The sequence below is a fragment of the Klebsiella sp. CB_Kp196 genome (genome assembly GCF_040061575.1).
Taxonomy (GTDB): domain Bacteria; phylum Pseudomonadota; class Gammaproteobacteria; order Enterobacterales; family Enterobacteriaceae; genus Klebsiella; species Klebsiella michiganensis.
Genome location: NZ_JBEAFH010000031.1, coordinates 57672 through 115342 on the forward strand (window position 1 = coordinate 57672; position 57671 = coordinate 115342).

At 58.0% G+C, this 57671-nt stretch carries 53 protein-coding genes (2 of these 53 cut by a window edge); 33 read left to right on the forward strand and 20 right to left on the reverse strand.

The features are described 5' to 3' along the window. From fhuC to mrcB, 3 genes are all read right to left on the reverse strand, one after another. Positions 1 to 620, reverse strand: partial view of a Fe3+-hydroxamate ABC transporter ATP-binding protein FhuC gene (gene fhuC / locus ABLU87_RS05050; RefSeq protein WP_004098728.1) — the 5' portion only. It extends 178 nt beyond the left edge of the window; 620 of the gene's 798 nt are visible here — the first part of the coding sequence; its start codon is at positions 618 to 620; its stop codon lies beyond the left edge, outside the window. A 45-nt stretch (positions 621 to 665) separates the two neighbouring features. After that, a complete protein-coding gene (gene fhuA / locus ABLU87_RS05055; protein ID WP_049082182.1) occupies positions 666 to 2870 on the reverse strand; it encodes a ferrichrome porin FhuA in 2205 nt (734 codons plus the stop codon). 274 nt (positions 2871 to 3144) lie between these two features. After that, entirely contained in the window at positions 3145 to 5700 is a 2556-nt protein-coding gene (gene mrcB, locus ABLU87_RS05060) for a bifunctional glycosyl transferase/transpeptidase (protein ID WP_025107374.1), read from the reverse strand. 319 nt (positions 5701 to 6019) lie between these two features. On the opposite strand from mrcB, the gene ABLU87_RS05065 reads away from it, so the two are divergent. Together ABLU87_RS05065 and pulS are read left to right on the forward strand one after the other, a co-directional pair. Further along, positions 6020 to 6154 (forward strand): hypothetical protein, encoded by a 135-nt coding sequence (locus ABLU87_RS05065; RefSeq protein ID WP_254903915.1) that lies wholly within the window; start codon positions 6020 to 6022, stop codon positions 6152 to 6154. Between the two features lie 118 nt (positions 6155 to 6272). Further along, positions 6273 to 6650 carry a GspS family T2SS pilot lipoprotein variant PulS gene (gene pulS / locus ABLU87_RS05070; protein ID WP_122117612.1) on the forward strand — a complete coding sequence of 126 codons (378 nt, stop codon included), beginning with the start codon at positions 6273 to 6275 and terminating at the stop codon, positions 6648 to 6650. 28 nt (positions 6651 to 6678) lie between these two features. On the opposite strand, the gene gspB is transcribed toward pulS, so the two are convergent. Then, the gene (gene gspB, locus ABLU87_RS05075; RefSeq protein ID WP_048262345.1) at positions 6679 to 7203 is read right to left on the reverse strand and encodes a type II secretion system assembly factor GspB; all 525 of its coding nucleotides are present in this window, start codon (positions 7201 to 7203) and stop codon (positions 6679 to 6681) included. Positions 7204 to 7274: 71 nt separating this feature from the next. After that, the gene (gene pulA / locus ABLU87_RS05080; protein WP_048262347.1) at positions 7275 to 10547 is read right to left on the reverse strand and encodes a pullulanase-type alpha-1,6-glucosidase; all 3273 of its coding nucleotides are present in this window, start codon (positions 10545 to 10547) and stop codon (positions 7275 to 7277) included. Between the two features lie 352 nt (positions 10548 to 10899). Between pulA and gspC the strand changes: the two genes are divergently transcribed. From gspC to ABLU87_RS05145, 13 genes are read left to right on the forward strand one after another with little or no spacing between them, the layout of a single operon-like run. Continuing rightward, a complete protein-coding gene (gene gspC / locus ABLU87_RS05085) occupies positions 10900 to 11739 on the forward strand; it encodes a type II secretion system protein GspC (protein WP_122117162.1) in 840 nt (279 codons plus the stop codon). Between the two features lie 36 nt (positions 11740 to 11775). After that, a complete protein-coding gene (pulD, locus tag ABLU87_RS05090) occupies positions 11776 to 13722 on the forward strand; it encodes a GspD family T2SS secretin variant PulD (RefSeq protein ID WP_029946937.1) in 1947 nt (648 codons plus the stop codon). Continuing rightward, complete coding sequence (gene gspE / locus ABLU87_RS05095) at positions 13719 to 15212, forward strand: type II secretion system ATPase GspE (protein ID WP_025107369.1); 1494 nt, start codon at positions 13719 to 13721, stop codon at positions 15210 to 15212. The genes pulD and gspE overlap by 4 nt, the downstream gene beginning before the upstream one ends. 1 nt (position 15213) lies before the next feature. After that, positions 15214 to 16419, forward strand: a complete 1206-nt coding sequence (gene gspF, locus ABLU87_RS05100; RefSeq protein ID WP_109240695.1) for a type II secretion system inner membrane protein GspF — start codon at positions 15214 to 15216, stop codon at positions 16417 to 16419. A 20-nt stretch (positions 16420 to 16439) separates the two neighbouring features. After that, positions 16440 to 16862, forward strand: a complete 423-nt coding sequence (gene gspG, locus ABLU87_RS05105) for a type II secretion system major pseudopilin GspG (protein WP_004098709.1) — start codon at positions 16440 to 16442, stop codon at positions 16860 to 16862. Then, the gene (gene gspH / locus ABLU87_RS05110; RefSeq protein WP_042944313.1) at positions 16862 to 17374 is read left to right on the forward strand and encodes a type II secretion system minor pseudopilin GspH; all 513 of its coding nucleotides are present in this window, start codon (positions 16862 to 16864) and stop codon (positions 17372 to 17374) included. Before gspG ends, gspH begins: the two co-directional genes overlap by 1 nt. Beyond that, a complete protein-coding gene (gene gspI / locus ABLU87_RS05115; RefSeq protein WP_009654631.1) occupies positions 17371 to 17736 on the forward strand; it encodes a type II secretion system minor pseudopilin GspI in 366 nt (121 codons plus the stop codon). Before gspH ends, gspI begins: the two co-directional genes overlap by 4 nt. After that, a complete protein-coding gene (gene gspJ / locus ABLU87_RS05120) occupies positions 17733 to 18329 on the forward strand; it encodes a type II secretion system minor pseudopilin GspJ (RefSeq protein ID WP_014227975.1) in 597 nt (198 codons plus the stop codon). Before gspI ends, gspJ begins: the two co-directional genes overlap by 4 nt. Beyond that, positions 18326 to 19306: a type II secretion system minor pseudopilin GspK gene (gene gspK / locus ABLU87_RS05125; protein ID WP_196942117.1), complete on the forward strand. Its 981-nt coding sequence runs from the start codon at positions 18326 to 18328 to the stop codon at positions 19304 to 19306. Before gspJ ends, gspK begins: the two co-directional genes overlap by 4 nt. Beyond that, positions 19299 to 20492 (forward strand): type II secretion system protein GspL, encoded by a 1194-nt coding sequence (gene gspL, locus ABLU87_RS05130; RefSeq protein ID WP_032720564.1) that lies wholly within the window; start codon positions 19299 to 19301, stop codon positions 20490 to 20492. The genes gspK and gspL overlap by 8 nt, the downstream gene beginning before the upstream one ends. After that, positions 20485 to 20970 carry a type II secretion system protein M gene (locus ABLU87_RS05135; protein ID WP_049102380.1) on the forward strand — a complete coding sequence of 162 codons (486 nt, stop codon included), beginning with the start codon at positions 20485 to 20487 and terminating at the stop codon, positions 20968 to 20970. The genes gspL and ABLU87_RS05135 overlap by 8 nt, the downstream gene beginning before the upstream one ends. Next, complete coding sequence (locus ABLU87_RS05140) at positions 20960 to 21718, forward strand: type II secretion system protein N (protein ID WP_049102377.1); 759 nt, start codon at positions 20960 to 20962, stop codon at positions 21716 to 21718. Before ABLU87_RS05135 ends, ABLU87_RS05140 begins: the two co-directional genes overlap by 11 nt. Positions 21719 to 21720: 2 nt before the next feature. Next, positions 21721 to 22518 carry an A24 family peptidase gene (locus tag ABLU87_RS05145; RefSeq protein WP_025107360.1) on the forward strand — a complete coding sequence of 266 codons (798 nt, stop codon included), beginning with the start codon at positions 21721 to 21723 and terminating at the stop codon, positions 22516 to 22518. 97 nt (positions 22519 to 22615) lie between these two features. On the opposite strand, the gene hrpB is transcribed toward ABLU87_RS05145, so the two are convergent. After that, positions 22616 to 25045, reverse strand: coding sequence for an ATP-dependent helicase HrpB (hrpB, locus tag ABLU87_RS05150; RefSeq protein WP_122117161.1), 2430 nt, complete (start codon positions 25043 to 25045; stop codon positions 22616 to 22618). 72 nt (positions 25046 to 25117) lie between these two features. On the opposite strand from hrpB, the gene thpR reads away from it, so the two are divergent. From thpR to panD, 9 genes are all read left to right on the forward strand, one after another. Further along, the gene (thpR, locus tag ABLU87_RS05155; RefSeq protein WP_014837425.1) at positions 25118 to 25654 is read left to right on the forward strand and encodes an RNA 2',3'-cyclic phosphodiesterase; all 537 of its coding nucleotides are present in this window, start codon (positions 25118 to 25120) and stop codon (positions 25652 to 25654) included. Then, positions 25654 to 26370 carry a DNA/RNA nuclease SfsA gene (sfsA, locus tag ABLU87_RS05160; RefSeq protein ID WP_025106516.1) on the forward strand — a complete coding sequence of 239 codons (717 nt, stop codon included), beginning with the start codon at positions 25654 to 25656 and terminating at the stop codon, positions 26368 to 26370. The genes thpR and sfsA overlap by 1 nt, the downstream gene beginning before the upstream one ends. 164 nt (positions 26371 to 26534) lie before the next feature. Beyond that, the gene (dksA, locus tag ABLU87_RS05165) at positions 26535 to 26990 is read left to right on the forward strand and encodes an RNA polymerase-binding protein DksA (protein WP_004098689.1); all 456 of its coding nucleotides are present in this window, start codon (positions 26535 to 26537) and stop codon (positions 26988 to 26990) included. A gap of 60 nt (positions 26991 to 27050) precedes the next feature. After that, positions 27051 to 27932 (forward strand): tRNA glutamyl-Q(34) synthetase GluQRS, encoded by an 882-nt coding sequence (gene gluQRS / locus ABLU87_RS05170; protein ID WP_014837424.1) that lies wholly within the window; start codon positions 27051 to 27053, stop codon positions 27930 to 27932. Positions 27933 to 27983: 51 nt separating this feature from the next. Further along, positions 27984 to 29381 (forward strand): polynucleotide adenylyltransferase PcnB, encoded by a 1398-nt coding sequence (gene pcnB, locus ABLU87_RS05175; RefSeq protein WP_071846143.1) that lies wholly within the window; start codon positions 27984 to 27986, stop codon positions 29379 to 29381. Further along, positions 29378 to 29857, forward strand: coding sequence for a 2-amino-4-hydroxy-6-hydroxymethyldihydropteridine diphosphokinase (gene folK, locus ABLU87_RS05180; RefSeq protein WP_122117160.1), 480 nt, complete (start codon positions 29378 to 29380; stop codon positions 29855 to 29857). The genes pcnB and folK overlap by 4 nt, the downstream gene beginning before the upstream one ends. 119 nt (positions 29858 to 29976) lie before the next feature. Next, positions 29977 to 30768 carry a 3-methyl-2-oxobutanoate hydroxymethyltransferase gene (panB, locus tag ABLU87_RS05185; protein WP_004098680.1) on the forward strand — a complete coding sequence of 264 codons (792 nt, stop codon included), beginning with the start codon at positions 29977 to 29979 and terminating at the stop codon, positions 30766 to 30768. 11 nt (positions 30769 to 30779) lie between these two features. Continuing rightward, positions 30780 to 31634 (forward strand): pantoate--beta-alanine ligase, encoded by an 855-nt coding sequence (gene panC, locus ABLU87_RS05190; protein ID WP_025106513.1) that lies wholly within the window; start codon positions 30780 to 30782, stop codon positions 31632 to 31634. A 93-nt stretch (positions 31635 to 31727) separates the two neighbouring features. After that, positions 31728 to 32108, forward strand: a complete 381-nt coding sequence (gene panD / locus ABLU87_RS05195) for an aspartate 1-decarboxylase (RefSeq protein ID WP_004098675.1) — start codon at positions 31728 to 31730, stop codon at positions 32106 to 32108. Position 32109: 1 nt separating this feature from the next. Here panD and ABLU87_RS05200 read toward each other — a convergent pair whose 3' ends face one another. The 4 genes from ABLU87_RS05200 to ABLU87_RS05215 form a co-directional block, all read right to left on the reverse strand. Continuing rightward, positions 32110 to 33363 (reverse strand): polysaccharide deacetylase family protein, encoded by a 1254-nt coding sequence (locus tag ABLU87_RS05200; protein ID WP_122117159.1) that lies wholly within the window; start codon positions 33361 to 33363, stop codon positions 32110 to 32112. A gap of 57 nt (positions 33364 to 33420) precedes the next feature. Beyond that, positions 33421 to 33861, reverse strand: a complete 441-nt coding sequence (locus ABLU87_RS05205; RefSeq protein ID WP_064374759.1) for a PTS sugar transporter subunit IIA — start codon at positions 33859 to 33861, stop codon at positions 33421 to 33423. Positions 33862 to 33982: 121 nt separating this feature from the next. Next, positions 33983 to 34753, reverse strand: coding sequence for an ABC transporter permease (locus ABLU87_RS05210; RefSeq protein WP_004098668.1), 771 nt, complete (start codon positions 34751 to 34753; stop codon positions 33983 to 33985). Next, a complete protein-coding gene (locus ABLU87_RS05215) occupies positions 34750 to 35676 on the reverse strand; it encodes an ABC transporter ATP-binding protein (RefSeq protein WP_004098667.1) in 927 nt (308 codons plus the stop codon). Before ABLU87_RS05215 ends, ABLU87_RS05210 begins: the two co-directional genes overlap by 4 nt. A 107-nt stretch (positions 35677 to 35783) precedes the next feature. On the opposite strand from ABLU87_RS05215, the gene can reads away from it, so the two are divergent. Next, a complete protein-coding gene (can, locus tag ABLU87_RS05220; RefSeq protein WP_004098666.1) occupies positions 35784 to 36446 on the forward strand; it encodes a carbonate dehydratase in 663 nt (220 codons plus the stop codon). A 51-nt stretch (positions 36447 to 36497) separates the two neighbouring features. On the opposite strand, the gene hpt is transcribed toward can, so the two are convergent. Continuing rightward, complete coding sequence (gene hpt / locus ABLU87_RS05225) at positions 36498 to 37034, reverse strand: hypoxanthine phosphoribosyltransferase (protein ID WP_014227950.1); 537 nt, start codon at positions 37032 to 37034, stop codon at positions 36498 to 36500. Between the two features lie 203 nt (positions 37035 to 37237). Between hpt and ABLU87_RS05230 the strand changes: the two genes are divergently transcribed. After that, positions 37238 to 39628 carry a glucose/quinate/shikimate family membrane-bound PQQ-dependent dehydrogenase gene (locus ABLU87_RS05230; RefSeq protein ID WP_122117158.1) on the forward strand — a complete coding sequence of 797 codons (2391 nt, stop codon included), beginning with the start codon at positions 37238 to 37240 and terminating at the stop codon, positions 39626 to 39628. A 100-nt stretch (positions 39629 to 39728) separates the two neighbouring features. Here ABLU87_RS05230 and cueO read toward each other — a convergent pair whose 3' ends face one another. Next, positions 39729 to 41330, reverse strand: coding sequence for a multicopper oxidase CueO (gene cueO, locus ABLU87_RS05235; protein ID WP_122117157.1), 1602 nt, complete (start codon positions 41328 to 41330; stop codon positions 39729 to 39731). 146 nt (positions 41331 to 41476) lie between these two features. Between cueO and ABLU87_RS05240 the strand changes: the two genes are divergently transcribed. The 5 genes from ABLU87_RS05240 (at position 41477) to speD (ending at position 46185) form a co-directional block, all read left to right on the forward strand. Next, on the forward strand, positions 41477 to 41824 hold the full coding sequence (locus ABLU87_RS05240) for a YacC family pilotin-like protein (RefSeq protein WP_014227947.1): 348 nt from the start codon (positions 41477 to 41479) through the stop codon (positions 41822 to 41824). A gap of 343 nt (positions 41825 to 42167) precedes the next feature. Further along, the gene (locus ABLU87_RS05245; protein WP_025106509.1) at positions 42168 to 42587 is read left to right on the forward strand and encodes a hypothetical protein; all 420 of its coding nucleotides are present in this window, start codon (positions 42168 to 42170) and stop codon (positions 42585 to 42587) included. After that, positions 42584 to 44347 carry an FKBP-type peptidyl-prolyl cis-trans isomerase N-terminal domain-containing protein gene (locus ABLU87_RS05250; RefSeq protein ID WP_122117860.1) on the forward strand — a complete coding sequence of 588 codons (1764 nt, stop codon included), beginning with the start codon at positions 42584 to 42586 and terminating at the stop codon, positions 44345 to 44347. Before ABLU87_RS05245 ends, ABLU87_RS05250 begins: the two co-directional genes overlap by 4 nt. Before the next feature lie 165 nt (positions 44348 to 44512). Further along, positions 44513 to 45376, forward strand: coding sequence for a polyamine aminopropyltransferase (speE, locus tag ABLU87_RS05255; RefSeq protein ID WP_004098658.1), 864 nt, complete (start codon positions 44513 to 44515; stop codon positions 45374 to 45376). A gap of 14 nt (positions 45377 to 45390) precedes the next feature. Beyond that, on the forward strand, positions 45391 to 46185 hold the full coding sequence (speD, locus tag ABLU87_RS05260) for an adenosylmethionine decarboxylase (RefSeq protein ID WP_004098656.1): 795 nt from the start codon (positions 45391 to 45393) through the stop codon (positions 46183 to 46185). A gap of 23 nt (positions 46186 to 46208) precedes the next feature. Here the strand turns inward: speD and ABLU87_RS05265 are convergent, their stop codons facing one another. The 6 genes from ABLU87_RS05265 to acnB form a co-directional block, all read right to left on the reverse strand. Beyond that, on the reverse strand, positions 46209 to 46979 hold the full coding sequence (locus ABLU87_RS05265; RefSeq protein ID WP_032748007.1) for a DeoR/GlpR family DNA-binding transcription regulator: 771 nt from the start codon (positions 46977 to 46979) through the stop codon (positions 46209 to 46211). Between the two features lie 9 nt (positions 46980 to 46988). Then, entirely contained in the window at positions 46989 to 47972 is a 984-nt protein-coding gene (locus ABLU87_RS05270; RefSeq protein ID WP_122117861.1) for a D-threonate 4-phosphate dehydrogenase, read from the reverse strand. After that, the gene (locus tag ABLU87_RS05275) at positions 47962 to 49233 is read right to left on the reverse strand and encodes a D-threonate kinase (RefSeq protein ID WP_102803133.1); all 1272 of its coding nucleotides are present in this window, start codon (positions 49231 to 49233) and stop codon (positions 47962 to 47964) included. Before ABLU87_RS05275 ends, ABLU87_RS05270 begins: the two co-directional genes overlap by 11 nt. Beyond that, positions 49230 to 50183 carry a 2-keto-3-deoxygluconate permease 1 gene (locus ABLU87_RS05280; RefSeq protein ID WP_025106505.1) on the reverse strand — a complete coding sequence of 318 codons (954 nt, stop codon included), beginning with the start codon at positions 50181 to 50183 and terminating at the stop codon, positions 49230 to 49232. The genes ABLU87_RS05275 and ABLU87_RS05280 overlap by 4 nt, the downstream gene beginning before the upstream one ends. A gap of 181 nt (positions 50184 to 50364) precedes the next feature. Beyond that, complete coding sequence (yacL, locus tag ABLU87_RS05285; RefSeq protein ID WP_004098646.1) at positions 50365 to 50727, reverse strand: protein YacL; 363 nt, start codon at positions 50725 to 50727, stop codon at positions 50365 to 50367. Positions 50728 to 50902: 175 nt separating this feature from the next. Continuing rightward, the gene (gene acnB / locus ABLU87_RS05290; RefSeq protein WP_004098644.1) at positions 50903 to 53500 is read right to left on the reverse strand and encodes a bifunctional aconitate hydratase 2/2-methylisocitrate dehydratase; all 2598 of its coding nucleotides are present in this window, start codon (positions 53498 to 53500) and stop codon (positions 50903 to 50905) included. Between the two features lie 355 nt (positions 53501 to 53855). Here acnB and ABLU87_RS05295 point away from each other — a divergent pair, with 355 nt between their 5' ends. Together ABLU87_RS05295 and ABLU87_RS05300 are read left to right on the forward strand one after the other, a co-directional pair. Continuing rightward, positions 53856 to 55454, forward strand: coding sequence for a DUF3300 domain-containing protein (locus ABLU87_RS05295; protein ID WP_122117821.1), 1599 nt, complete (start codon positions 53856 to 53858; stop codon positions 55452 to 55454). Positions 55455 to 55464: 10 nt separating this feature from the next. Further along, positions 55465 to 56265 carry a DUF2950 family protein gene (locus ABLU87_RS05300; RefSeq protein ID WP_014227939.1) on the forward strand — a complete coding sequence of 267 codons (801 nt, stop codon included), beginning with the start codon at positions 55465 to 55467 and terminating at the stop codon, positions 56263 to 56265. A 50-nt stretch (positions 56266 to 56315) separates the two neighbouring features. Here ABLU87_RS05300 and ABLU87_RS05305 read toward each other — a convergent pair whose 3' ends face one another. Further along, positions 56316 to 56600 carry a hypothetical protein gene (locus tag ABLU87_RS05305; RefSeq protein ID WP_014227938.1) on the reverse strand — a complete coding sequence of 95 codons (285 nt, stop codon included), beginning with the start codon at positions 56598 to 56600 and terminating at the stop codon, positions 56316 to 56318. A gap of 163 nt (positions 56601 to 56763) precedes the next feature. Beyond that, a protein-coding gene (lpdA, locus tag ABLU87_RS05310; RefSeq protein ID WP_004098637.1) for a dihydrolipoyl dehydrogenase crosses the window boundary here: on the reverse strand, positions 56764 to 57671 show its 3' portion. It continues 517 nt past the right edge of the window; the window shows 908 of its 1425 coding nt (coding positions 518-1425); its start codon lies beyond the right edge, outside the window; it ends in the stop codon at positions 56764 to 56766.

The following is a 57671-nucleotide window of genomic DNA, read 5'->3' on the forward strand; positions in this document are numbered from 1 at the left end:
TCATGCAGTACGGCGATCACCGTCAGCCCGCGCTGCTGGCTGAGGCGATGGACCAGCGCCAGCACATCCACCTGGTGGGCGATATCCAGCGCCGAGGTCGGCTCATCGAGCAGCAGGCAGCGGCTATCCTGAGCCACCAGCATGGCAATCCACGCGCGCTGGCGTTCACCGCCGGAGAGGCTGTCCACCAGCCGGTGGGCCAGCGGTTTTAGCCCGACCAGCGCAATCGCCTCTTCCACTTTCTCCCGATCCGCCGCGCCAAAACGCCCCAGCGCTCCGTGCCACGGGTAGCGGCCGATCGCCACCAGCTCACGCACCGTCATGCCTTCCGCCGGTGGCAGCTGCTGCGGCAGATAAGCCACTTTGCGGGCAAAGGCTTTACTGCCCCAGCTGTCGAGCGGCTGACCGTCGAGCAAAACCTCCCCGTCCGAGGGCGCCTGATGGCGGCCAAGCATTTTCAGCAGCGTCGATTTGCCGGAGCCGTTATGGCCAATCAGGCCCGTGACTTTTCCCGCCGGGAAGGTTAACGACAGAGGATGCAGCAGCGTTCTGCCGGGCACGCGGAAGGTCACGCGGTCCAGTGAAAACGTCGTATCGGAGTGCGGAGTGATTTCCTGCATAACGGAACCTGGTCAGAGGCGCGGCGAACCGCGCCCGTTAAGTGGTTAGAAACGGAAAGTCGCGGTCGCCACAACCTGGCGCTCAGCGCCCCAGTAGCATGCGTACTCGCTATAGCAGCTGGAAACGTATTCGCGATCGAACAGGTTGTTGACGTTGACCCCGATCGACGAACCCGGCAGACCAAAGCGCGCTAAATCATATTTCACGGTGGCATCCATTAACGCGTAGCCCGCGACGTTGAAGGCGTCATCTTTTTTCCCCGTCGAAGTATCGTTTTTGTAATAGCTTACCGTTGAACCGACATAGCGCGCCCCGGCACCCACCGTCAGGCCGCTCAGAGCGGTTTCGTGGAAGGTGTAGTCGGCCCACAGCGACGCCATGTTGCGCGGCACTTCCGCCGGACGCTTGCCGTTAAAGGTGGTGTCATGCTGGTATTGGGCGTCGGTATAGGTATAGGAAGCCGTCACGTTGACGTTGGCGTTAACCGCCGCCTTCGCCTCCAGCTCAATCCCGCGAGAGCGGATTTCGCCCGTCTGGATGCTGAACGAGGCGTTGTTCGGATCCGCCGTCAGGTTTTTATCTTTGGTCAGCTGATATACCGCGGCGGTCAGCACGACCGGCATATCCTTCGGTACGTACTTCACCCCGGCTTCATACTGTTCGCCGTGGGAAGCATCGAAGGGTTTACCATCCCGCGACGATCCGGAAACCGGCTCAAAAGACTGGCTGTAGCTGAAGTATGGCGAGATACCATTATCAAACAGATAGTTAATACCGCCGCGCCAGGTGAACTGCTGATCGTGATTTTTGGCGAGGGTATTCGCAGGGCGCGTCAGGGTTGAAGCCATCGCATAGTCGTAGCGGCCCCCCAGCGTCATCACCCACTTATCCCACGCCATCTGATCCTGAGCATAGAGACCGGTCTGCTCCATACGGTTCAGCACTGAATAGGGGAAGTTAACGCTAACGTTTGCATTGCCGTACTGCGGATTCTGCATGTCAAGCGCGGAAGCCGTCCCGTAATCGGCGTTCACATCATTGCGCATGCGCGAATAATCCACGCCGGTTAACAGAGTGTGCCCGACCGCGCCGGTAGCGAAATCAGACTGCAGCTGAGTATCAACGGTAAACGTATTAAGGTTCTCATCGGAGCGAACATACGCACGGTTGATTTTGCCTGTCGGCGTATATCCGTTGCCGTAGACCGAACGGTAGAGGGTATGGACGTTGGCATAACGCAGGTTCTGACGCACTGTGAAAGTATCATCAAACTGATGCGAGAAGCTGTAGCCCACCATCTGCTGACGGCGGGACATCTTATTATCCGCTTCGCCTTCGTTAAAGTCCGTCGGCAGCTTATGCGCCTTACCGTTGGCGTCGTAATACGGCACCACCGTCCCTTCACGCGGCAGCCAGCCGTAATATCCGGCATACGGATCGCTCTGGAAATTACTCAGGAAAGTAAAGTCCGTTTTGTCATCCGGACGCCAGCTAAAGGAGGGGGCGACCGCGTAACGGGTAGACTTCGCCATTTGCTGCTGGGCGTCCTGGCTGCGGCCCAAACCGGTCAGACGATAAGACCACACGCCGTCATCATCAATGGCGTCGCTGAAATCAAATCCCGTCTGCCACAGATTATCGGTGCCCATTTTAAACTGGATTTCTTTCAGCGGCTCAGTGGTCGGACGCTTGCTGACCATGCTGACGATACCGCCAGGGTTGCTGTTGCCGTACAGCACCGACGTTGGCCCGCGCATCACCTCAACACGTTCGAGGAAATAAGGGTCCATCGATACTTCGGAATAGTTATTACCCTGCAGCTTCATCCCATCCAGATACTGGTTGGTATTCACCGTTGTCGACGTGGTGAAACCACGAATCGTCACTACATCATAGGTGGTTGAGCTGCCGCGAGTCGAGAATACGCCCGGCGTATAGGCCAGCGCTTCTTTCACCGTCGTCGGCTGCTTCATCTCCATTTCCTGACGGGTCACCACGGAAATAGACTGCGGCGTTTTTTCGATGGGGGTATCGGTTTTTGTTGCGGTAGCCGAATGTTTCGCCGCGATGGTCGCTGCCGGTCCCCAGGCGCTCTCCTGCGGGGCCGGAGCGGCGGTGACGGTAATGGTTTCTTCTTTCGGTTCAACTGCCGCCTGTGCATAAACAGACATGCCGCTAACCGCCGTGGCTACTACAACTGCGATTTTACGCAGCGAGTGATTTGGCTGAGCAGTTTTAAGACGCGCCATGGGTATATCTCTAATAGAAGTGAATGATAACGTAAACGAGAATTATTATTATAACGGGTGACATAATAGGCGAAACGCGCGCGGCAAGGCAAGAAATATGCCCCCTGTGAGCGATCAAAGGATGAATAAATAACCAGACGGTAAGTGTGGGGTTAAACGGCTGTTAATTAAATGACAGAGATAAAAAGGCCCCCTACTACCGGGGTAGTAGAGGGCCTATATTTCCGCCTCCATTCCACCGACAAAGCGCCGGTTTACAGGATGCAACGGCGGGTTAATTGCTGCCGAACATATCCTTAATCCAGCCCGCTACGCCATCGCTCTTCTCCTGCTTCGGCGGTTGCTGCTGCTGATTTTGCTGCTGCGGCTGCTGCCCGGACTGATTGAACGGGTTATTCGCCTGCTGCTGCTCAAGCTGCTGCTGTTGGATCTGTTCGCCCTGGCGGCACAGCGCGTCCGGCGTGGTCGTCCATACCGGCAGCGAGCGCATGCCGCCGCTGCAGACAAAGTTACCGCTGCCATCGACGCCCATATCCACCACGTCTTCAGGCGGAGTCAGCACCAGCGGCGTCGGCGTCTGGTTAGCCAGGTAGCGCTGATAAATTGACATCGCGCCGCTGGCGCCGTACAGCTTGGTCGGCTGGTTATTATCGCGACCCACCCAGGTAATGGTCACCTGACCGCCGTCAATACCGGCAAACCAGGTATCAACGTTGTTGTTGGTGGTCCCGGTTTTACCCGCCAGATGCAGGCCCGGATACTTCGCGCCCAGCTGGCGACCGGTACCGCGCTGCACCACCTGCTGCATGGTCCATAGCGTCATATACGCCGCCTGCGCCGGCACCGCGCGTTCCGCCTGCGGATAGCTCTGATAGAGCACGGTACCATCTTCAGCGATAACGGAACGCAGCGCGGACAGCGGTGCGCGGTTACCCCCGCTGGCAATGGTCTGGAACGCCTGCGCCACTTCAATCGGCGTCAGGTTCAGCGCCCCCAGCAGCATAGACGGCACGGCGTTCAGCTGATTCTTCGGCGCGCCCAGCTTAGTCCAGGTATCGACCACCGCCGGCAGACCCAGCGCCATCCCAAGGTTCACCGTCGGCACGTTCATTGAACGCGTCAGCGCGTCAACCAGCATCACTTTACCGCTATCGCTGTAGCGACGATCGTCGTTCTGCGGCGACCACGTCTGGCCGTTGGACAGGCGAATCGAGATAGGCGCATCGGCAATCCAGGTATTGAGACGATACTGGTTCGGCTGGCTTAGCGCGGTCAGATAGGTCGCCGGTTTTGCCAGTGAACCAATTGAACGGCGCGCCTGCATCGCGCGGTTATAGCCGGCAAACTGCGGCTCCGCGCCGCCGACCATCGCCCGCACCTCGCCGGTGAAGCGGTCGACCACCACCATCGCGGTTTCCAGATCCGGCAGCTTACGCTGTTTCTTCAGCGCCGGAATACCTTCCGTCGCCGCTTTTTCCGCCGCGTCCTGCGCGACCGAGTCGAAGGTGGTAAAGATCTTCACGCCGGAGAGATCTTTCACTTTGTCGCCCAGCTTCGCCTGCAGCTCCTGGCGTACCATCTGCATAAACGCCGGCTGCGGAGAGATCACCCCGCCGCGCGGCTGTACGCCCAGCGGACGCGCGCTCAGCATGTCATACAGTTCCTGATCGATAACCTGCTGCTGCTGCAGCAGACGCAGCACGAGGTTGCGTCGCTCCAGCGCCAGCTTCGGGTTACGCCACGGATTGTAGACCGACGCGCCTTTTACCATCCCCACCAGCAGCGCCTGCTGATCGAGGCTCAGCTCTTCCACCGGACGACCAAAGTAATAGAGGCTCGCCAGCGGGAAGCCGCGGATCTCGTTATCGCCACTCTGACCGAGGTACACCTCGTTCATATACAGCTCAAGGATACGATCCTTGCTGTAGCGGGCATCGACGATCAGCGCCATATAGGCTTCATTAATCTTGCGCCAGTACGAACGTTCGCTTGAGAGGAACAGGTTCTTCACCAGCTGCTGGGTCAGCGTACTCGCCCCCTGCACCGTACGCCCGGCGGTCAGGTTCGCCAGCACCGCACGGCCAATCGAGTAGAGGCTGATGCCGTCGTGTTCGTAGAAATGACGATCTTCCGTCGCCAGCAGGGTATCGACCAGCAGATCCGGGAAGCCGTTGCGCTTAACAAACAGACGCTGTTCGCCGTTGGCCGATTGCAGCATAGTGATCAGGCGCGGATCGAGACGGAAGAAACCGAACTGGCGGTTGTTATCCATATTCTCGATAGTGTCCAGACGATCGCCATTAAAGGTCAGACGCGCGCGCACCTGCCCTTCTTTACTGTCCGGGAAATCGAACGGACGGCGGATCATCTCGATACTGTTGGCCTGTACCGTGTATTCGCCCGGGCGCGTCATCGCGCTCACCTGACGATACTGCGTGGCGTTGAGCAGGCGCACCATTTCGTTTTTGCTGATCTGCATATCCGGCTCAAGGTTGACCATCCGGCCATAAACCGCCGCGGGCAGATCCCAGACTTTACCGTCGATGCGGCTGCGGATTTTCTGATCGAGGTAGACGCCATAGGCGGCAATCAACACCGCGCAGACGACCCCAATCTTAATCAGCAGCCATAGCCAGGCGCGTTTACGACGAGGGGGTTTACCGCCTTTGCCTTTTCCTTTCCGCGGCATCGGTTTTTCATCCTCATAGTCATCATCATCGTAATCGTCGTCGTAGTCCTCTTCCCGGACCCGACGGCGAGTTACCTTTTGTTTTGCCGGGCGCGAGGGTCTCCCCTTACGTCCGATCGGCTCGCGGTCATCTCCCGCCATGCTTTTTCTCCGCAACTTACAGGCGTAAAGGCCTGATTCTCAATGTTTCCCCGATTGGGGGAAAGAAGAAATCTCTCAAATTGACGCCCGACCGTTTTGGCTTTCAGGCGACCATTTATGAACTGCGCGACGCGTTATCATGTCGCTCGCATGATTTTCACTTTAAAAATTCACCATACAAATCATATTGTTACACGTTTCATCATCAGAATAGTTCGGGACACGGAACGGATTGTCCAGGCGATACAGGATAGCACTAAACCGCGACATTCTTAACCAGCATTTTACATCCCCATCGAATAACGAAAGGGAAATTATTATGTTTTTTAACAACATAAAAATGTGCGCCCGTATCGATCCGCAGGCCGCCCAAAGAAACCGGAACGGCGCCGGCGGGAAAGAATATTTCCGCCGTAAAAGAAAAATCATGCAGGTGAAAGAAAAAGAAATTTAAAAGACGACAATGATAAAAAAGCGAGCCGCTTAACATTGATAATTTGGCAGATTTTCTGATGACTGCGGACAAATATTTGTTAAACTGTCAGCCAATTAATTTTTCCGATTAATATATTATGCGCAACTTTATTCTATTCCCGCTTATGGCGGTCGCCCTGCTCTCAGGCTGTCAGCAAAATCGTTCGACAACCCTCAGTCCTGCCGTGAGCGGTCAGGCCCAGCTTGAGCAGCTCGCCTCCGTCGCCGCCGGGGCGCGCTATCTGAAGAATAAATGCAACCGCAGCGATCTGCCTGCCGATGACGCAATTAATCGTGCGGCAATAAACGTGGGTAAAAAACGCGGATGGGCGAATATTGACGATAATCTGCTAAGCCAGCGCAGCGCGCAGCTATATCAACAGCTCCAGCAGGACAGTACCCCGGAAGCCACAAAATGCAGCCAGTTTAATCGCCAGCTGGCGCCATTTATTGATAGCCTGCGCGCCAATAAATAGCGCTTATTTTTATTCCGCTCGCACTATTTTATTCAGCCTGCGGACTCTCCTCAATCGCCCCGCCCGGCCAGTCATCCAGCGCCGCGAGGGTAAACGTTTTACCGTTGAAGCTAAATACGGTGAGATCCTGCTGAATCTGCTCAATAACCAGGTTCGGCAGCGGCGAGTCGCCCTCCTTCCAGGACTGTCCGTTTAATACAATGCTGCGTTTCTCCGCCAGCGAGGCGTAGACGTGCGCGCTATAGCGCAGAGGCGGCAGAGTATCTTCATCGATCGCTATTTCTGGTTCAGCCTTCATTTCTGGCTCGGCTTTAACCGCCGTCACGGCAGTTTTGACCGCCGGTTGATTCAGCGGCACTAACGCCGCATGCGCTACCGGCTGGCTCATCGGCTGCGGCTCGGGCTTATTCCGCCACTGCTCGCCGCCGAACCAGCCGAGCGCAATCAGCAGCGCGGCGTACAGCGGTACGGTCACATAGGGGATCTGCACCATTTTTCCAACTACCGTCGGGGGCGCGGACTGCGGGTACGGCTCTTGCTGACGAACAAGCACGGGCTTCTCCTTAATCAAGACACGCCATCCCGGCCCGCGGTTATGACGCCGCGGGCCGGGAGGTTCAGGTCTTACTTGCTGCTGACCGGCAGCCCGGCACCCTGGGCATCGCCCTGCGGCATTTCCAGCACCGCCACCGACCATGCCGGCAGCGTGACCGTGCCGTCAGCGGCAATCTGCACGCCGTTTGCCAGCGAATTTTCGCCCGCCGCCTGCTGGATCGCGCTCAGCTGCAGCGTTTCACCGGCAAACTCATTCAGCGTACGGCTTTCCGGCGCGGCGTTAATCACCACCACCAGGCCGTCAAGACGGCTATCCAGGCTGGCGCCCGCTTTCACTCCGTCATCCACGGTCATAATCAGCAGACCGGCCTGCTGGTCTGAACCGGTATTACGGAAATCAACGCGCTTCATCACCGCGCTGCCGTCGCCTAAGGTGAACAGCGGGGAGGATTTACGCAGCTCGGTCAGCTCCTGGTAGAACGCGGTCATCTGCTTCAGCTCCGCTTCGCCCGGAGTGGCAACCATCTCTTTGACGCGAGTAATCACGTCATAGTTGCTGCCGTCATCGCTGATGCGCGGCATCCCAACGTTGTAGTTGTTATCCTGCAGGGAATAATCCACGCGGTTGAACCAGTCGCCGGAGTCGTAGGAGTCGCGGGTAAAGGATTTCGAGCGCAGCAGTTCAGAACCTTGCTGGTCGAAAGCGATCCCCTGCCCGAGCATCACCGTCGCCAGCGAAACGGCCTGCATGCGAACGCGGGTCGCCAGGTCGGCTTCCTGGGACGCTTTATAGCTGATCATGTCCCACAGCGTCTGGTTGTCGTGCTTCGAAACATAGTTGACGACTTCCGTCGGGTCTGCGGCATAGCCGCCAGGCGCGCCGTTATAGTCAATTTCGCTGCCTTTCTTCACCGCACCGTCTTTGTCGATCATCACAAAGTCAGCGAGGTTACCGGCCATGCCCAGACGGGTCAGATCGGCCAGATGACGCACCTGGTCATCGCTCAGGCTGGCGAGTTCGTTTGGCAACACGCCCGCGCCGCTGCCGACGCCCTGGTTCTGACGCAGCGCATCGCCGGAATCGAACGGGCCGCCGCCGCGCACGGAGTCGCGCAGGCGATCGGAGAACGTGCCGATGCCGGTACCTTTCAGGTTGATCTGCGAGGCGATTTCAAAACGGTCACTCTGATTAGAGTCCCAGCCTTCGCCGAAGAAGTAGATATCCGGGTTCAGGGCCTTAATGCGCTCCCACGCCGACAGAATTTGCGCTTTCGGGTGATAGCCCATCAGATCGAAGCGGAAGCCATCGATTTTATAGTCCGTGGTCCACACCGCCAGCGAGTCGGCGATCAGCTTGGCGAACATCCGATGCTCCGGCGCAGAGTCGGAACAGCAGGTGGCGGATTCAACGCTGCCGGTAATTTCATTCAGACGCTGATAGTACCAGGGTACGATCTTATCCAGCACCGACGTGCGGTCGGTCGGGCCCGCGGCGTTGGTGTGGTTGTATACCACGTCCATAATGACGTTCATCCCCAGATCCTGCTTGATCGCCTGAATCATGGTGCGGAACTCTTTGATGCGCGTCGTGCCTTCCGGATCGGTCGCGTAGGAGCCTTCCGGAACCGTGTAGTGGAACGGATCGTAGCCCCAGTTGTAGGAGTCGGTCTGCGCCACCAGCGTATTCAGCGCCTGCACCTGCGGATTATCCTGGCTATCGCTCTGCTTAAGCTGATTCAGCACCTCTTCCACGGTGGAGCCGCTGTCGCAGTATCCGGCGAACTCGCTGCTTTTCACCGCGCTGTTCACTTCGCACAGGCGGCTGAACGGCTGCTGAATATCGGCGACTTTGTCGCTGAACTCGTTCACCGTTGCCAGATCGAAGACCGGCAGCAGTTCAACGTGCGTGACGCCTGAAGCGGAGAGCTTCTTCAGATGCTGCACCATATTGCTGTCGCCGGCGGTCAGCGCAAGGTATTTACCGCGCAGTTCGGCCGGAACGGTCTGGTCCCAGGCGGAGAGATCGCGAATATGCGATTCATGAATCGTCATCTTCGCTAAATCCGCTTTTGTCTTCTGGGCATGCGGCATCGTCAGGCTATCCCAGCCGTCAGGCTTCAGGGCGCTGTCGTTGAGATCGACCACCTGGCTGTACTCCGAGTTGGTCGACAGGCTATGCGCATACGGGTCGGTGACTTCGTACTGTTCAACCTTGCGCGACTGCGGGTGATAAACCGTCATCGCATAGCGGTAGAACGCGCCTTTCAGATCGCTACCGCCCTGCCACGACCATGCGCCGGAAGCGCTGTCGCGGGTCATCGGATGGCTGCCAATCACTTTTTTGTCCGCGCTGTAGACCACCACATCCACCTGCTGAGCGGTCGGCGCCCAGACGCGGAAGGTGACGCCGCCGTCGGCCAGCTGCGCGCCGTAGCTCAGGGCTTCCGCCGCTTCGGCATAGGTATCATCCAGCACGCCCGCCGTCTGTACCTGGGTGGCGGAAATCAGGATCCCGTCCTCTGCGGCGGCAATGGCGACCGTTTCGCCCTGCAGCAGCTCGTCAACGTTGGCGTTGTCCGGCAGCTTAAAGGCCGCATAGCTGGAAAGGTGCGGGAAGCGCATGCTGACCTGCTGGCTGACGGTAGTCGGCGTCAGTTTCAGATAGCGGTCGGTAAATTTGCCTTCGCCGTCGGCCGCCACTTTACTGCTGTGGCTGTAGTAGAGGCGCACGAGGGGCTTATCCTGCCCGCCCGGCCACAGCAGCGTATTTTTATCGACCCAGTGGGCTTCGGCCAGCGCGACGCCAAAAGCGGCGCGGAAGGCGTCGGCGCGGGAGTCATAGACCGCGCTGTTGCCGGCGATCACCGATACCGTACGATCGGTAAAGTCGCCAAACGACACCCGCAGGTCGCTATCGATCAGCTTATCGGTGCCGTCGCGAACGATAACGTTAATACAGCCGCTCTCTTTGTTGAGCGGGATCACCCAGTACGGGCCATATTTATCGCTGCCGCTCGGCGTGGTGCTGACATCATTCCAGTCCGCTACCGGCGCGCTCAGCGCGTCGCAGGTTTCGTTGTTCCATAAGTAGAGGTTTTTACTGCTGTAGTCCGCAGCGCTACTGCTGGTAATGCCGGCGATATCCACCAGGTGAATGACCGCCTGCTTTTCTGTCGCCGTGGCCGCTTCGCCGGGTACGGCAACGTCAGGTAAACGTACAACCACATCCTGATTACCAGGAGTGTCGGGATTTCCAGAGGAAGAAGAAGAGGATCCGTTATCGCAGCCGCTAAGTAAAACCAGCGATCCCAGAACCAGGGCATTACGGGTATATCTGAGCATTCGATAGTCCCTATACATGCTGATTAAATTATATGAAGTGTTATATACGCGAAACTATTCCTGGCGCACTTAAGCACCATAAAAAAATAACGAGCATATCTTTAAAGCGCCGATAATTAGATATTCTTGCTCTCTCCGGTTCAATCATCCATTCGCTCATTACGTGGGGGCGTAGGCGGCCGGAGGAGAAAAAATAAAAAGGGAATGACGACCGCAATAGCCAAACTCTTTATGATTCGCAGCGACCTACGCAGATTCCCGCAATAAGCACGCTCACAATAAAAAAAGCCCCACCAATATCGGTAGGGCGGTACCTTTTGCTGAGGGAAATAGAATGAGCAAAGGAATAAAAATGCATAATTCCGTGATGAGATTAACAATATCAAATAAAAAAATAATTAATTACGCGCCTCATATTGTGACGTCCATCATATTATTTTTTATCTGCCAGCAGCTCGCCCAATTAACCTGGAAAATAATTCTCCCGGTAAACTTTACGGATAACGCATTGAGCCCTGCCGATATGACGGCGCCCGTAACCCCCTCCCCGGAAACGGCGCTGCCGCGCTTTACGCTGTTTGGCCTTGCGGAGAAAACCTCCGCCTCCGCGCACGGCGGCAACCTCGACCAGGCGCCCGTATCGGCGCTCAAACTGCGCGTTACCGGCCTGCTCGCCAGCACCGATCCCTCTCGCGCCATTGCCATCATGATGAAAGGGAATCAACAGGTTAGCCTCGGGATTGGCGATAGCACGCCGGGCGGAGAGGCGAAAATCGTCGCTATTTTCCCCGACCGCCTGATTGTTAATTACCGCGGCAGAAATGAGGCTATCCCGCTGTTTAACGACCCGCCTGCCGCCGGCAAAAATAGCGCCGCGCCGCCAGCCCGCCAATTGGCGCAGGAGCTCCGCGCGCAGCCGCAAAATATTCTTCATTACCTCAATATTTCGCCGGTCATGGTTAACGACAAGCTCAGCGGATATCGTCTGAATTCGGGCAAAGACCCGGCGCTATTTCGCCTGGCGGGTCTCAAGGAAAACGATCTGGCGATAGCCCTGAACGGCCTGGATCTTCGCGATAAAGAACAGTCCCGCCAGGCATTAGCCCAGCTACCGGAATTAACTGAAATAACTCTTACCGTTGAACGCGACGGCCAGAAACAAGATATTTATCTAGCCCTGAGGGATGAATAATTGATCATCGCCAACGTCATTCGCCCATTTTCCCTGATGCTGCTGGTATTCGCCGCGCTGTTATTCAAACCGGCCGCGGCGGAAGAGTTTTCCGCCAGCTTTAAGGGCACCGATATTCAGGAATTTATCAATACGGTGAGTAAAAACCTGAATAAAACGGTCATTATCGATCCCAGCGTACGCGGCACCATTACCGTGCGCAGCTACGATATGCTCAACGAAGAGCAATATTATCAATTCTTCCTCAGCGTCCTCGATGTCTATGGCTTCGCGGTGATTAATATGAATAACGGCGTCCTGAAAGTCGTTCGTTCGAAGGATGCGAAAACCGCCGCGGTGCCGGTGGCGAGCGATGCCGCGCCGGGCATTGGCGATGAGGTCGTCACCCGCGTCGTGCCCCTGACCAACGTCGCGGCCCGCGATCTGGCGCCGCTGCTGCGCCAGCTTAACGATAACGCCGGCGCGGGCAGCGTGGTGCACTATGAACCCTCCAACGTCCTGCTGATGACCGGCCGCGCGGCGGTCATCAAGCGCCTGCTAACCATCGTCGAACGCGTCGATAACGCCGGAGACCGCAGCGTGGTGACCGTTCCCCTCGCCTGGGCCTCCGCCGCCGATGTGGTCAAGCTGGTGACCGAACTCAACAAAGACACCAGCAAATCGGCGCTGCCCGGCTCAATGGTCGCCAACGTGGTGGCCGATGAACGCACCAACGCGGTGCTGGTCAGCGGCGAGCCGAACTCCCGCCAGCGGATCATCGCGATGATTAAGCAGCTCGACCGCCAGCAGGCGACCCAGGGCAATACCAAAGTGATCTACCTGAAATACGCCAAAGCCTCCGACCTGGTGGAAGTGCTGACCGGCATCAGCAGCACGATGCAGAGCGAAAAGCAGGCCGCGAAGCCGGTGGCGGCGCTGGATAAAAATATCATTATCAAAGCGCACGGTCAGACCAACGCCCTGATTGTCACCGCCGCCCCGGACGTAATGAACGATCTGGAGCGGGTGATCGCCCAGCTGGATATCCGCCGCCCGCAGGTGCTGGTCGAAGCGATTATAGCCGAAGTGCAGGACGCTGACGGTCTGAACCTCGGCATCCAGTGGGCCAATAAAAATGCCGGGATGACCCAGTTCACCAACAGCGGTCTGCCGATATCCACGGCCATCGCCGGGGCCAACCAGTACAACAAAGACGGCACCGTCAGCAGCTCGCTGGCGAGCGCCTTAAGCTCCTTCAACGGCATTGCCGCCGGCTTCTACCAGGGCAACTGGGCGATGCTGTTAACCGCCCTCTCCAGCAGCACCAAGAACGATATTCTCGCGACGCCGAGTATCGTCACCCTCGACAACATGGAAGCCACCTTTAACGTCGGCCAGGAGGTCCCGGTGCTGACCGGCTCGCAAACCACCTCCGGCGATAACATCTTCAATACCGTCGAGCGCAAAACCGTCGGCATCAAGCTAAAAGTGAAGCCGCAGATCAACGAAGGCGATTCGGTTCTGCTGGAGATCGAACAGGAGGTCTCCAGCGTGGCGGACGCCGCCTCCAGCACCAGCTCGGATCTCGGCGCGACCTTCAATACCCGTACGGTCAATAACGCCGTGCTGGTCGGCAGCGGCGAAACGGTGGTCGTCGGCGGACTGCTGGATAAAAGCGTCTCCGACACCGCCGACAAAGTCCCTCTGCTCGGCGATATCCCGGTGATTGGCGCGCTGTTCCGTTCCACCAGCAAAAAGGTCTCCAAGCGCAACCTGATGCTGTTTATCCGCCCGACGGTGATCCGCGACCGCGACGAGTACCGTCAGGCTTCATCCGGGCAGTACACCGCGTTTAACGACGCCCAGAGCAAACAGCGCGGCAAAGAGAACAACGACGCGATGCTGAGTAACGATCTGCTGGAGATCTACCCGCGCCAGGATACCGCCGCGTTCCGCCAGGTCAGCGCCGCCATCGACGCCTTCAATCTGGGAGGCAATCTATGACCCCCGCCGCTGAACGACGCCCGCTGCTCCCCTTCGGCTACGCCCGCGCGCACAACGTGATGCTCCTGAGCAACGGCGAAAGCTGCGAGGTTTTCTGCCTCGCCGCCACCGCGCCGCAGGCGCTGCTGGAAGCCCGTAGGGTGGCCGGGATGCCGTTCAGCCTCGAACGACTGGAAGCGGAGGCGTTCGAAAAGCTGCTGGTGCTGAGCTATCAGCGCGACTCCGCCGAGGCCCGGCGCATGATGGCGGATATCGGCAACGAGCTGGATCTGTACACCCTTGCCGAAGAGCTGCCGGACACCGACGACCTGCTGGATAGCGAAGACGACGCGCCGATTATCCGCCTGATTAACGCCATGCTCACCGAGGCTATCAAAGAGAAAGCGTCGGATATTCATATCGAAACCTATGAACGCCACCTGCAAATTCGCTTTCGCGTCGACGGCGTACTGCGCGAAATTCTGCGCCCCCAGCGCCGCCTCGCCGCGCTGCTGATCTCGCGCATTAAGGTGATGGCGAGCCTTGATATCGCCGAAAAGCGCATTCCTCAGGACGGTCGCATGGCGCTGCGCATTGGCGGACGCGCCGTCGACGTGCGCGTCTCCACCCTGCCGTCGAGCTACGGCGAACGCGTGGTGCTGCGTCTGCTCGATAAAAACAGCGTCAATCTCGACCTGCTGACCCTCGGCATGTCGCCCGCGCTGCTTCAGCAGGTGGATGGACTGATCGCCCGCCCGCACGGCATCGTGCTGGTGACCGGGCCGACCGGTTCGGGAAAAAGCACCACCCTCTACGCCGCGCTGAGCCGCCTCGATGCACGCGAGCGCAACATCATGACCATTGAAGATCCTATCGAATATGAGCTGGAGGGCATCGGTCAGACCCAGGTTAACGCGAAAGTCGATATGACCTTTGCCCGCGGGCTGCGCGCCATTTTGCGCCAGGACCCTGACGTGGTGCTGGTGGGCGAAATTCGCGACGGCGAAACGGCGCAGATCGCCGTTCAGGCTTCGCTAACCGGTCATCTGGTGCTCTCAACGCTGCACACCAACAGCGCGCTGGGCGCCATCTCGCGCCTGCAGGATATGGGCGTGGAGCCTTTTCTGCTCTCCACCTCGCTGCTGGCGGTGATGTCGCAGCGGCTGGTGCGCCGGCTCTGCCCGCACTGTCGCCAGCAGGAACCGGCCAATGCCGACACCGCCCGCCAGATGGAGATCGCTCCCGGCACGGCGCTCTGGCAGCCCCGGGGCTGCGCCGAGTGCGGCTTTACCGGCTATCGCGGACGTACCGGCATTCACGAACTGCTGCTGGTGGACGATCGCGTGCGTATGGCAATCCACCGCGGCGAAAACGAGGTGACGCTGATCCAGCAGCTGGGGGCGGACTATATCACCCTGCGCCACGCCGGACGGGACAAGGCGCTGGCGGGGATCACCAGCTGGCAAGAGGTGCTGCGGGTTAGCGAACAGCAGATCGCGGAGGCCTCCTGACATGGCGCTTTTTCGCTATCAGGCCGTAGATGAAAACGGTAAAACCCGGCGCGGCGTCCAGCAGGCGGACTCCGCCCGCCACGCTCGCCAGCTGCTGAGGGAAAAGGGCTGGCTGGCGCTGGACATCGCCCCGGCAGCCAGCAGCGGCGGGCAACTGCGTTTTATTCGCCGCACCAACGCCCGCGATCTCGCCCTCGTTACCCGCCAGCTGGCGACGCTGGTCGCCGCCGCCATCCCGCTGGAAAAAGCGCTCGACGCGGTGGCCCAGCAGTGTGAAAAAAACCAGCTGAAAACCCTGATTGCCGGCGTGCGCGGCAAAGTGCTGGAAGGCCATTCGCTGGCGGAAGCGATGCGCGGCTACCCGGGCTGCTTCGACGCGCTCTACTGCGCGATGGTCGCCGCCGGAGAAGCCTCCGGCCACCTCGACGGCGTGCTGAACCGGCTGGCGGACTATACCGAACAGCGCCAGCAGCTGCGCGCCCGGCTGCTGCAGGCGATGATTTACCCCATCGTGCTGACCCTGGTGGCGGTCAGCGTGATCGTCATTCTGCTATCGACGGTGGTGCCGAAGGTTGTCGAGCAGTTTATCCACCTTAAGCAGGCGCTGCCGTTTTCCACCCGCCTGCTGATGGCGATGAGCGATGTGCTGCGCGCCGCCGGTCCGTGGCTGCTGCTGGCCGCCGTGCTCGTCGCTCTGCTGCTGCGCTACCTGCTGCGGCAGCCGGCAAAGCGGCTGGCCTGGCACAGGCTGCTGCTGCGCCTGCCGCTGATTGGCCGGGTCGCGCGCAGCGTTAACAGCGCCCGCTACGCCCGCACCCTGAGCATTCTCAACGCCAGCGCCGTTCCGCTGCTGCTGGCGATGCGCATCAGCGCGGAAGTATTAAGCAACGCCTGGGCGAAGCGCCAGCTGGAAGCCGCCAGCGACGCGGTTCGCGAAGGCGTCAGCCTGCATCGCGCGCTCGAAATGACCCAGCTGTTCCCGCCGATGATGCGCTACATGGTCGCCAGCGGCGAACAGAGCGGCGAGCTCAACGGCATGCTGGAGCGCGCGGCGGATAACCAGGACCGGGATTTGAGCGCGCAAATTCAGCTGGCCCTTAGCCTGTTTGAACCTTTGCTAATAGTGGCGATGGCCGGCATGGTGCTGTTTATCGTCCTCGCCATCCTGCAACCGATACTGCAGCTCAATACCCTGATGAGTATGTAATTGTTCTAATGGAGAAAAATATGCAACGACAGCGCGGATTCACCTTACTGGAAATCATGGTGGTGATTGTTATCCTCGGCGTGCTCGCCAGCCTCGTGGTGCCCAACCTGATGGGCAACAAGGAAAAGGCCGACCGGCAAAAAGTGGTCAGCGATCTTGTGGCGCTCGAGGGGGCGCTGGACATGTACAAACTGGATAACAGCCGCTATCCCACCACCGAGCAGGGGCTGCAGGCGCTGGTCAGCGCGCCATCGGCCGAGCCGCACGCGCGCAACTATCCTGAAGGCGGCTATATTCGCCGTCTGCCGCAGGATCCCTGGGGCAGCGATTACCAGCTACTGAGCCCCGGCCAGCACGGACAGGTGGATATTTTCAGCCTCGGGCCGGACGGCGTACCGGAGAGCAATGACGATATCGGCAACTGGACAATCGGGAAGAAATAGTGCGACAGCGCGGCTTTACGTTGCTGGAGATGATGCTCATTTTGCTGCTGATCGGCGTCAGCGCGGGCATGGTGATGCTGGCCTTCCCCGCCTCGCGCGACGATAGCGCGGCGCAGGCGCTGGCGCGCTTTGAGGCGCAGCTGCGCTTTGTCCAGCAGCGAGGGCTGCAAACCGGCCAGTTTTTTGGCGCCTCGGTGCATCCCGATCGCTGGCAGTTTCTGGTCTTACAGCCCCGCGAAAGCAACGAACCGCCCCCGGCCGGCGACGACTGGAACGGCTATCGCTGGCTCCCCCTGCGCGCCGGACGCGTCGCCACTTCGGGCAGCGTCGCCGGGAACACGCTGCATCTCACTTTTCCGCAGGGCGAGGCCTGGACGCCGGGCGACAATCCCGATGTGCTGATCTTTCCCGGCGGTGAGATGACGCCGTTCCGGCTGACCGTCGGCGAGGGACCGGGTATCGCGTTTAATGCGCGCGGCGAAAGCCTGCCCGAACCGCAGGAGACGCCATGAAAAAGCAGGCCGGTATGACGCTGATTGAAGTGATGGTCGCCCTGGCGGTCTTCGCCCTCGCCGGGCTGGCGGTGATGCAGGCCACGCTCCAGCAAACCCGCCAGCTGGGTCGTATGGAAGAGAAAACCCTGGCCGGTTGGCTGGCGGATAATCAGCTGGTGCAGCTACGGCTGGAAAATCGCTGGCCCGCGCTGAGCTGGTCGGAAACCACGGTGCAGGCGGCGGGCGTCAGCTGGCACATTCGCTGGCAGGGGGTGGAGACCGACCTGCCGCAGCTGCGGGCGCTGGACGTTGAAGTCCGCCGCGCCAAAAGCGATAAAATGCCCGTCTCTTCGCTGCGCACCTACGTGACGCCGCCATGATCCAGCGCGCTCGCGGATTTACCCTCGTCGAAATGCTGCTGGCGCTGGCTATCCTCGCCGCGCTAAGCGTCGCTGCGGTCACGGTGCTGCAAAACGTGATGCGCGCCGATACGCTCACCCGCGATAAGGGCGGGCGCATGCAGGCGTTACAGCTCACGTTCAGCCAGATGGCGGCGGACTTTAGCCAAATCATTCCCCGCCGCAGCCGCGACAGCGCGAGCCTCTTTTTTGCCGGACGTTTTCAGCTCGGCAGCGACGACTGGGCGATCGCCTTTAGCCGCAACGGCTGGCCCAATCCTTTGGGGATCCTGCCGCGCTCGGAAATTCAGAACGTCGGCTACCGCCTGCGCGGGGATCGGCTGGAGCGTCTGAGCTACGACCAGCAGGACCCGCTGCCCGGTAGTCTGCCCACGGTGACCGTTATGCAGCGCGGCGTCCAGGCGTTTCGCCTGCGCTTTTACGCCAGCGGCCGCTGGCAGGATGAATGGCAGCAGACGCAGACGCTGCCGCAGGGGCTGGAAGTCACCCTGACGCTGGAGCAGTCCGGCGAGATCCGCCGGCTGTTTCTGCTTACGTCGGGAGGCAGCCAATGAATACCCGCCAGCGCGGCGTCGCCCTGCTTATGGTGCTGCTGATCCTCGCTCTGATGATGGTGCTGGCGAGCGCCATGACCGAACGCAGCGCGCGGATGTATCAGCAAACCGCTACTACCCTCGATAACCTGCAGGCTAAATGGTACGCGCTGGGGGCGGAAACCCTGGCGGCGGCGCTGCTGCAACGCGACGCGCTCGACTCGCCGAACCAGACCCATCTGGCGCAGAACTGGGCCCAGCAGGGGCGCCGCTTTGCGGTCAATGATGGCGAGATCTACGCCACGATTACCGACGCTCAGGCCTGCTTCAACCTCAACGCCATTAACCAGCTCAGCGGCGACGAAAGCGTTGAAATCCCTTATCCCGCGCAGGTTTTTACCCGACTGCTGGAGAACCTCGGCAGCGAGCCGCTGCGCGCCTTACAGCTGACCGCCGCCCTGCGCGACTGGGTGGATAGCGAGCGCCAGGCGCTGCTGAACGGCGCGGAAGACGAAGTCTATATGGCGCAATCCCCCGGCTATCTGACCGGCAATCAGCCGCTGCAGGACGTCAGCGAGCTGCGTCTGCTGGCCGGGATGGACGCCGCGCTCTATCAGCGTCTGCTGCCCTACGTCTGCGCCCTGGCGGACGAGACGCTGCAGCTGAACGTCAATACCCTGCAGCCCGCTCAGGCCGCGCTGCTGGCGGCGCTCTTCCCCGCTGAACTCACCCTCGTCGAAGCCCGGCAGCTGCTGCAGGCCCGCGCGACCACCGGCTGGAGCAGCGTCGCCGCCTTCCTGTCGCAGCCGCTATTACAAAAAACCGATACCGCCGCCGCGCGTCCGTGGCTGGCGGTGCACAGCGAGCGCTTTATCGCCACCTTCAGCGTGGTGATGGGCAGCGCCCGCTATCAGCAACGCAGTCTCCTGCAAAAGCAGGGGCGAACCTTCAGCGTCGTCCAGCGGCGCTACGGAATCTATTGGGTAGCCGATGAATAACCACCATACTTTTTCCGCCGCCGTGCTGATTATTCGCCTCAATCCCCATGCCGCGACGGCGATATGGCGGCTGGCCGCGCCGGGCGACGCGGCGCAGACTGGCGAGTGGCATCCTGACGCTGGCGACCCGACGCTCAGCCTGCTGGCGCAGCGTCATCCGGCCTGGGTGCTGGTGCCCGCCAGCGACTGCGCGTTTCATCGCGTTACCCTGCCCGCCGGCGCGCGCCGAAATGCGCAGCAGGCGCTGGCGTTTTTACTCGAAGAACAGCTGGCAACGGAGATCGAAGAGAGCCATTTTGCCCTGATCCACCGGGATAAAAGCGACTGTGCCGTGGCGGTGGTCGGGCGAGAGAAGATGCGCGCATGGCAGGCCTGGTGCGAGGGGCTCGGACTCAACGTGCTGGCCCTGACGCCGGATGCCCTTGCCCTGCCGCAGAACCCGACCGGCTGGAGCGCCGTACGCTGCGGCGAACAGTGGCTGTTTCGCTGCGAGACGTGCAGCGGTATGGCGGTGGAAACCCCATGGCTCGGCGAACTGCTGGTTCACTGGCCTGACCTCGCGCCCATCGCCTGCTACTCGCCGCCGCCGGATATCGCCGCGCCGTGGCAGCCTCGCCCGGCGCAGGATTTGCTGGCGCTGGCGGCGAGCAACCCGCAGGCGCGCAAAATCTGCTTACGCCAGGGCAATTTTGCCGCGAAACGCCGGCCGCCGACGCCCCGACGCTGGCGGCCGACGATTGTCGCAACCCTGGCGCTACTGCTGCTGTGGAGCGGAAATCGCCTCCACGACCATCTCGCCCTGGCGCGTCAGGCCGACGCCGCCGTGCAGGCCAGCCGTGATTTTTACCGCCAGTGGTTCAAAGCGGAAAAAAATCTCGTCAATCCACGCCTGCAAATGCAGCAGCATCTGCGCCGTCTGGAAAGCGTGAGCGCCCGGCCGGCGCTCATCTCACGGCTCGGCGCCCTGCAGCAAATCATCGCCGAAACGCCGGGCATTCGTCTGCGCGCCCTGAGCTTTGACGCCGCGCGCAACGCGCTGCAGCTGGAGATATCCGCCGTTTCATCGCAGGCCCTGGCGCAGTTCAGCCAGCGGGCGCGGGCGGGGTTTCGCGTGCAGACCGGCGAGATGAAGCCGCGCGCCGACGGTATTGAAGGGCGTCTGACGCTGGAGGGTAACGATGGATAACCTGCTCGCCTTATGGCAACAGCGTACGCGTCGCGAACGGCATCTGCTGCTGGGGATGGGCGTCATGCTGCTTATTGGCCTGATTTATTACGCCCTCTGGCAGCCCTGGCAAAATCGCGAGGCGCAGTGGCGGCAAACGCTGGCCAGGGAGCAGTCCAGCCTGCGGTGGATGCGCCAGCAGACCCCGCTTCTCCAGCAGCTTAACCAGCGGAAACCTTCTGCCGCTCCGGAAGAACCCTCGACGGTGATTATGCGCGAAGCCGGCCGCCACGGTATCGCTATCGTTCGCCTGCAGCCGCAGGGCTCCCGCCTGAACCTTACCGTGCAGCCCGCCGATTTCCAGGCGCTGATGGCATGGCTGGACGCGCTGGGGCAGGCGGGGATGACCACCGCCACCCTGGCGGTGACCGCCGTGGCGCAGCAGCCCGGTTGGGTGACGATTAATACGCTGGTGCTGGAGCGCAGCGATGAAAAATAAACTCACTATCGCCCTGCTGCTGGCGGCGGTCTATCTCTTCTGGCTGCTGTTTAGCGCGCCGGCGCGGCTGCTTACTCTGGCGCTACCGGACGGCGCGCGGCTCGGCGAAACCACGGGCACCCTGTGGCAAGGAGAAGCCCGTCAGGTCAGCTGGCGCGGTTTTGACATCGCCCATTTACGCTGGGAGTTTGGCTTTTCGTCGTGGCTTCCCGGCTGGCATATCGCGTTTAACGACCCCTCCGGCCTGCGCGGCCAGGCCTGGCTGCACGGTCTGAACGACGTTGTGGTGCGCGAGGGACGACTCGCGGCGCCGGCCCGGACGCTCGGCCAGCGGTTAGCATCCGGCATACCGCTGGAGGCCCGCGGTCAGGTTGTGCTGACGCTGCCCGAGGCCCGCTTTAACGCCGGCGGTTGCCGACAGATGAGCGCCAGCACCGTGCAGTGGCGGGACGCGGCGCTCAGCTCCCCCGCCGGATCGCTCGAACTGGCCCAGGTCAACGGCAAATTAAGCTGTACCCCGGCGGGCGCGCTGGCTGTCGCCCTGACCCAGGACTCCCGTCAGCTTAGCCTCGCAGGACAGGGCGTTCTGACGCCCAACGGGCGCTTTACGTTTAACGGTACGCTGCAGACCCGCCAGACGGCTCCGGCGCTGCTGGCGCTGCTGCTCGCGCAAAACGGCCGCAAAGATGAGCAGGGGCGCACGCCGTGGCAGTGGCAGGGGCAGTGGCGCTCCGGGGAGAAAAAATAGAGATGGAAAATATCGCGCAGTTACCCGAGTTCGCCGCGCAATTCCCGTCAATCTGGGGCGGCTTTTTATTCCTGTCCGGACTGGCGTTCGGCAGCTTTTTTAACGTCGTTATCCATCGTTTACCGCTGATGATGGAACGCGCAGAGGGGGTGAATCTCTGCCTCCCCGCGTCGTTCTGTCCGCAGTGCCGTCAGCCTATCGCCTGGCGGGACAATATCCCGCTGCTGAGCTTTTTATGGCTCAGGGGGCGCGCGCGCTGCTGCGGGCAGCCGATCTCGCGTCGCTATCCCCTGATGGAGCTGACGACCGGCGCGCTGTTTGTACTCGCGGGGTACCTGATGGCTCCGGGCATGCCGCTGCTGGGCGGGCTAATTTTCGTGTCCGTACTGCTGATCCTCGCCGCCATCGACGCGCAAACGCAGCTGCTGCCTGACAGACTGACGCTGCCGCTGCTGTGGGCCGGTCTGCTGTTCAATCTTTCCGATACCTTCGCGCCGCTGGCGGAGGCGGTCATTGGCGCGATGGCCGGGTATTTGTCGCTGTGGTTGGTGTACTGGGTGTTCCGTCTGCTGACCGGTAAAGAGGCGCTGGGCTACGGCGATTTCAAGCTGCTGGCGGCGCTCGGCGCGTGGCTCGGCTGGCAGCCGCTGCCGCAGACGCTGCTGCTGGCTTCCGCCAGCGGTCTGGTCTGGACGCTGCTGCAGCGCCTGGTAACCCGTCGTTCGCTCGAACAACCTCTGGCCTTCGGCCCCTGGCTGGCGCTGGCGGGCGGCGGCATCTTTTTGTGGAGCCAGGTATAAAACACCCTCTGCTCGCGCTGCGCTTCGCAGGGCTACGGGCGGTGCTGGTCCGGTAGCCCGGGTAAGGCGTTTACGCCGCAACCCGGGAACTCTCCGGCTACGAATACTTTTTGGTGCGCCGGGTCGGGGCGGTATTGGCCGGATCGTCGGGCCAGACGTGCTTGGGATAGCGCCCTTTCATCTCTTTTTGCACCTCGCGGTAGCTCCCCTGCCAGAAGGCGCCTAAATCGCGGGTGATCTGCAGCGGGCGCTGCGCCGGCGAAAGCAGCTCCAGCACCAGCGGCACGCGCCCCTGGGCGATAGTCGGAGTGGTCGCCTCGCCAAACATCTCCTGCATCCGCACCGCCAGCGCCGGCGGGTTTTCATCGTGATAACGAATCGTAATGCGGCTACCGGTCGGCACCGTATAGTGCGTGGGCAGCTCGCTGTCCAGCTTCTGGCGCAGCGGCCACGGCAGCCAGTTTTGCAGCGCCTGACGCACGTCCAGCGCCTTCAGGGCGCGCAGCGAATGGACGCCCGCCATCTGCGGCAGCAGCCACTGTTCAAGCGAGGCCAGCAGCGACGCCTCGTCAACGGCCGGCCACGCCTCCTCCGGCAGCCACCGCGCCGCGCAATGTAGCCGCAGACGCAGCTGCTCCGCCTCCGGCGTCCAGCTGAGCACGCTCAGTCCCTTCTCGCGGATCCCGTTGAGCATCGCCTGGTGCAGCTCCTCTTCCGACGGCTTCGCCAGCGGCTGGGTCTTAATCACCAGGCGTCCGATACAGGTGCGCCGCCAGGCCTTCAGCGTGCCTAACGCCTCATCCCACTCGACGATATCGGAACGCCGGGCCAGGGCCGGACACTGCTCAATCAACGCGTGAATATCGACCGGCAGCGCCAGCAGGATCCGCGCGTCCGGCGATGCGCTTCCCTGCAGCAGCAGCGGCGCAATCAACCATTCGTGGCGGCCCAGCGCATCGTCGGCGTCGAGCATCGCCCCCATCCCGTTAGCCAGCTGGTAGCGCCCCTCCTGGCCGCGACGATGGGCGATACGGTCGGCAAAAGCGGAAGCCAGCAGCGCCGCGATGTTGTCGGCGTCGGGCTGACCGCCGCGAACCGCCAGCCTTTTCATCAGCTGCTGCGCCCGCTGCTGCCAGTTACCCTGCTGACGGGCAAACGCCGCGCTAAGATCGCTATTGCCGCCGCGCGGCGGCTCTTCAAGGATCGCCGCCAGTTTAGCCGCCGTGGCGGCGCCATCGGCATCCTCCGCCGCGGTCAGCATCGCCGCCAGGCGCGGATCGTTGCCCAACGCCGCCATTTTGCGCCCGCGCGCCGACAGCCGCTCGCCTTCCAGCGCAGAAAGGTCGGTGAGCAGACGCCGGGCCGCCGCCAGGTTGGTCGCAGGCGGCAGATCCAGCCAGCTGAGCTGGGCCGGGTCCTGGCATCCCCACTGCAGCAGCTCCAGCAGCAGCGACGACAGATCGCTTTGCAGAATTTCCGGGTCGCCCTGCGCCGCCGCGCGCTCGGCCTGCTCTTTAGCCAGCAGATGCAGGCAGATACCCGGCGCCAGGCGCCCGGCGCGTCCGGCGCGCTGGGTCATTGAGGCCTGGCTGATGCGCTGCGTGACCAGGCGAGTGAGCCCGGTGCGGGCGTCAAAGCGGGCGACCCGCTCCTGGGCGCTATCCACCACCAGCCGAATCCCCTCGATGGTCAGACTGGTTTCGGCGATATTGGTCGCCAGCACCACCTTGCGCATCCCGGCGGGCGCGGGCAGTATCGCCTTACGCTGCTCGCTCAGCGGCAGCGCGCCGTACAGGGGGCAAAGAATCACATCGCTCGCCACCCGCTCCGCCAGCCGCTCCTGAACGCGCTGAATCTCTCCCACCCCGGGCAGAAAAAGCAGCATTGAGCCATTCTCGCTGCGCAGCAGCTCCGCGGCGGCCACCGCCACCGCCTCGTCAAAGCGCTGATGGGCCGGCAGCGGCAGAAAACGCCGCTCAACCGGAAACGCGCGCCCTTCAGAGACGATAACCGGCGCCTCCGGCAGCAGCCGCTGCAGGCGTTCATTGTCCAGCGTCGCCGACATAATCAGCAGTTTGAGATCGTCGCGCAGCCCCTGCTGAACGTCGAGCAGCAGCGCCAGCGCCAGATCCGCCTGCAGGCTGCGTTCGTGGAATTCATCGAGGATCGCCAGCCCCACGCCGGTCAGCTCCGGATCGCGCTGGATCATCCGCGTTAAAATGCCCTCCGTCACCACTTCGAGGCGCGTGTTCGGCCCGACGCAGCTCTCCGCGCGCATGCGATAGCCCACGGTCTCGCCGGGCTTCTCTCCCAGCAGTTCCGCCAGCCGCTGCGCCACGTTACGCGCGGCCAGCCGCCGCGGCTCCAGCAGGATTATGCGTCCGTTGATGTTACCTTCGGCGAGGATTTGCAGCGGCAGCCAGGTGGATTTCCCGGCGCCGGTTGGCGCATTAAGCAGAACCTGCGGCGCATGCTGCAGGGCAGAGAGAAGTTCAGGGAGGACGGCGGCAACCGGCAATGAGGACACGAAACGCTCCGGAGGTTAACATTTGCGGGCAAGCATTGTAGCATCCCGGTAATTCATTACCGAGTCTCTATCATGTCCGAGCCGAAAAGGCTGTTTTTCGCCATTGAACTTCCCGGGGACGTTCAGCAGCAGATCGTGCACTGGCGCGCCGCCAGCTTTCCCGGCGATGCGGGTCGACCGGTGGCGGCGGCTAACCTCCATCTGACGCTGGCGTTTCTTGGCGAGGTGAGCGCGGACAAGCAGCGGGCGCTGTCAGCGATGGCCGGACGGATCCGCCAGCCGGGCTTTACCCTGACGCTTGACGATGCCGGGCAGTGGCTGCGTTCGCGGGTAGTGTGGCTGGGCACCCGTCAGCCGCCGCGCGGGGTGCTGCAATTAGCGAATATGCTACGCGCCCAGGCCGCCCGCAGCGGTTGCTATCAGAGCCCGCAGCCGTTTCATCCGCATATCACCCTGCTGCGCGACGCGCGCCACGCGGTGCCGATTCCGCCGCCCGGATTTAGCTGGGCGTTTGCGGTCAACGAATTTGTGCTCTACGAATCCAGCTTTAGCCGCGGGCGTACCCGCTATCAGGCGCTGGAACGTTATCCCTTCGACAAGGAAAGCTGATGCTGTTCACTCCTCCCCTGCAGTCCGCCACCCTGGTTAAACGTTACAAACGGTTTCTCGCCGACGTGGTCACCCCCGACGGCCGCGAGCTGACCCTGCACTGCCCCAACACCGGCGCCATGACCGGCTGCGCCGCGCCGGGCGATACCGTCTGGTATTCCACCTCAGATAATCCTAAGCGTAAATATGCCCACACGTGGGAATTAACTGAAACCGTAGAGGGCGCGACAATTTGTGTTAATACTCTACGTGCTAACACGTTGGCAAAAGAGGCGATTCTGGCAGGAAATATTCCCGAGCTTTTGGGCTATAACACGCTGAAAAGCGAAGTGAAGTATGGTGATGAAAGCAGCCGCATTGATATTCTGTTACAAGCAGATGACCAACAAAACTGCTATATTGAAGTGAAATCGGTTACGTTGGCGGAAAAGGAATACGGTTACTTCCCCGATGCGGTTACCGCACGCGGTCAGAAGCACCTGCGGGAGCTGATGAGCGTGGCGGCAGCGGGCGATCGGGCGGTGATTTTGTTCGCCGTGCTGCACTCGGCGATAGACCGTTTCTCACCCGCGCATCATATTGATGCCAGATACGCACAGCTATTGATTGAGGCGCAAAAAAAGGGGGTGGAAATTCTCGCCTACAAGGCGGAACTTTCTACCGAGATGATGACTCTGAATAAGCCGATTACCGTGGTGTTAACCCCCGGTAAATAAACGGCTAAATAGTATTCGGGTCGCGAGCGCAAATACGCTTTTCCTCACAGGGTTGTCAAGTGTAACGTTTAGATAATTGCTATCCGGAAAAGCATCTGCTATTTATAGCGGCCTGATTTTTCCCCCAACACGGGGATCGATAGTGCGTGTTAAGGAGAAGCAACATGCAAGAAGGGCAAAACCGTAAAACATCGTCCCTGAGTATTCTCTCCATCGCTGGGGTGGAGCCGTACCAAGTGAAGCCGGGCGAAGAGTATATGAACGAAGCCCAGCTGGCGCACTTCAAGCGCATTCTTGAAGCGTGGCGTAATCAACTTAGGGATGAAGTGGATCGCACCGTAACGCATATGCAGGATGAAGCTGCTAACTTCCCGGATCCGGTAGACCGTGCCGCTCAGGAAGAAGAGTTCAGCCTGGAGCTGCGTAACCGCGACCGCGAACGTAAACTGATCAAAAAGATCGAGAAAACGCTGAAAAAAGTCGAAGACGAAGATTTCGGCTTCTGTGAATCCTGTGGCGTTGAGATTGGTATCCGTCGTCTGGAAGCGCGTCCGACCGCCGACCTGTGCATTGATTGCAAAACGTTGGCGGAAATTCGCGAAAAACAGATGGCAGGCTAATCACTTCGCTGACGCATCTCTGGCGGGAGCTTTCTCCCGCCCTGATGCTTTAGTCATACGATGACAGATTCCCACTACATCGGGCGCTTTGCCCCCTCACCTTCCGGCGAACTCCACTTCGGCTCATTGATTGCCGCGCTTGGCAGCTATCTGCAGGCTCGGGCACAGAACGGTATCTGGCGCGTGCGCATTGAAGATATCGATCCGCCGCGTGAAGTCCCCGGCGCCGCCGAGACTATTCTTCGTCAGTTAGAGCACTTCGGCCTGCACTGGGACGGAGAGGTACTCTGGCAGTCAAAACGCCACGAAGCCTATCGTGAGCGCCTGGCCTGGCTACGCGAGCAGGGCCTCTGCTACTACTGCACCTGCACCCGCGCGCGTATCCACGCTATTGGCGGCCTTTACGACGGCCACTGCCGTGATTTACGCCTCGGCGCGGAAAACGCCGCTCTGCGCCTGCGGCAAACGCGTCCGGTCCTTGAATTTTATGACCAGTTGCGCGGTACGATCGTCGCCGACGAGCCTCTGGCGCGTGAAGATTTTATTATCCACCGTCGCGATGGGCTGTTCGCCTATAATCTGGCGGTGGTGGTGGACGATCATTTTCAGGGCGTCAGCGAAATCGTCCGCGGCGCCGATCTTATCGAGCCGACGGTGCGGCAAATTTCGCTCTATCAGCATTTTGGCTGGCAGGCGCCGGACTATATCCATTTGCCGCTGGCCCTCAACGCGCAGGGCAATAAACTGTCGAAGCAAAACCACGCTCCGGCGTTATCTACAGGCGATCCGCGCCCGGAAATTGTGCGGGCGCTAACGTTTCTTAATCAGGATGTCATTCAGGAATGGCAGACGCTGAGCATTGAGGATTTACTCAAGTACGCGGTAGCGAACTGGCGGCCGGAGCAAATCCAGCATTCTCAAATGCGTTCTGCTGAGCTATGATTAGCCGCTATTTTTTTGTCCTGAAGTCCGTCTGACACTACGAGGTGTACCATTTTTACCCGAGTCGCTAATTTTTGCCGTAAGGTGCTAAGCCGTGAAGAGCGCGAGGCAGAAGCCGCCGTCGAACAACTACATATGACGGTTATCCCGCGCGAGCAGCATGCAATTTCCCGCAAAGATATCAGTGAAAATGCCCTCAAGGTCATGTACAGACTCAATAAGGCGGGCTACGAATCGTGGCTGGTCGGCGGCGGCGTACGCGATCTGCTGCTGGGCAAAAAACCCAAAGATTTTGACGTCACCACCAACGCCACGCCGGAGCAGGTGCGTAAGCTGTTCCGCAACTGCCGTCTGGTCGGCCGTCGCTTCCGCCTGGCGCACGTGATGTTCGGGCCGGAAATTATCGAAGTCGCGACCTTCCGCGGCCACCATGAAGGCCACACCACCGATCGCGTCACCTCCCAGCGCGGCCAGAACGGCATGCTGCTGCGCGACAACATCTTCGGTTCGATTGAAGAAGACGCCCAGCGTCGCGACTTTACCATCAACAGCCTCTATTACAGCGTGGCGGATTTCACCGTCCGCGACTACGTCGGCGGCATGAAAGATCTGCAGGATGGCGTCATCCGGCTGATCGGCGATCCGGAAACCCGCTATCGCGAAGATCCGGTGCGCATGCTGCGCGCGGTGCGTTTTGCGGCGAAGCTCAGTATGAGCATCAGCGAAGAGACCGCCGAGCCGATCCCGCGCCTGGCGACGCTGCTGCACGATGTACCGCCGGCGCGCCTGTTTGAAGAGGTGTTAAAACTGCTGCAGGCCGGCGACGGCTATCAAACCTATATTCTGCTGCGCGAATATAATCTGTTCCAGCCGCTGTTCCCGACCATTACCCGCTACTTCACCGAGCGCGGCGATAGTCCGATGGAGCGCATCATCAGCCAGGTGCTGAAGAATACCGATAACCGCATTCGCAACGATATGCGCGTTAACCCGGCGTTCCTGTTCGCGGTAATGTTCTGGTATCCGCTGCTGGAAACGGCGCAGAAAATCGCCCAGGAAAGCGGGCTGGCCTACTACGACGCCTTCGCGCTGGCGATGAACGACGTGCTGGACGAAGCCTGCCGCACGCTGGCGATCCCGAAACGCATCACTACTCTGGTGCGCGATATCTGGCAGCTTCAGCTGCGGATGTCCCGCCGTCAGGGCAAACGCGCGTGGAAGCTGATGGAGCATCCCAAATTCCGCGCCGCCTACGATCTGCTGGAGCTGCGCGCCGGCGCCGAAAACAGCAGCGAACTGCAGCGTCTGACCAAATGGTGGGGCGAGTTCCAGGTCGCCGCGCCGCCGGATCAGAAAGATATGCTGGATGATTTAGGCGACGATCCGGCTCCGCGCCGCCGCCACCGTCGTCCGCGTAAACGCGCGCCGCGCCGCGAAGGCAGCGCATGACGCTCGCTTATATCGCTATCGGCAGCAATCTGGCCTCGCCGCTGGAGCAGGTCAACGCTGCCGTTAACGCGCTGGCGGAGATACCGGACAGCCGGGTGATAAGCGTTTCCTCTTTCTACCGTACGCCGCCGCTGGGGCCGCAGGATCAGCCTGACTACCTCAACGCCGCCGTGGCGCTGGAGACGTCTCTCGCCCCAGAGGCGCTGCTCGACCACACTCAGCGCATTGAGCTGCAGCAGGGCCGCACGCGTAAAGCTGAACGCTGGGGACCGCGCACGCTGGACCTCGACATCATGCTGTTCGGCAATGAGGTGATTAACACCCCGCGGCTGACCGTGCCGCACTACGATATGCAAAACCGCGGCTTTATGCTGTGGCCGCTGTTTGAAATTGCGCCTGAGCTATGTTTCCCCGACGGTTTGGCATTGCGCGACGTGCTGGCCAATCTCGGCGCGGAAAAACCCGGGAGCTGGTAATACCCCTTCATTTTTTAGCAATTACGGCGATCGTGGTAATCGGTTGCCTAAAACCATTGCCCCCCTGAATGCGGCTGCTAGAATGCCGGTTAAAATGACTTTCATCATCAGGAAACGTTATGAAACCGACCACTATCGCCCTGCTGCAGAAATGCAAACAGGAGAAGAAACGCTTCGCCACTATCACCGCCTACGACTACAGCTTTGCAAAGCTGTTTGCCGATGAGGGTATCAACGTGATGCTGGTCGGCGATTCGCTGGGCATGACGGTGCAGGGCCACGACTCCACCCTGCCGGTGACCGTAGAAGACATTGCCTATCACACGCGCGCGGTGCGCCGCGGAGCGCCCAACTGCCTGCTGCTCGCCGATCTGCCGTTTATGGCTTACGCCACGCCGGAACAGACCTTCGAGAACGCCGCCATCGTGATGCGCGCGGGAGCCAATATGGTCAAAATCGAGGGCGGCGCATGGCTGGCGGACACCGTGAAAATGCTTGCCGAGCGCGCGGTGCCGGTGTGCGGGCACCTCGGTCTGACGCCCCAGTCGGTGAACGTCTTCGGCGGCTATAAAATTCAGGGCCGCGGCGATGCCGGACAAGTTCTGCTGGATGACGCGCTGGCGCTAGAAGCGGCGGGCGCACAGCTGCTGGTGCTGGAGTGCGTACCGGTCGAGCTGGCGAAACGCGTCACCGAGGCGTTAACCATCCCGGTGATCGGCATCGGCGCGGGCAACGTCACCGACGGGCAAATCCTCGTCATGCATGACGCATTCGGCATCACCGGCGGCCATATTCCCAAATTTGCCAAAAATTTCCTGAGCACAGCGGGCGACATGCGCGCCGCGGTACGGCAATATGTTGCCGAAGTGGAGTCCGGCGTCTATCCGGGCGAAGAACACAGTTTCCATTAAGGAGTGTTGTTGTGCTGATTATTGAAACCCTGCCGCTGCTGCGCCAGCATATCCGTCGTTTACGCCAGGAAGGCAAGCGCATTGCGCTGGTTCCCACCATGGGCAACCTGCACGATGGTCATATGAAGCTGGTTGATACCGCCAAAGCCAGCGCGGATGTGGTGGTGGCCAGTATCTTCGTCAACCCTATGCAGTTCGACCGCGCCGAGGATCTGGCGCGCTATCCGCGTACCCTGCAGGACGATTGCGAAAAGCTGAACAAGCGTAAGGTCGATTTTGTCTTTGCCCCTGCCGCGGCGGAAATCTATTCGCACGGCCTCGAAAATCAGACTTACGTGGATGTTCCGGGGCTGTCGACGATGCTCGAGGGCGCCAGTCGTCCAGGCCACTTCCGCGGCGTTTCCACTATCGTCAGCAAGCTGTTCAACCTGATCCAGCCGGACGTCGCCTGCTTCGGCGAAAAAGACTTCCAGCAGCTGGCGCTGATCCGCAAAATGGTGGCCGATATGGGCTACGACATCGAGATTATCGGCGTGCCGATTATGCGCGCGAAAGATGGGCTGGCGCTCAGTTCGCGCAACGGCTATCTCAGCGCAGACCAGCGCAAAGTTGCGCCGGGGCTGTATAAGGTGATGAATGGCGCGGCGGAGAAGCTGGCGGCCGGCGAGCGCAATCTTGACGAGATTATCGCGATTGCCGCGCAGGAGCTGAACGAAAAAGGCTTCCGCGCCGATGATATCCAGATCCGCGATGCCGACACGCTGCTCGACCTGACGGAAAACAGCCAGCGCGCGGTGATCCTGATGGCGGCATGGCTCGGCGAAGCGCGTTTGATCGACAACCAGATAGTGGCGCTCGTTCGGTAGACACGGGTTAAAAATCGGGCAATACTGCCTGGAATTTCCTCAAGGCGGGCGTCACGTCCGCTTTGTTATCGTTAAGCTTTAAAGGTAGACGTTATGATTCGTAATATGCTGCAGGGCAAACTCCACCGCGTAAAAGTCACGCAGGCCGACCTGCACTATGAAGGCTCCTGCGCTATTGATCAGGATTTCCTGGATGCGTCCGGCATCCTTGAAAACGAGGCTATTCATATCTGGAATGTGACCAACGGTAATCGTTTCTCCACCTACGCCATCGCCGCGGAGCGCGGTTCGCGAATTATCTCCGTGAACGGCGCGGCGGCACACTGTGCGAGCGTCGGCGATATTCTGATTATCGCCAGCTTCGTCACCATGCCTGACGAAGAAGCCCGCACCTGGCAGCCGAAAGTGGCCTATTTCGAAGGCGAAAACGAAATGAAGCGCCAGGCCAAAGCTATTCCGGTGCAGGTTGCCTGATCTACCCCTGCGGCTGGTTGCTTATCAGCCGCGACATTGTCTCCAGCGAATCCGTTCTTAATATATACAGCCTTTTCAACAAGAACGGATTATCGCCCGGCTTTACCTTCCCTCTCACCGTAGTCACCGCCAGATGAAAACCGGCGTCGTTGGCGGCCTGGACCGCCTTAGCGTTATAGCCGCCAAACGGATAAGAGAGATACAGTACGTGGGGGTTAAACTGTGCCAGCGCCCGCCGCGAATGCGCAAAATCAAACAGAATATTGTGATAGCTGCGGCTGAGGAGAATCGGATGACGTTCAGCATCAACCCGATGCAGGAAATGGGTATGCGACTGCACGTCAAAGACGTCCTGGATCTGTTTTAGCTCGGAAATACTCATAAACTGCAGCGATTTCGGCGCCCATTTCTGCGGATGGCGCTTGATGCGCGACGAGATAATAAACGCCGTGGCGTGAAAGCCATACTGTTTGAGGATCGGGTAGGCATAGCGGTTGACCGACTTCAGCCCATCGTCAAAGGTGATCGCCACCGCACGCGCCGGAAGATTCACTTTATTACGCAGATAACCTTCCAGTTGATACATGCTGAGCGTGATGTAGCCCTGGTCGCGTAGCCAGGTCATCTGATTGCTGAAGGCGCGCACGGAAGTCGTCGTTGAGGTATGGCGAAAGCGGGTATTTTCTTCATCACGCAGGATATGGTGATAAGTCAGTACTGGGATGCCGTTATCTTCTTGCGCATCCAGACTGCTCACCCACGCCAGGCGGTTGCCGATACGAATCTGAAACCAGGTTTGATTAAGCCGATCTTTGAGTTTGCTGATAATCGGATAACGCAAATTATTCGCCAGGGTGCCAAATGGCGCGCTGCCCACGGCGGGGGCATCATAGATTGGCGTATCTTTCCAGGTAATGAGATTTTGGTTGCTTAGAGGCTTATGCAGATCGCCAAGGCTATCCTCCACCCGCTGCTTACCCTGTACCGGCCCCAGGTGGCCTTTATCGATAAAGCCGGTCGCAAAGCCAAAATTAAACTCATAGTAATCCGCCGCCGTCGGTACTACCGCCAGAATTTGCCCTGCCCGCACGTTGCCGACGCTCACCACCTGATTGCCAACCTGCGCCCAGATATCCGCATCTTCGGTCGTTTGCATATAACGTGCCGGCACACCCTGCTGGCTTAACAGGCTGGCAGAGGCGCTTAGCGCCGTGAACAGGAGGAGTAAAGCAAGAATTCGGGCAAACATGCGCATCGAGCCGGTAGACAAGAACTGCCGTCATTGTAACAAAAGCCTCATCAATACCAACGCTTAATTCCCGTACGGCTCATGCAGTAGTCGAAAAGGCGGATTTTTTTGCTGCTGATGCCAGAGGCTGCTCACCGCCGGGCCTCCGGCGCTGACAATGGCGTGCCGGAAGGCTTCGCTGCTCAGGTTCTGGCGCAGCAAATACATGCTTTCCAGTAATGGATAGTCGATCCCGGAAATCACTTCACAGTGGGTGTGCTTATGGCTCAGCAGCGCCGCCACGCGATAAGGCGCCGCGCCGGTATTATCGGTCAGAAAAATGACCCCGTCTCCGCCGTCCGTCTCGTGCAGCGCGTCGCACATCATGCGGCTCAGCATATTGCTGCTGAGATTACGCCAGTAGTTGACCGCCCGACACTGCGTCAGCGGCCCAAACTTTTTCTCCAGACGATCCAGCATCTCCTGCGCCAGTTCGTCATGACAGGTAATCACCCAACCTAACATCGCCCACCTCCTTAGCAGGCAAACAATGTAGCAAGGGAAGAGATGAATATCGGTGATGACAATCAAAATTGTTTGCCGGCGCTTCGCTGAACGGGGCAGCGAAGCGCAGTGGTTGGCTAAATTAGCTGCGAAGCCCGCGTCCGCGCTGGATCAGATACCAGCACAAGAGATAAAACGCGACGATAAACACCACCAGCACGCCGAAGGTGGTGGCGAGCGGAACATCGTTAATGCCGAGGAAACCGTAGCGGAAACCGCTGATCATGTAGACGATCGGGTTCAGATGCGACAGCCCTTGCCAGAACGGCGGCAGCAGGGTCAGCGAATAAAAAACCCCGCCGAGATAGGTCAGCGGCGTTAGCACGAAGGTCGGAATAAGGCTGATATCGTCAAAGGTTTTGGCAAACACCGCATTCAGCAGACCGGCCAGCGAAAATAGCACGGCGGTCAGCACCAGGGTCAGGGCGACGAATATCCATGAGTGAACCTGGAACGGTACGAAAAACAGCGAAATCGCCGTCACCAGAATCCCGACGCACAGACCGCGGGCAACGCCGCCGCCCACATAGCCGGCGATAACCACGTGGGTGGGAACCGGCGCGACCAGCAGTTCTTCAATATTGCGCTGAAATTTCGCGCTGAAGAAGGAGGACGCCACGTTGGCGTAGGCGTTGGTGATCACCGCCATCATAATCAGGCCCGGCACGATAAACTGCATATAGGTGAAACCGTGCATTTCACCGATGCGCGAGCCGATCAGATTGCCGAAAATAACAAAGTAGAGGGTCATAGTTATGACCGGCGGCACCAGCGTCTGGATCCAGATACGCATAAAGCGATGGATCTCTTTGGTCCAGATGCTTTTCAGCGCGACCCAATAAAGCTGCATCATGCTGATTCTCCTTTCCGGTCATGGACCAGCGTGACAAACAGCTCTTCCAGACGGTTAGCTTTGTTACGCATACTTAATACCTGTACGCCCTGCGCGCTTAACTGAGTAAATACGCTGTTAATCCCCTGCTCACGCAGCACCTCAACCTCCAGCGTCGACGTATCAACCAGACGATACTGATAGCCTTCCAGTACCGGTAATGGACTCTTAGGTGCCAGATCGAGAATAAAGGTTTCCGATTTCAGTTTGGAAAGCAGCGACTTCATCGAGGTGTTTTCCACCAGCTCACCGTTCTGAATAATGCCAATATTGCGACACAGCATCTCGGCCTCTTCCAGATAGTGGGTAGTGAGGATAATCGTCGTGCCTTTATCGTTGAGATCTTTCAGGAAGCCCCACATCGAACGACGCAGCTCGATATCCACTCCCGCCGTGGGTTCATCAAGAATCAGCAGCTTCGGCTCGTGCATCAACGCGCGGGCAATCATCAGGCGACGCTTCATGCCGCCGGAGAGCATCCGCGCGCGTTCGTTGCGTTTTTCCCAAAGATCGAGCTGTTTAAGGTACTTTTCGCTACGGGCGATCGCTTCTTTGCGCTCGACGCCGTAGTAGCCCGCCTGGTGAATCACAATCTGCTGCACGGTTTCGAACGGGTTAAAGTTGAACTCCTGCGGCACCAGGCCGAGCTGGCGCTTGGCGTTCACCACATCCTTTTGCAGGTCATAGCCAAACACGTTGACCTCGCCGGAGGTTTTATTCACCAGCGAACTGATAATGCCGATAGTGGTGGATTTTCCCGCGCCGTTTGGCCCCAGGAGCGCGTAAAAATCGCCCGCCTCAACCTGCAGATCGATTCCGCGCAGCGCCTGAACCCCGCCGGGGTAGGTTTTTTTAAGCTGTTTTAATTCCAGAGCAATGGTCATTAAATGTCTCTTCTCGTGTCGTGACACGCGATGGGTTGTTTTAAAAAATGTGAGGTTAACCTATATTAGCGCAACGCACTTACTTGGTTACAGGCCCGTAAACATCCATGAACGATATAGATACACTCATCAGCAACAATGCACTATGGTCAAAAATGCTGGTGGAGGAAGACCCCGGTTTCTTTGAGAAACTGGCACAGGCGCAGAAGCCGCGCTTTCTGTGGATTGGATGTTCAGATAGCCGCGTCCCCGCTGAACGTTTGACCGGCCTGGAACCTGGCGAGCTGTTTGTACACCGTAACGTCGCCAACCTGGTGATTCATACCGATCTGAACTGTCTTTCCGTCGTGCAGTACGCGGTCGACGTACTGGAAGTTGAACACATCATCATCTGCGGCCACTACGGCTGCGGCGGCGTGCAGGCGGCGATTGAAAATACCGAGCTTGGCCTTATCGACAACTGGCTGCTGCATATTCGCGATATCTGGTTTAAGCACAGCTCGCTGCTGGGGGAAATGCCCGAAGAGCGCCGCCTTGATACGCTGTGTGAATTGAATGTGATGGAGCAGGTTTACAACCTTGGCCATTCAACGATTATGCAGTCGGCGTGGAAGCGTGGACAGAAGGTGACAATTCACGGCTGGGCCTACGGCATTCACGATGGCATGTTACGCGATCTGGACGTGACCGCCGTCAGCCGCGAAACGCTGGAGCAGCGCTATCGCCAGGGCATTTCCAACCTTAAAAGCAAGCACGTCAATCACAGATAATTCACGCGCCCCTCTTAACTATCCCGGATAAGCCGGGATAGACACTCCGCATTACTCGTCCAGCAGCGTCACTTTGCCGATATACGGCAGGTGGCGATAGCGCTGAGCATAGTCGATACCGTACCCCACCACGAACTCGTCCGGGATCGCAAAACCGACAAACTCAACCGGCACCTTCACTTCGCGGCGGCTTGGCTTATCGAGCAGCGTACAAATCGCCAGCGATTTTGGTTCACGCAGGCTGAGGATTTCACGCACTTTTGACAGCGTATTGCCAGAGTCGATGATGTCTTCCACGATCAGCACATCTTTACCGCGGATATCTTCATCCAGGTCTTTGAGGATTTTGACGTCACGGGTGGTGGACATGCCGCTGCCGTAGCTCGAGGCGGTCATGAAATCCACTTCATGGGGTACCTGAACCTCACGGCACAGGTCGGCCATAAACATAAATGAACCGCGTAATAGCCCCACCAGCACCATTTCGCTGCCGCTATCTTTGTAATGTTCATTAATTTGACGACCGAGCTCAGCGATACGGGCTTTGATCTCAGTTTCCGGGATCATCACTTCTACAGTATGTTTCATAAAACTAACCATTTGATTCTTAATGTAAATCATCAAAGCCGCTGCGATTGCACCGACGTTGACCGGCAAGCCACGCAGTATACCAGTAAAAAGAAATATGCGATGCAGTGATTAATAAAGCCCATTTTGTGATTCCGATCACACTTGTTAAATCCTATAATTAATTGCAGTTAAAAAATTAACAAACAAACGAGTGTCCTTCTATGGCAGAAACAAAATCTCAACAATCACGGCTACTCGTGACGCTGACGGCTCTTTTTGCAGCGTTCTGTGGCCTGTATCTTTTAGCGGGCGGGGCCTGGCTGGTCGCTCTTGGCGGCTCATGGTACTACCCTGTCGCAGGCCTGGTCATGCTTGGCGTCACCGTCATGCTGTTCCGCGGAAAGCGTTCTGCGCTTTGGCTGTACGCCGCGCTGCTGCTTGCCACTATGATCTGGGGCGTATGGGAAGTTGGTTTCGACTTCTGGGCGCTGACCCCGCGTAGCGACATTCTGGTCTTCTTCGGCATCTGGCTTATCCTGCCGTTTGTCTGGCGCCGCCTGCCGATTCCCTCCTCTGGCGCGGTTGCCGGGCTGGTTGTCGCCCTGCTGATTAGCGGCGGTATCCTGACCTGGGCCGGCTTCAACGACCCGCAGGAAGTCAACGGTACGCTGAGCGCTGATGCAACGCCAGCGGCCCCCATCTCCGACGTAGCCGATGGTGACTGGTCGGCGTATGGCCGCAATCAGGAAGGCCAGCGCTACTCGCCGCTGAAGCAGATCAACGCCGATAACGTGAAGAACCTGAAAGAAGCTTGGGTCTTCCGTACGGGCGATCTCAAGCAGCCTAACGATCCGGGTGAAATCACCAATGAAGTCACGCCGATTAAAGTGGGCGACACGCTTTATCTGTGTACCGCTCATCAGCGCCTGTTCGCGCTTGACGCGGCCACCGGTAAAGAAAAGTGGCATTTCGATCCGCAGCTCAACGCTGACCCCTCTTTCCAGCACGTGACCTGTCGCGGCGTTTCATATCATGAAGCCAAAGCGGATAACGCGCCGGCGGATGTGGTTGCCGACTGCCCGCGTCGGATCATTCTTCCGGTCAACGATGGTCGTCTGTTCGCCCTCAATGCCGAAACCGGTAAGCTGTGTGAGTCCTTTGCTAATAAAGGCATTCTCAATCTGCAAACCAACATGCCTGTCACTACGCCGGGTATGTATGAACCAACATCACCGCCGATTATTACCGACAAAACTATCGTCATTGCCGGCGCCGTGACCGATAACTTCTCCACCCGCGAGCCGTCGGGCGTTATCCGCGGCTTTGATGTGAATACCGGTAAACTGCTGTGGGCCTTTGACCCGGGCGCGAAAGATCCCAACGCGATTCCTGATGATGAACATCATTTCACGCTGAATTCACCAAACTCCTGGGCGCCTGCGGCCTATGACGCGAAGCTGGATCTGGTCTACCTGCCTATGGGCGTAACCACCCCGGATATCTGGGGCGGCAACCGTACGCCTGAACAAGAGCGCTATGCCAGCTCCATCGTGGCGCTGAACGCGACGACCGGTAAACTGGCGTGGAGCTACCAGACCGTTCACCACGATCTGTGGGATATGGATATGCCGTCGCAGCCGACGCTGGCGGATATCGACGTCAACGGTAAAACCGTGCCGGTGATTTACGCTCCGGCAAAAACCGGTAATATTTTTGTCCTCGATCGCCGCAACGGTGAACTGGTTGTCCCGGCGCCGGAAAAACCGGTTCCGCAAGGGGCGGCGAAAGGTGACTACGTCGCGAAAACTCAGCCGTTCTCCGACCTGAGCTTCCGTCCGAAGAAAGACCTGACCGGCGCGGACATGTGGGGCGCCACCATGTTCGACCAGCTGGTGTGCCGCGTTATCTTCCATCAGCTGCGCTACGAAGGGATTTTCACCCCGCCGTCAGAACAAGGCACGCTGGTATTCCCGGGTAACCTGGGGATGTTCGAATGGGGCGGCATCTCCGTCGATCCGAACCGCCAGGTGGCGATTGCTAACCCAATGGCGCTGCCGTTTGTCTCAAAACTGATCCCTCGCGGCCCAGGTAACCCGATGGAGCAGCCAAAAGACGCCAAGGGTTCCGGTACCGAAGCCGGTATTCAGCCACAGTACGGTGTCCCTTACGGCGTTACGCTTAATCCGTTCCTGTCACCGTTTGGTCTGCCCTGCAAACAGCCAGCCTGGGGCTATATCTCCGCGCTGGATCTGAAAACCAACGAAGTGGTGTGGAAAAAACGTATCGGTACGCCGCAGGATAGCCTGCCGTTCCCGATGCCGGTTAAGCTCCCGTTCACAATGGGTATGCCGATGCTGGGCGGTCCAATTTCGACGGCCGGCAATGTGCTGTTTATCGGCGCGACCGCGGATAACTACCTGCGCGCGTACAATATGAGCAACGGTGAAAAATTATGGCAGGCACGTCTGCCGGCAGGCGGCCAGGCGACGCCGATGACCTATGAAGTGAATGGCAAGCAGTACGTTGTCATCTCTGCGGGCGGTCACGGTTCGTTTGGCACGAAGATGGGCGACTATATCGTCGCTTATGCTTTACCGGACGACGCGAAGTAAAAAACAGAAGGCCCGGTTTCCGGGCCTTCTCTCTATGGTACGTCTCTCTCTTTTCTATCGAAGCAAGCCACACGCCTCGCCCTTAGACGGGAAGCGAATTCTACACCGTAAATCCCAGCATCATTCCCGTATCTTCATGCTCCAGCAGATGGCAGTGCGCCATATAGGCATGCTCTTTCGGCGCATCGTGATCAAATTTCACCAGCACTTCACTGACATCGCCTTCAACCCTGACGGTATCTTTCCAGCCGCTCCTGTGGGGTGCCGGCGCTTTGCCGTTTTCGGACAAAATACGGAACTGAGTGCCGTGAATATGGAACGGATGCAGCATCATGTCGCCTTTGCCAGAAATCACCCACCGCTCATACTGCCCTTTCGCCGCCGCAAACAGGGGAACATTCATATCAAAGGCTTTACCGTTGATCCGATTCGCATTATGGAAATCAAACGCCTTATTACCGTGCTTCATCTGCGCCGTGCCGCCATGATTCATGCTTCCCATGTCACCGTGGTTCATATTGTTCATATTCCCCATCTCTCCGTGATTCATCATCATGCCATGGTCCATGCCGGACATGGCCTGGTCGCCATATTTTTGCATCAGCGCCTGCATGCCCATCATATCGAGCATCGGATCCATCGAGAGCTGCAAAGTACGCTGAGTCAGGCCCTGAAGCGAGGGCAGCGCTGGCATAGCGGCCAGCACATCCGGCAGCTTACCGGAAGCCTGGATAGTCAGCAGCTGCACGCGTAACACTGGCTGCGGCCGATCAAACGGAGCGATCGCCATCCCCATCTGGTTGACCGGGAGCGTAATTAAATCGAAGGGCTTCCCGTCAGTGGTATCTACCAGCACTTCGAAACGCTCGCCCATCAGCACCGGCAGCGCGTTAACTTTCACCGGCTCAGCCAGGAGACCACCATCGCTTGCCACGACGTACATGGGCCGCTTATCGCTGGTGGCGAAATTCAAAGAACGCGCATTACAGCCGTTCAGCAGACGTAAACGTAGCCAGCCGCGAGGCGCAGCGTGCTCCGGGTACAGCGCGCCGTTAGTGAGCAGCGTATCGCCAAACCAGCCCACGGCTGCGCTCATAATATCGAGCTGATAATCAATCTCTCCCGCTGAGGTGAATTTTTTATCCTGCACAATCACCGGGACATCATCAATTCCCCACTGCTTTGGCAGGAGCAGCTTTTCGCTTTCTGCATCAGAAATCAGCACCAGCCCTGCCAGCCCCATCGCGACCTGTCTGCCGGTTTTACCATGCTGATGGGGATGGAACCAGCAGGTCGCCGCCCGCTGCGTTGGGGTAAAGGTCACCGTGCGGGAGCCTCCGGCGGCAATCACGCCCTGGGGACCGCCGTCCACGGCGCCGGGAACCTCCAGACCGTGCCAGTGCACGGTGGTCTCCTCCGCCAGACGGTTATGAATGTCGATGGTCGCCTCCTCACCCTGCTTAAGCTGTAGGGCCGGGCCCAGCAGATTGCCGTTATAGCCCCAGGTGGTCGCCAGATGAGGGCCGAACTGCGTTTTTCCAGCCTGAATGATTAACGAGATGCGATTACGCGCGTCGGCGGTAAGCAGTTCGGGTACAGGCAAAGATGGGCGGCTGGCGGCAAAAACCGAGCGGCTCCATAGCGGCAATGCGCTGGCCACGCTGACCGCAGCGGTTAGTTTAAGAAACTCACGACGTTGCATTTTCACATCCTTTTTATTCTGCTGGTGAATAATTGAGCTTAAACCCTCCCCCAACAGGAAGGTCAAGCAGAAGAGTAAGAATAAAGCTCGGCGCACTGTAATGAAGTGTGCTAACTTTGTTTGTCCGTGATTCAATGGTAGAAAAAATGAAGACGCTTTTCAGAACAATAGTGCTTGGCAGCCTGCTGACTCTCTCCGCCAATAGCTATGCATTAAGCGAGTCCGAAGCGGAAGATATGGCTGATTTAACGGCAGTATTCGTCTTCCTGAAGAACGACTGCGGTTATCAAAATCTGCCTAACACGCAGATTCGCCGTGCCCTGGTCTTTTTTGCTCAGCAGAATCAATGGGATTTAAGCAATTACGACAGCTTCAATATGAAAGCGCTCGGCGAAGATAGCTACCGGGACCTTAGCGGAATCCAGATTCCCACCACTAAAAAATGCAAAGCGCTGGCCCGCGATTCGCTTAGCCTGCTCGCTTACGTGAAATAACCCCCTTCATTTCATAATACGGTAGCCGTGCGAATACGGCTATGACGCCGCATAATAATAGCAATTCAATTAACAACAGCACTTAATTTATATCTCAATTCATAGAATTCAATGATAATTCATTAAGCATTCAACATATTAATATATACCCTAAATAATTAGAGTTACTTGAAGGCGGCAAGGGGTAAGCGAGCGTAGCCAACGCATAAGCAGCGTGAAATATGACGGGTATAACTAATATTAAAAGTACGCCATCAAAAATCATAAACTCTATTATTGCATTCTTCTTTTTCGCACACTATTATCGCCCGATAACACCTCTTTTTATCAATGGAATGAAACCTTGAACAGATCCTTATTTACAAGCATAGCCCCTCTGGCCCTCATTTTATTAGCGGGTTGTAATTCAATACAACCCAGGCAATCCGCCGGATTAGTGAAACCCTTATCTGAGTCGACATTAAGCCAACAGCAAACCGAACAGCAGAGAATCGCCGATGAGCAAGCGCGTTTAGACACTTGCCGTAAAGCGCTGGAGTCGCTGAAAGAAGTGAACCCCAAACAGGCGGACAAACTCGGCAATGAGTTCACTGCCCTGCTTAGCGCGGCATCACAATATAATTCTGTGCGCAGTAAAGTGGCAGAACCGACAAAACAGGGGATCGATTCGATGTACCAGTTCAAATCAATCAAGCTGTGCGCTGATATTGAAAAGGAGCTGATCGATAGCCTTGTTAAACGTGGTGAAAATGTTCAGCCATGAACGGGAAAATAGCCAAAAACTTCAATCCGGTATCGCTGGCAGCAGTTTTTGTGCTGGCGCTATCGCCGGATGCCTATGCGGAAAAAGACGCCCTTATCAGCGTCACGGCGAGCTCAAATAGCGATGCCTCAGGCCCGGCATTTTTAAATTATGCTAAAGAGCAGCAGGCGCAAAAAATCAGCGAGCCGGTAAAGCCCGTTGAGGAGAAAAGCAATAATACAAAAACAACGAATAAAAAAACCGTCCTGAATACCCATGAAGTTTCCCGTCAGGCTGCAATCATTGCTCAAAAAGATAAACTCATCCGCCAACTTCGGCAGCAGCTTGATGTGAAGCCGGCCACGGTGAACGCCGAAGCAGACAACCAAAAAGCGCTGAAAGATAAAATTCAGCTGCTTGAGAAAAAGTTAGCGACTGCCGTAGCCGAAAAACAACAATTAATAGATAACGCGCTATCCGCCGCGGCTGAAATAAAACAGATCGAGGGCCAGCGTAATGCCACAGAAAATAAAACGCTGCAGCAGGAAAAAAGAGTGGCATTAGTAGAATCCGCGAAACAAAAAGTTGAGCTTCAGCTGGCTGAGGCAACCGCCGAAAAGCAATCCCTGCAGCAGAAGCTCGCGGCGCTGGAAACAGAAAAGCAAGATACGCTCTCAAAGCTGGCGGCGGCCGCAGCGGAGAAACAAGCGCTCACCGGTAAGTTCACGACAGAGGCGAAAGAGAGGCAAGCTCTCGCAACAAGGCTCGCTGCTGCAGAGGCAGCTCAGCAGGAAATGCTAACAAAACTCGCCGCGGCTGACGCCGCACAGCGGGCGCTGCAAACGAAACTGGATGCGTCTCAAACCGAGCAGAAAGCAGCGATAGCGAAGCTCAACGCCAGTGAAGCGGAAAAAACAGATTTAACGACAAAGCTGGCGGCCGCGGCAGTAGAAAAACAGGCGCTCACGGCTAAACTGGACGCCGTTATCATCAGTACGCCGCAGACGTCCCTTCAGGCGGATGCTGGCCGTCAGCAGGCCGGTCAGGACAACGCCCTACAGCAGGCCAGCGCCGATGAAATTACCCGGCTAAAGGCCAGGCTTGCTGACGCCAAGGCGAAAAAGCCGCTGGCTATCGACTTTGCAAAAGAGCCTCTGCGGCAGGCTTACGCTATCGGTGTATCGATGGGCGAGGAGGTGCTGCAGCTCTTATCTACCCGGGCATCTCAGGGCGTAAAAACCAGTAAAGATACCGTTTTACAGGGGATTATGGATTCTTTTTCAGGGGATATCGCCCTTGATGAGAAAGCGCGCAATAAAGCCTTATTCGATGTGTCTAAAAAAGTCTTTCAGAACCTAAAGAAGCTCGAACAGCAAACCCTTAGCGAAGGAAAGAAATATCAACAAAACTTCGCGAAGCAAAAAGGGGTGGTATTGAAAGACGGCATTTACAGTCGCATAGATTATGCCGGCAAGGGCAAGATTCTCGACAGCGATATCGTTACCGTCACTATCAAGGAAACGCTTACCGATGGAACCGTCATTAACGATATGGAAGCGGAGGGGAAAGTCTGGTCCCAGCCTCTGAAATCTTATCCTCCCATCTTCCTTGGGCCGCTCAAGCGGCTGGGAAACCACGGAGCGATAACGGTCGTGATCCCTCCCAATCTCGCCTACGGCAGCGAAGGCAAACCGCCTAAAATCCCGCCGGGAGCGACCATGGTATATACCGTCAGAATCGTTGACGCCACTGCGGCAGAACCACAGGCTAAAAAACCCTGATCCTGGCGCCTCCCATCGGGGAGGCGCTTTCCCCTCTTTGTGAACGGGTAATGCCCCACGCTTCATTTGCTGAAATATCCACCGTGCATCATCTTCTATAGTTGGCTATGATGTTGCGCTCATTTTTGATGGGTGTAACAGGTGTTAACAAAGGAGGATCTGCCCGTGGCCGATAGCAATCTGTGGCATGAAACGCTGCACGACCATTTTGGTCAGTATTTCAGCGTTGATAACGTTCTGTATCATGAGAAAACCGATCATCAGGATTTAATCATTTTCGAAAACGCAGCCTTTGGCCGCGTGATGGCGCTGGACGGCGTGGTACAAACCACCGAACGTGATGAGTTTATCTACCATGAAATGATGACCCATGTTCCTCTGATGGCCCACGGCCAGGCGAAACATGTGTTAATTATCGGCGGCGGCGATGGCGCCATGCTGCGCGAAGTCTCCCGTCACCGCAGCGTCGAAACCATCACCATGGTAGAAATTGACGCGGGCGTGGTTTCATTCTGTCGCCAGTACCTCCCCAACCATAATGCGGGTGCGTACGACGACCCGCGCTTTACCCTGGTGATTGACGATGGCGTCAATTTTGTTAACCAGACGGCGCAAACGTTTGACGTCATTATCTCCGACTGCACCGATCCTATCGGTCCCGGCGAGAGCCTGTTTACTTCCGCCTTCTATGAAGGCTGCAAGCGCTGCCTCAACCCAGGCGGGATCTTCGTCGCTCAGAACGGCGTCAGCTTCCTGCAACAGGATGAGGCCGTCGATAGCCATCGCAAGCTCAGCCATTACTTTAGCGACGTAAGCTTCTATCAGGCGGCGATTCCCACCTACTACGGCGGCATCATGACCTTCGCATGGGCCACGGACAACGAAGCGCTGCGCCATCTTTCCAGTGAAATCATCCAGGCCCGTTTTCACAAGTCGAACCTGAAGTGCCGTTATTACAATCCGGCCATTCACGCGGCGGCATTTGCTTTACCGCAGTATTTACTGGATGCGCTATCCACCGTTAAGTAAGGAGGTGATCTAAATTGAAAAAATTGAAGCTGCACGGCTTTAACAATCTGACCAAAAGCCTGAGTTTTTGCATTTACGATATCTGCTACGCAAAAACGGCAGAGGAGCGCGATGGCTACATCGCCTATATTGACGAACTCTACAACGCCAACCGCCTGACGGAAATTTTGTCAGAGACCTGTTCGATTATCGGCGCCAATATTCTTAACATTGCCCGCCAGGATTATGAACCGCAGGGCGCCAGCGTGACGATCCTGGTCAGCGAAGAGCCTGTCGATCCGCAGCTTATCGATCAGACAGAACACCCGGGTCCGCTACCGGAAACCGTGGTGGCGCATCTCGATAAAAGCCATATCTGCGTTCACACCTATCCGGAAAGCCATCCTGAAGGCGGACTGTGCACCTTCCGCGCCGATATTGAAGTCTCAACCTGCGGGGTCATTTCACCGCTGAAGGCCCTGAACTATCTGATTCACCAGCTAGAATCCGATATCGTCACGATTGATTATCGCGTTCGCGGTTTTACCCGCGATGTGAACGGCATGAAGCACTTCATCGATCATGAAATTAACTCCATTCAGAACTTCATGTCCGAGGATATTAAGTCTTTGTATGACATGGTGGACGTGAACGTTTATCAGGAAAATATTTTCCATACCAAGATGTTGCTTAAGGAGTTCGACCTTAAGCACTATATGTTCCACACGAAGCCGGAAGATTTGAGCGAAGAGGAGCGTAAGGTGATTACCGACCTGCTCTGGAAAGAGATGCGCGAAATCTACTACGGACGCAATATCCCGAGCGTGTAACACCGTATCGGCTGGCGGTATCCTTAACGTTCAGGCTGTACCAGCGTAAGGGCAACGGACTGCGCTTTCAGCTCAGCCTGAACGGGAAGAGGCAACCCCCCATCGGTAATAATGTCAGTGAAGCGGCTCAGCGGAGCGACGTTGAACAGCGAGTGGGCGCCATATTTGCTGCTGTCGGCCAGTAAGATCTTACGCTGGGCGTTGGCAATGATCTCCTGCTTCAGCCCCGCCTTTTCTTCCGTCGGCGTCGTCACGCCCTTTTCCACGCTCCAGCTGTTACAGCTCATAAAAGCGATATCGGGATAGACGCTACGTAACATCTTACGACCAAACTCGCCGATACAGGACTGGCTGCTGTCATCAATGCGGCCACCGACGATGGTCACTTCTATCTGGCGGAATTCGGATAAAAACAGAGCGATATGCAGATCGACTGTGATCACCCTGAGCGGAAGATGGGTCAGGCATTTTGCCAGCTCCAGCATGGTGGTGCCGGCGTCCAGTACCACCGCGTCGCCCGCCTGCACCATCGAGGCGGCAAAACGCGCAATCGCCCGCTTTTCCGCAGGCGATCGTAGCTGCTTTTCATTGGTGGTAGGCTGAGAAGGCTCAAAGCGCCGCAGGGCAACACCGCCGTGGCTGCGGCTGATCACGCCCTGCTCATCCAGTTTGATCAGATCGCGTCGTATCGTTGCAGGCGATGCTTCTACCGCATCCACCAGCTGTTCCACGGTCACCAGCGTATGATTTTTCAAATACGCCACAATCTTATCCAGACGGTGTTGTCCTTTCATAACAGGAAATTACGCCAGTTTCATTGCCAATTTAATCGATACGGCCATGCTCTCAGATTTTGCTTTTCCCGTCCAGGCTATATCAAACGCGGTACCGTGATCGGCAGAGGTGCGGATGAACGGCAGACCCGCGGTGATATTCACCCCATCGTAGAAGCCAAGCAGTTTGAGCGGAATATGTCCCTGATCGTGGTACATCGCCACCACCATGTCATATTGCCCCTCGTATGCCTGTAGAAACACGGTGTCCGGCGGGCAAGGCCCATAAACATCGATTCCCTTCGCTTTCATGTTTTCAATGGCCGGCGACACAATGCGTATTTCTTCATCGCCAAACAGACCATTTTCGCCCGCATGGGGATTGACCCCGGCAACGGCAATGCGCGGCTGGGTGAAGCCGACGCGTTTCAGGAAGCGATCCGCGATGCCGATGACCGTCTCCACGCGCTGGCCATTAAGCGTATCGAGGAACTTACGCAACGCAATGTGGGTCGAGACATGAATGACCTTCAGCTTGTCGGTGTAGAGCACCATGGCGTAATCGCGGCTTTCAGTCAGCGTCGCCAGCAGCTCGGTATGACCAGGATAATTGTGCCCTGCCAGATGAAGCGCTTCTTTATTCAGCGGTGCGGTCGCGATGGCGTGTACGTCGCCTTTCATCGCCAGCGCCGTCGCCCGCTTCACGCAGCGGTAGGCCAGATCGCCCGCCTGGGCCTGCACTTTACCCGGCTCCAGCGCGTCCGGCTGGGCCAGCGGCTCGTCGATGACATGAATCACGCCTGGAGCAAATCGCGCCTCCGCGACCTCGGCGATCGCGCGAAAGGTGACGCCTTCCGCCAGCCCTTTGTCCTGCAGACGTTTCAGGGTTTTCAGACACCCGACCACCACCAGCGGCGCGCCGTTGAGCTCGTCTTCACAAAGCGCTTTGACAATAATTTCCGGACCGATGCCCGCCGGGTCGCCCATCGTAATCGCAATTGTTTTAGTTACCACTGTACATCTCCTCAATAAAATAAAGCGCATCACAAAGGGTGCTGTCTGAACCGAATCCGCCGGCTTTAGTGATAACCGGCAGATCGTCGATTTCACTGTTAACGAACGTCCCGCAGGGAATACAGGGCGCCACCTCACTCTGAATGCGATAGCCTTCCGCCCCGAGCGCGGCGGCGACCGCGGTGGCGATATCTCCTCCGGTCAGGAACAGCCCGCCAATACGAGCCTGTTCGATAATGCGCAGCGTAATCATTCCGAGGCGTTCGCTAAGCATCTCACCGAGCTGCTGGCGGCTTACGCCAGCCTGAGCGCACAGGCCGTCGATCATCTGCCGATCGTCCGCACTCCGGCTGGTACGTAAAATGGTGTGCTGCTGGCGACTGAGCAGCGCACAGGCCTGTTCAACCGCCGCGGCCATTTCCTGCTCGTACTGCGCCGAGGCCAGCCGCGAGGCGTCAATATCCACGACGCTGGCGCGCGCCTGGCAGAGCGCTTTTTCAACCTGCCGCCGCGTGGCCTCGCTCATCGATCCGGCCACCACCAGTACCGGTAGCTCCTGCTTTTCCTGCATGAAGGTGCTGACCGGTAGCGCGTTCGCCAGCCCGGCAGCGCCAACCAACAGCGGCATCTCTTTTTGTTCACAAATAGCCTGGGCAATCAGCAACAGATCGCGATCTTCCACGGCATCCACCACCACCATGCACTCACCCTCGGCTGAAAAAGCCGTCAACAGGGCGCTCAATTGCCCCCGACGAACGTCTTCGAGCGACACTTCATGAACCGGGATATCGCTTTGCAGGGCGATCAACGTCGCAATTCGCGAGGAGATAATGGGCGTTTTCGGATCGCTGGCGAATTCGGTTTCCAGCAGTGGCGTACCGTTGACCAGGCATAATCCGTCGCGGGTGGTGCGCCCGGCAGCGGGGATAGCCGCCGCAATTACGGCCAGCTTCCGGTTTGCAGCACGCATTGCCGCCGTCACTTCAGCCCCCACGTTGCCGCGGAAAGTAGAGTCGATTTTCTTGTAAACCAGCGGACGCGCATCACCATCGCACCACGGCGCTAACGCCTGCGCTACCGCTTTCCCGGCCTCAGCTGCAGGCATCGCGCGGCTTTCGGTGTTGATCACCAGCACATCAGCGCGACGCGAAGGTTTTTGATCCGGCGTTAGCATCACTTCCGTGCGCGCCCCCTTCTTTGCCAGCTGCACGCCGGTATCGTTAGAACCCGTAAAGTCGTCGGCGATAACGATCATTTTCATGCTTTTTTCTCCTCTGCAACCTGACGCGCTTGCTTCTTAGCCACCCATGAGGTGAGGACCGGCGTCAGAATCGCGGTGGTGATCACCGATGCGGCAATCAGCGGCGCGGCCGCGGCGGCAACCTCTGCCAGAGAGGGATCGGCCTGGGCAATCGCCAGCGGCGTCGCCACGGCGTTTCCGGCGGTACTGGACGCCGCCGCGCCGGCAATCCCGGTTCCGCCCACCAGACGGTCGGCACGAATGTTAAAGAAACCGCCGATAAAGGTCGTCAGCACGCCGAGCAGAATGCCCGCCAGACCGCCCTGTAGCAGCATTTCAAGGTTGATCCCTGCGCCCAGCGCAAAAGCGAAGAACGGAATCAACAGCGGGCCGCCTTTGGTCAGGAAGTCGCGCATGTTGGGATCGAGGTTACCCAGGATCATTCCCACCACCAGCGGCACCAGCACGGCGACCAGCGCCATAATGGGAATGTTGGCCATCCCCGCCGCGCCCAGCGCAATCATCGTAAAGAATGGCCCGTCATTCAGTGACAGGATGGAGATCGCTCCCACATCACGCTCGTTACCAAACTCGCCAACCAGCGCGGCGTAAAGCCCGCCATTCGAGTTACTCATCGCAGCGATGATCGCCACGCCGCTTAAGCCGAAGATCCCTTCAGCGCCAAAGAGCTGTTCCACGCCGAGGCCAATCGCAATGGCGATCAGGAGTTTGGTCAGCGTAATGGTACCGCCCTGCAACAGAGCCTGTGGCGCTGCCTTGACGCTAATTCCCGCTCCCATACAGAGCAGGAAGGCGCCAATCAGCGGCGCTGCGCCGTTTTTAAACAGCGCGGTGGTGAACCCGCCGATCTCAAGCGCTTGCGGGGCAAAGGTATTGATAATGGCGCCGATCACCAGTGGCACAACCATCATGCCGCCAGGTACACGTTCTATAGCCTTTTTGATGTTCATGGTCTTCCCGCCTGTTGTTATGCTGTGATTAAATAAAATCATAAAGATTATATTTAATCAAATAAACTTCACAAACGCGCCAGATCACAGTTTTAAAATGATTAATAAAAATCAAACCAGGCCGTTAAGGCCAAAAAAAAGCCGGACATAACTGTCCGGCCGTGGAAATGATTAACGTTGCTCAGGATTGACCTACAAATTTTCGATAGGCGTTGACGACCTGAAGAAAGTCTTCCACGCCGCATAGCGAGAGGCTTTCTTCGTCATAGTAGCTCATCCCCTCTTCTATCTCATCGCCGGAAAAATCCAGTTGGTTAGCGCGGATCATCACTTCTTCGCCGTCCAGCCATAGCGTGTATTCATGGCCGACGCGTTGCCAGGAACGTTCACTGCCTTTAACGGTGCGCGCGGCCTGCTCGACTTCGTCCAGCAGGGCAAGGTTATCTTTAACCTCTTCGTTGAACCAGTGGCCGATCGCCTCATGATCCATCGACATTCGCACCTTTACCACTCCGGTAATATCGCGCAGAAATTCGTAATCCATAGTCTTTTCCTCTGCAAGGGCAGTGCGTCACCGCTGCACTGTACCCATACAGTCATTATCGCAGCAGTGGAAGAGAAAAAAAGCGTGGTGGACGGAGGGACGGGAAATAAAAATGCCCGGTGACGCAAAGTTCACCGGGCATTGGCGGGATTATGTACAGCGCTGAGCTAGCGCATTACACCGCGGTCTGGAAAATAACCCCGTCGGCCTTCTCGGTGTACTGACCGAGCTGGTCGAAGTTCAGATAACGATAGGTATCCGCTGCGGTTTTATCCACCTGAGCAACATAGGTCTGATACTCTTCCGGCGTCGGCAGTTTACCGATAAGCGCGGCCACGGCCGCCAGCTCCGCAGAGGCCAGGAAGACGTTAGCGCCGGTACCTAAACGGTTCGGGAAGTTACGGGTTGAGGTAGAGACCACCGTCGCACCGTCGGCAACGCGCGCCTGGTTACCCATGCACAGGGAACAGCCAGGGATTTCAATACGCGCACCGCTCTTACCAAACACGCTGTAGTAGCCCTCTTCAGTCAGCTGCGCGGCGTCCATACGGGTTGGCGGCGCCACCCACAGACGAGTAGGCAGCTGGCCTTTGTGGTTGTCCAGCAGCTTACCGGCCGCGCGGAAGTGGCCGATGTTGGTCATGCAGGAACCGATAAACACTTCATCGATCTTCTCGCCCTGCACGTCGGACAGCAAACGCGCATCGTCCGGATCGTTCGGCGCGCAGAGGATGGGCTCTTTGATATCGGCCAGATCGATATCGATCACCGCCGCATATTCCGCATCCGCGTCGCCTTCCAGCAGCTGCGGATCCGCCAGCCATTTTTCCATGCCCTGAACGCGACGCTCCAGCGTACGGCGATCGCCGTAACCTTCGGCGATCATCCACTTCAGCAGGACGATGTTGGAGGTCAGATACTCAACGATCGGCTCTTTGTTCAGCTTAATGGTACAGCCCGCCGCGGAACGCTCGGCGGAGGCATCGGTCAGCTCAAACGCCTGCTCAACTTTCAGATCCGGCAGACCTTCAATTTCCAGAATGCGGCCGGAGAAGATGTTTTTCTTACCTTTCTTCTCCACGGTCAGCAGACCCTGTTTGATCGCATACAGCGGGATGGCGTGTACCAGATCGCGCAGGGTAATGCCCGGCTGCATTTTGCCTTTAAAACGTACCAGTACCGATTCCGGCATATCCAGCGGCATGACGCCAGTTGCGGCGGCAAACGCCACCAGGCCTGAGCCTGCCGGGAAGGAGATACCGATCGGGAAACGGGTATGCGAATCACCGCCGGTACCCACGGTATCAGGCAGCAGCATACGGTTCAGCCAGGAGTGGATAACGCCATCGCCCGGACGCAGCGATACGCCGCCGCGGTTCATGATGAAGTCCGGCAGCGTGTGGTGTGTGGTGACGTCCACCGGCTTCGGATAGGCGGCGGTATGGCAGAAGGACTGCATCACGAGGTCGGAAGAGAAGCCCAGGCACGCCAGGTCTTTCAGCTCATCACGGGTCATCGGGCCGGTGGTGTCCTGAGAGCCTACGGAGGTCATCTTCGGTTCGCAGTAAGCGCCCGGACGAACCCCGGCCACGCCGCAGGCGCGACCCACCATTTTCTGCGCCAGAGAGTATCCGCGGCTGCTTTCCGCCACGTCTTTCGCCTGACGGAACACATCGCTGTGCGGCAGGCCCAGCGCTTCACGCGCTTTGGTGGTCAGGCCACGGCCGATGATTAGCGGGATACGGCCGCCGGCGCGCACTTCGTCGATCAGCACGTCGGTTTTCAGCTCGAAGGTCGCCAGCAGTTCGCCGGTTTCGTGGTTACGTACTTCACCTTTGAACGGATAAACGTCGATCACGTCGCCCATGTTCAGGTTGTTTACGTCCACTTCAATCGGCAGCGCGCCGGCATCTTCCATGGTATTAAAGAAGATAGGCGCAATTTTGCCGCCGAGAACCAGACCGCCGCCGCGCTTGTTCGGCACGTGCGGAATATCGTCGCCCATAAACCACAGCACCGAGTTGGTGGCGGATTTACGCGATGAGCCGGTACCCACGACATCGCCGACGTACGCCAGCGGGAAACCTTTTTGCTGCAGTGCTTCAATTTGTTTAATCGGGCCAACGGCGCCGGGCTGATCCGGGTCGATGCCTTCACGGGCGTTTTTCAGCATTGCCAGCGCGTGCAGCGGAATGTCCGGGCGGGACCAGGCGTCAGGGGCCGGAGACAGGTCATCGGTGTTGGTTTCGCCGGTGACTTTAAAAACGGTCACGGTGATTTTGTCAGCCAGCTGAGGACGGCTCAGGAACCACTCAGCGTCGGCCCAGGATTGCATAACCTGTTTGGCGTAGGCATTGCCCGCCTTGGCTTTCTCTTCTACATCGTAGAAGTTGTCGAACATCAGCAGGGTGTGGGACAGCGCTTTCGCGGCGATCGGCGCCAGTTTTGCGTCGTCCAGCGCGTCAATCAGGGGATGGATGTTGTAACCGCCCTGCATGGTGCCCAGCAGTTCGACAGCTTTTTCACGGGTAACCAGTGGAGAAGTCGCTTCGCCTTTGGCGATCGCGGCAAGGAATCCGGCTTTAACATAGGCGGCTTCGTCGACGCCCGGCGGTACGCGGTTAATTAACAGGTCTAACAAGAATTCTTCTTCACCCGCTGGCGGGTTTTTCAGCAGTTCTACCAGCGCGGCCATTTGGGTTGCATCTAAGGGTTTCGGTACAATCCCCTCGGCGGCACGCTCAGCTACGTGCTTACGGTATTCTTCTAGCACGACGGTTCTCCTCGCTCTCATTGTAAAATGCGGTAGGCGATTCTCTTCACGCTCCTGTGAGACAGCAGTTTGTAGGGTAAATGCCCGATACCGCGTCGGCAGCATAGCAGGATTTTGGCGGGGTGTTAATCTGTTTACAAAAAAGCAACATTAAAAATTAGCTGAATCGTTAAGGGCAGAATAATGCAGGTTTTCTGTCAATTTAGCGGTATATAAAATTAATTCTGTTACACATAATTGAGCGAAATCCCAACTAAAATCAAAAACGCAAATACGCGCTCTCTATACTCAGGCAATCCCCCGCTTTTCGACAATACTCTGTCAAAACGGGCCAATTATTGTGCCGGGAGTTCTCATGACACTGCCTTTCAAACCCCATCTGCTCGCGCTACTCTGTAGCGCCGGGCTATTAGCCGCCGCGGGTACGCTCTACGTCAAAAGCCGGGAGCCGCAAACGGTTCCCGAGCCCCCCGCCGTTGCGCAGACGGCGCAGGCAACCGCCGCCGCCCAGCCGGTGACCACGACCTATACACCCGCGCAGATAGACCAGTGGGTCGCGCCAATCGCGCTCTATCCGGACAATCTGCTGTCGCAGGTGCTGATGGCTTCGACCTACCCGAGTAACGTTGTCCAGGCGGTAGAGTGGTCGCAGGATAACCCTACAATGAAGGGCGATGCGGCGGTGCAAGCGGTGGCAAATCAGCCCTGGGACCCCAGCGTAAAATCGCTGGTCGCCTTCCCTTCCCTTCTCGCGTTAATGGGAGAAAATGCGCCGTGGGTGGAAAACCTGGGTAACGCCTTTCTCGCCCAGCCGCAGGCCGTCATGGATTCGGTGCAGCGCTTACGCGCCATCGCCCAGCAGACCGGAACGTTAAAATCCACGCCGCAGCAGAAAGTCATCACCGCCACCCGCTCCGCGGCACCGGCTCCGGCAACGTCCACGGCCACCGCTTCCCGCAGCAGCAGCAGCAGCGCCGTGACATCCTCCGCCCCGGCGCAGGTGATTAAAATCGAATCCACCAATCCAAATGTGGTATACGTGCCGGCCTATAACCCTTCAGTTGTTTACGGCACCTGGCCTGACACCGCCTATCCGCCAGTCTACCTGCCGCCGCCTCCGGGGGAGCAGTTTACCGACAGCTTCGCCAAGGGGTTTGGCTATAGCCTCGGCGTCGCCACAACCTACGCTCTGTTCAGCAGCATCGACTGGGATGATGACGATCATCACCACCATGATGATGACGATCACCATCACGATGATGATCATCACGGCGGCTACGTGCACAACGGCGATAACATCAACATCAACGTCAATAATTTCAACCATATTACCGGGCAGAACCTGCCGGGAAACCGCGCCAGCTGGCAGCATAATCCGGCCTACCGCGGCAATATTCCCTATCCGAACAACACGATTGCGCAGCATTACCATCAGACCAATGTTCCCGGCGGGCTTAGCGCGACCCAACATCAGCCCGCCGATCGCAACGCGCAGCGTCAGGCGGCCATGACGCAGCTACAGCAGCGTACCGGGCATGCGGACAACGCGCTTAATCACGCGCCTTCCCGCGATGCCCAGCGCCAGGCCGCGTCGCAGCAGCTCCATCAGGTGACCCAGCGCAATAACTATCGCGGCTATGACGCCACGCCGGCGGTAAAAAATAGCGCCGTACAACAGCAGCATCGGGAAGCGGTCAAAACGCAAATTCAGCATCCGACGGCGCAGCAGCAACAGCGCCGTGAACAGTTCCGGACCGCAACGCCCGAACAACGTCAGCAGAAGCTGAATAACCTGCACGCCAATGCCCTGAGCGGTAACGATATCCGCTCTCCCTCCTGGCAGTCTCAGCAGGAGCGCGGCCTGCAGAGCCGCCATATCTCGGGTTTAAGCAGCGAGCAGCGCAGCGCGGCCAGAGAACATCTTTCCGAACACCGTGAACTGCGCCGCCGCTGAGGATAATCAGATGAAAAAATTATTAAAAATGACGCTGCTGGCGCTGGCCCTGACGCCCGCCATGGCGCTGGCTCAGCAGCAGTTTTCCTCTCCGGAACAGGCCGCAAGCGCGCTGGCTGAGGCAATCGGCAGGCATGATGAATCTGCCCTCAACGGGCTGCTCGGCGATAGCTGGCAGCAATTTTTACCGCCGGAGGGCATCGACCCAGATGCCGTCGCTCGCTTTCAGCGGGACTGGAAAGTCAGCCATCGTATTGTTCAGCAACAGAATAGCGCCTGGCTGGAGGTGGGACAGGAAGCATGGCGGCTACCGATCCCCATCATCAAGGATAAAAGCGGCTGGCGTTTTGATATGGCCGCTGCTGAAGATGAGATCCTGACTCGCGCGATTGGCCGCAATGAGCTGTCAGCCATTCAGGCGATGCACGCTTACGTTGATGCCCAGCAGGATTTTTATCGGCTAAACCACACCTGGGCGCAGAGGATTATCAGCAGCGATGGTAAGAAAGACGGCCTCTACTGGCCTGCCGCTCCCGGCGAAGCGCCCAGCCCGCTTGGGCCCGCGTTTAGCCCCGCCGAACCCGGAGAAGGCTATCACGGCTACCGTTTTCGCATCATTCAAGATGGCGAGGGTCAGGGCTTCGCCCTGCTGGCGTGGCCTGTGGAATGGGGAAAAACCGGCATCATGAGCTTTATGGTCAACCAGAATGATGAGGTTTATCAGGCTAATTTAGGGGATGAGACGCAGAGCAAGGCGCGCGCCATTTCGCAGTTTTCGCCGGATTCAGCCTGGCAGGCCATCAATCAATAGAAAAAAGCCCGGCGTGCGATAACGCCGCCGGGCCATATCTGTGTGCTGATTTAGCCCTGATGGGGCATCAGAGACGGGTCACCCGCAAAAGCCGGTTTAGTGCTGGTCAACGCCGCTTCATCAGAGCTGATGCTGCCGGAATTCGCCGCCCATACCCCTTCGCTGGTCTTTGTTATCTGCTGATGCTGCATATTCAAATCCTGGCCCATCGCCGCAATATGGGTGCTTTCGGTCCCGCCGCTGTTATCAGCCCAGGGAATAGCGGCATCGGCCGCGCAGGCCATACCCGAGACCAGCGTTGCTGCCAGCAGCGTCGTCGTTAAAACTTTTTTCATCACACACCTCACATATAGTTAACTACCTATAAGTTTACTGAGTAACTATTTTTCAAGTATTAATAAGATATGCAATTTTATTAACAGCGACACAGTTCTAAACATCACCGATAAAAAAAGCGGCTCACTGAGCCGCTTTTTGGATTTTGCCTGAAAGAAAAATTTACTTTTTCTTCGCTTTCGCGTTTGGCAGGTCGGTGATGCTGCCTTCGAAGACTTCTGCTGCCAGGCCAACGGACTCGTGCAGAGTCGGGTGAGCGTGGATGGTCAGCGCGATGTCTTCAGCGTCACAGCCCATTTCGATCGCCAGACCGATTTCACCCAGCAGCTCGCCGCCGTTGGTGCCGACAATCGCCCCGCCGATAACGCGGTGAGATTCTTTGTCGAAAATCAGTTTGGTCATACCGTCAGCGCAGTCGGAAGCGATGGCGCGGCCAGAAGCAGCCCACGGGAAGGTGGCGGTTTCGTAGCTGATGCCTTTCTCTTTCGCTTCTTTCTCAGTCAGACCAACCCACGCAACTTCCGGCTCGGTATAGGCGATGGACGGGATAACTTTCGGGTCGAAGTAGTGCTTCATGCCGGCGATAACTTCGGCAGCAACGTGGCCTTCGTGAACGCCTTTGTGCGCCAGCATCGGCTGACCGACGATATCGCCGATAGCGAAGATGTGCGGCACGTTGGTACGCAGCTGTTTATCAACGCGGATAAAGCCACGCTCGTCAACTTCAACGCCTGCTTTACCGGCATCGAGGTTTTTACCGTTCGGCACGCGGCCGATAGCTACCAGCACGGCGTCGTAGCGCTGCGCTTCAGCCGGGGCTTTTTTGCCTTCCATGGAAACGTAGATACCGTCTTCTTTCGCTTCAACGGCGGTCACTTTGGTTTCCAGCATCAGGTTGAATTTCTTACTGATGCGCTTGGTGAAGACTTTCACCACGTCTTTATCGGCAGCCGGGATAACCTGGTCGAACATTTCAACCACGTCAATCTCTGAACCCAGCGCATGGTATACGGTACCCATTTCCAGACCGATGATACCGCCGCCCATAACCAGCAGGCGTTTTGGTACGG

What these genes read in the sequence shown, in the direction of transcription:
- ABLU87_RS05145 (WP_025107360.1), top strand. Translation starts at nt 21,721, where the DNA reads ATGGAAAATATCGCGCAGTTACCCGAGTTCGCCGCGCAATTCCCGTCA.
- cueO (WP_122117157.1), bottom strand. Translation starts at nt 41,330, where the DNA reads ATGCAACGTCGTGAGTTTCTTAAACTAACCGCTGCGGTCAGCGTGGCC.
- ABLU87_RS05300 (WP_014227939.1), top strand. Translation starts at nt 55,465, where the DNA reads ATGAAAAAATTATTAAAAATGACGCTGCTGGCGCTGGCCCTGACGCCC.
- ABLU87_RS05205 (WP_064374759.1), bottom strand. Translation starts at nt 33,861, where the DNA reads ATGTTAGGTTGGGTGATTACCTGTCATGACGAACTGGCGCAGGAGATG.
- panB (WP_004098680.1), top strand. Translation starts at nt 29,977, where the DNA reads ATGAAACCGACCACTATCGCCCTGCTGCAGAAATGCAAACAGGAGAAG.
- pulS (WP_122117612.1), top strand. Translation starts at nt 6,273, where the DNA reads ATGCGCAACTTTATTCTATTCCCGCTTATGGCGGTCGCCCTGCTCTCA.
- ABLU87_RS05240 (WP_014227947.1), top strand. Translation starts at nt 41,477, where the DNA reads ATGAAGACGCTTTTCAGAACAATAGTGCTTGGCAGCCTGCTGACTCTC.
- pulA (WP_048262347.1), bottom strand. Translation starts at nt 10,547, where the DNA reads ATGCTCAGATATACCCGTAATGCCCTGGTTCTGGGATCGCTGGTTTTA.
- gspE (WP_025107369.1), top strand. Translation starts at nt 13,719, where the DNA reads ATGACCCCCGCCGCTGAACGACGCCCGCTGCTCCCCTTCGGCTACGCC.
- yacL (WP_004098646.1), bottom strand. Translation starts at nt 50,727, where the DNA reads ATGGATTACGAATTTCTGCGCGATATTACCGGAGTGGTAAAGGTGCGA.
- gspI (WP_009654631.1), top strand. Translation starts at nt 17,371, where the DNA reads ATGAAAAAGCAGGCCGGTATGACGCTGATTGAAGTGATGGTCGCCCTG.
- panD (WP_004098675.1), top strand. Translation starts at nt 31,728, where the DNA reads ATGATTCGTAATATGCTGCAGGGCAAACTCCACCGCGTAAAAGTCACG.
- gspF (WP_109240695.1), top strand. Translation starts at nt 15,214, where the DNA reads ATGGCGCTTTTTCGCTATCAGGCCGTAGATGAAAACGGTAAAACCCGG.
- pulD (WP_029946937.1), top strand. Translation starts at nt 11,776, where the DNA reads ATGCTGCTGGTATTCGCCGCGCTGTTATTCAAACCGGCCGCGGCGGAA.
- sfsA (WP_025106516.1), top strand. Translation starts at nt 25,654, where the DNA reads ATGCTGTTCACTCCTCCCCTGCAGTCCGCCACCCTGGTTAAACGTTAC.
- mrcB (WP_025107374.1), bottom strand. Translation starts at nt 5,700, where the DNA reads ATGGCGGGAGATGACCGCGAGCCGATCGGACGTAAGGGGAGACCCTCG.
- ABLU87_RS05215 (WP_004098667.1), bottom strand. Translation starts at nt 35,676, where the DNA reads ATGACCATTGCTCTGGAATTAAAACAGCTTAAAAAAACCTACCCCGGC.
- ABLU87_RS05140 (WP_049102377.1), top strand. Translation starts at nt 20,960, where the DNA reads ATGAAAAATAAACTCACTATCGCCCTGCTGCTGGCGGCGGTCTATCTC.
- ABLU87_RS05200 (WP_122117159.1), bottom strand. Translation starts at nt 33,363, where the DNA reads ATGCGCATGTTTGCCCGAATTCTTGCTTTACTCCTCCTGTTCACGGCG.
- gspK (WP_196942117.1), top strand. Translation starts at nt 18,326, where the DNA reads ATGAATACCCGCCAGCGCGGCGTCGCCCTGCTTATGGTGCTGCTGATC.
- gluQRS (WP_014837424.1), top strand. Translation starts at nt 27,051, where the DNA reads ATGACAGATTCCCACTACATCGGGCGCTTTGCCCCCTCACCTTCCGGC.
- dksA (WP_004098689.1), top strand. Translation starts at nt 26,535, where the DNA reads ATGCAAGAAGGGCAAAACCGTAAAACATCGTCCCTGAGTATTCTCTCC.
- ABLU87_RS05210 (WP_004098668.1), bottom strand. Translation starts at nt 34,753, where the DNA reads ATGATGCAGCTTTATTGGGTCGCGCTGAAAAGCATCTGGACCAAAGAG.
- ABLU87_RS05065 (WP_254903915.1), top strand. Translation starts at nt 6,020, where the DNA reads ATGTTTTTTAACAACATAAAAATGTGCGCCCGTATCGATCCGCAGGCC.
- thpR (WP_014837425.1), top strand. Translation starts at nt 25,118, where the DNA reads ATGTCCGAGCCGAAAAGGCTGTTTTTCGCCATTGAACTTCCCGGGGAC.
- folK (WP_122117160.1), top strand. Translation starts at nt 29,378, where the DNA reads ATGACGCTCGCTTATATCGCTATCGGCAGCAATCTGGCCTCGCCGCTG.
- ABLU87_RS05295 (WP_122117821.1), top strand. Translation starts at nt 53,856, where the DNA reads ATGACACTGCCTTTCAAACCCCATCTGCTCGCGCTACTCTGTAGCGCC.
- ABLU87_RS05275 (WP_102803133.1), bottom strand. Translation starts at nt 49,233, where the DNA reads ATGAAAATGATCGTTATCGCCGACGACTTTACGGGTTCTAACGATACC.
- gspG (WP_004098709.1), top strand. Translation starts at nt 16,440, where the DNA reads ATGCAACGACAGCGCGGATTCACCTTACTGGAAATCATGGTGGTGATT.
- hpt (WP_014227950.1), bottom strand. Translation starts at nt 37,034, where the DNA reads ATGAAACATACTGTAGAAGTGATGATCCCGGAAACTGAGATCAAAGCC.
- ABLU87_RS05230 (WP_122117158.1), top strand. Translation starts at nt 37,238, where the DNA reads ATGGCAGAAACAAAATCTCAACAATCACGGCTACTCGTGACGCTGACG.
- can (WP_004098666.1), top strand. Translation starts at nt 35,784, where the DNA reads ATGAACGATATAGATACACTCATCAGCAACAATGCACTATGGTCAAAA.
- gspJ (WP_014227975.1), top strand. Translation starts at nt 17,733, where the DNA reads ATGATCCAGCGCGCTCGCGGATTTACCCTCGTCGAAATGCTGCTGGCG.
- ABLU87_RS05305 (WP_014227938.1), bottom strand. Translation starts at nt 56,600, where the DNA reads ATGAAAAAAGTTTTAACGACGACGCTGCTGGCAGCAACGCTGGTCTCG.
- gspC (WP_122117162.1), top strand. Translation starts at nt 10,900, where the DNA reads ATGCATAATTCCGTGATGAGATTAACAATATCAAATAAAAAAATAATT.
- fhuA (WP_049082182.1), bottom strand. Translation starts at nt 2,870, where the DNA reads ATGGCGCGTCTTAAAACTGCTCAGCCAAATCACTCGCTGCGTAAAATC.
- ABLU87_RS05280 (WP_025106505.1), bottom strand. Translation starts at nt 50,183, where the DNA reads ATGAACATCAAAAAGGCTATAGAACGTGTACCTGGCGGCATGATGGTT.
- ABLU87_RS05135 (WP_049102380.1), top strand. Translation starts at nt 20,485, where the DNA reads ATGGATAACCTGCTCGCCTTATGGCAACAGCGTACGCGTCGCGAACGG.
- ABLU87_RS05250 (WP_122117860.1), top strand. Translation starts at nt 42,584, where the DNA reads ATGAACGGGAAAATAGCCAAAAACTTCAATCCGGTATCGCTGGCAGCA.
- gspL (WP_032720564.1), top strand. Translation starts at nt 19,299, where the DNA reads ATGAATAACCACCATACTTTTTCCGCCGCCGTGCTGATTATTCGCCTC.
- ABLU87_RS05265 (WP_032748007.1), bottom strand. Translation starts at nt 46,979, where the DNA reads ATGAAAGGACAACACCGTCTGGATAAGATTGTGGCGTATTTGAAAAAT.